This is a genomic window from Pseudomonas sp. PNPG3, from assembly GCF_023093815.1.
GTDB classification, from domain to species: domain Bacteria; phylum Pseudomonadota; class Gammaproteobacteria; order Pseudomonadales; family Pseudomonadaceae; genus Aquipseudomonas; species Aquipseudomonas asiatica.
Genome location: NZ_JALLKV010000050.1, coordinates 1 through 41,625 on the forward strand (window position 1 = coordinate 1; position 41,625 = coordinate 41,625).

The following is a 41,625-nucleotide window of genomic DNA, read 5'->3' on the forward strand; positions in this document are numbered from 1 at the left end:
AGGGGCAGCACGGTACCGGAAAGGTCAGGTGTTGCACTCAGTTTTCGCGGCCGCCGTTGAACCGGAGTGCGTTGAGGTTTTCGCTCGCTTTGATTTTGCTAAACAGCGTGCACCTGAACTGTGCTCTGACTTTACCGAGGCTTACAAACAGGCTGGACTGACAAAGGCTCAAGTGAAATCAATAGGCAAATACACTTGGCACCACTTGGACGATTTCGATCCTGTGACGGGCAAAGGTACTATGCAGTTAGTAATGCAGTCTGCTCACAAGGCTTCGTTGCCGCATACTGGCTCAGTCGCGCAATTCGAAAAATATTTTGGTTTGCCTTCTGGATCTTATGGGATACCTGAAGCTATAGCTATCTCACAGGATAAGGGTTGACTAAAGGCCGCCCACAGAAAACAACATTAAAAACTTGTTGAAGATTCTATAATGGATGACTTTGAACTGTTTGATTCTGGTGCTCCCGTCTCGATATTAGATATTGATAACCTTGAGTCTGAAATTGGCATGCAATTTCCAACGGACTTCAGGGAGCTTTACCTGTCTTTCAATGGAGGCACTCCGAATCGGGAGTTTTGGGCGGGCGATGAAAATTATGAGCCGATTAGAATTGAAGATTTTAAAAGCATCGCCAGCGCTGAAATCGTTGACAAAGACGAGACTAAATACATAGGCGGATGCTTCAATTTGATGGTGCATAGGAACGTATTGCCAGCACATTTGGTACCTTTTGCCGTTGATGAGGCAGGTAATTTTATTTGCCTTGATAAAGAAGGAGGTAGTGTTATTTATTTTGCGGTTGATGTTTTTCAGCCGGATATTGACATGCGCATAAATCACATTAACGCTCAAAAGATGTTGTCCTCTTCGTTTCGTGTGTTTATTGACTCCTTGGTTGGTGAGGGTGAGGTCGATCAGTAGATTCCTTGAGGGGCGTGCATATTAGGTCATTAGATGATTGAAATGAAAATGATGATCGACAAGTTGTCTGGTGCGCCTGCACTTATTCCCGGTGCATCCGAAGAAGATCTGGAATTATTTGTTCAGCGCTGTCAGTTGGCGTTGCTTGCTATGCCGCCCTCAGAGTATCTGGAGCTATTAGGTGTTTGTAATGGGGCTGCGGAGAATGGCGTATTTTTGTATTCAACTCGCCGAATACCATTTTCGGATTGTGCCGGTGAGACCAATGATTTTATAGAGATGAATTTGAATTGGCGTGATTTGGAATGGATGAAGGATTACTTGGTTTTTGGAGAGAGTGATATGGATGTTTATGTGCTGGAAATGTCCTCAAAAATATATCAGGTGAGAGATTGCCAGGCCTTCGATAATGTTTACTATGAGTTTTCAACATTTAATGAAATGGTAAGTCATATGTTTGGTTTTATGGCGGTCGGGTGAGTTTTTAAGGGGCAGTTTTCCAATTTCTGATAGAGTGTGATCCATGAACTCCCCCTGCTACAAGATGGGGCTCAATTTGCCGTGGCATCTCTGGCCCCATGAAAAACCCTGCGCCTCCTGGGTTTGAGGTTACGAGACCTCTGCATGCGGATTGTTCCGATGAAGGAATATACAGAAATGGAAGGTTTTTCTCGATTGGCTTCGAGGATCAAGTAAAGGTGTTAAACTATGAATCAAACTTCCAAGGGTCGAGTGAAGTGGTAAATACCTAGAAGAGGGCAAGATCATTTTCCGGATGGGGGTTATATAAAAATGGAGATATCCCTGTTGATCCAGGGTTTCGTTTTTCCATGATTGCTAAGGCTGCTAAATTGGGTTCGGAACTGCAGCGGGTCAATAGTTTGCCTTCGGGGTATTGAGGTGTATGAAAATGAATTGGCCTGAATCTTTGAGGCGGCGTATTGTAACGAGCTAAAAGGTTATGATGTATATTTTTCACCTTACGATGTTCCTAGAACAATGTCTGTCATTGCGATTGTCATGGAGGGGGCTGGGGTCTCAGCTTCAGCCCTTATGAAGCTCCATCGTGTACTTGGTGTCCCATTGTTGCAGTTGAAATCAACGATTCTGGCGCATGAGCCAGTATTAGAGTTGGAAATTTTTGACGGCGACTATCACGATCATGCAAAAATGATTCGATCAGTTTGTGCTGTGCTAACTGCGGAAAAAGTAGATGCGTCTTATTACGAAATTCCCTATGGTCAGCAATATGTAGGGAACCCCAAATTACCCATTTGGAAAATCGATTCAAGTCTGGTGGAGGGTATATTGAGTGCGGCTGATGATGAGGTGGAGCGACAGCTCAATAGTTAGTCTAATAGGGGGTATACGAAGTTCCTCAGCGGCACCCGCGTTCACCTGCACTACGACAACCCGCTGGGTCGCCTGACCGACATCAATTGGTGAACAACGAATTTCTGATCGCGCCGATCTGGAAGCCTTGAGTGTTTCGTGACTTGGCTCTCGCTTTGCGGGAGGTATTAAGCTTGCCCTCAAAAGCATGCTGTTTTACCCTCCAAACCGGCCATGATCATGGCTATTCGACACACACGGACGATAATCACAGGAGTCACCAATGGAAGGCATCCCACAAACCCAATCCACCCCAGATAACCTCAAGCCAAAATGGCGGGAGCGTTTCGCTTTCTTCGATCAGTACGGCGCACCCACCTCCGAGCCCTACAAAGCCGCTTTCCGCGCCTTGCCATTTGGTAAGAAGCTGCTGATCAACAACAACTTCATCGCCTTTTTCTTCGGCCCGATCTACTGGTTCGTGCTGGGACTGTGGAAGAAGAACCTGGTCATGCTGGCCATCATGATCGCCATCGGCGTTCTCCTGAGCTACTACGAGATCGCGACGGGTAGCGAAATCCCGCGCCCGTTGGATAACGGCATCAGCATGGCGTTTGCGTTTCTGTACAGCTTCCTGACCAACCGTGCCTACTACCTGAAGCAGACCAAAGGACAGCAGAGCTGGAACCCGTTCGAGGGGCAGCGGTTCATCTGAGCTGTCAGCCAGTTAAACAGTTGCTCACAGGTTGATGAAGCCCTCTTTCCCACCACGGTCTCTGTAGGAGCGGCCTTGTGTCGCGAAAGGGGCGCAAAGCGCCCCCACGATCTCCGCTCCACCACAAAATCGCCGGGGCCGCCTTGCGGCCCTTTCGCGACACAAGGCCGCTCCTACAGGGGCCGCGCATGTCTTGGGGCTGTGTAGTCAGTGCCAGGTGATATCCCCGGTTTGCCGGTGCAACAGCAACTCGGCCAGGGCCTTGGTCATCTGTACGTGATGCACCGCGTTGACCAGCATGTTGATGCCGGGCTCGCCGGCATTGGCGCAGATGTATTCGTCCAGCGAGTCTTCGATGCCGGCCATCAGCTGGAGGGTGTGGATCAGGGCGTCAACCGAGGGTGTGTCCTGGTTGATGGTGTAGAAGGGGCGGGCCGTTAGTTTTACGGGTGGATTGGGGACGAGTTTCTTCATGGCGTATTCCTCTGAAGGAGAAGGGAACTGCCACCTGAATCTTTCTCACGGATTGAGGGTGGCAGCCGTACGCGGGGTGAGAAACCGAGGAGAAATACGCAAAGACTCGGCCAGGCCAAGGCCCGCCCACGTACGGCCACCATAGAGGTGCTGCGTAAAATCTCTGTCGGGTTCTCACACCCGGTCACCGAAGCGACCCGGAAACGTTATCCGTGAGGTGTTTCCCCGACAACAGCGATAGTTCGGCAGCGCGCGTAGGATAATTCCTAAGTGGGTTGATTCTGAAGCATTAGGGTGCAGGTTCAGAAATGTCGTACGGCGGCGGGTGGCACCGGCTACGCCGGTGTTCGCGGGTGAACCCGCTCCCACAGGTACTGCGCAAGGTTTGTGGGAGCGGGTTTACCCGCGAAGAGGCCCGCACAGGCAACCACTTACTTGGGATATAGCGGCGGCAGGCTGCCGTTCTCGCCGGTCGGTAGCAATACCTGCTCAGCCGGCGGGATCGTACCGATCGCCCGCCACAAATCTTCACCCTGCCAATACTGCCCGCTCTCGCTATACAGCGCCCCGTTCAACCCATCCAGTGCATCCGACAACGGCACGAACCGCGCCGCCATCTCGGCCAGGGTCTCCGGCTGCTGGCGGGCCCAGGCGTCCAGCGCCTGGCGGGTTGCCTGTGGGTCGTTGGCCTGGCACGCGCGCTTGAGATCATCCAGCAAGGTACGCGGGCTCGGCCCGGCCTGCGCGGCACGCAGCACCGCTGGCTGCGAGCGGGCGCGCCACCACAGGGCAAAGCCCAGCACGGTGGTGAGGGCGAACACCAGGGTGGCCAGCTGCCAGGGCCACAGCAAGCTGCTGGCACTGCTGTTGTCGCCAACCGGGGTGTCGGCGCTCAGCGCCGGGTTGTCCTGCACATTCAGCGTGCGCGCCGGCAGGCTGCTGTGCTCCAGGTGGTCTTCTCGGGTATTCCACCAGGCCACTTCCAGCGCCGGCAGGGCCAGCGCGCCGCTGTGGGTTGGCACCAAGGCTTCGCGCTCTTCGCGGTTGGCAATCATCCCTCGTTCGCTGATTTCGTTGCGCAGCAACGGCTGGTCGGGGTACCGGCGCAGGCCGGTGATTTCGGTGGCTGGCAGCGGTGGCAGCTGGGTGCTGGACAAGCCTTCGGCACGCAGGGTGATGTTACGGGTCAGCGAGTCGCCAATCTGCACCTGCTGGTTGCCAGGGTCGGGGTTCCAGTGCTCTTCAAGTGTCAGGCTGCGGGCCGGTAGCCAGGGCGCGCCAGCAGGCCAGGCCGCCGGAATCGGCCGTACGGCCAGGCGCAATGGCAACGAACTGACTTGCACCTGGTGGCCGGCCCGGGTCGTGCCGTTGGCTTGCGGGGCCTCGTCCTGGCTAGCGGCGGCGGTGGCGGTGAAAGTCAACGGTGGGATGTCGAGGGTGCCGCTTTGTTGGGCATACACGGCATAGCGGGTTTCGATCACGCCGTGGCGGACGCCGTTGATTTCCTTTTCATAGGTGCGCGATTCACCCAGCGGTTCGACCTTGGCGTTTTCCAGTTGCAGCGGGCTGAGGCTGCTGTCGTCGTACAGTGCCACTGAATGGTAGATGCGCAGGGTGAGCACGGCCTGGGCCTGGACGTAGACCTCGCTGCTGTCGAGCGTGGCTTCGATGAACACCTGCGAGGCACTGTCCTGGCGGCTGGCATCGGCCTGCAGCACTTGCAGTTCGATGGCCTGGCTGTGCGACTGGCCCAGTTGCAGTTCGGGGATGCGCAGGCTGCCGCTGCGCCGCGGCAGCAGGGTGATGATCCAGCGGGTACTGGCGCGGGTTTCGCCATCGAGGCTGTGCAGGCTGTTCAGCTGGCGCGTGCCGCGCACTTCGAAGTCACCCTCCAGCGCGCGCAGGTCGGGCTTGCCGAACTGGGTGACGTCCTGGCTTTCCAGGGTCAGCTCCAGGCTTTCGCCGGCTTCCAGGCGGGTACGGTCGACGCTGGCACGCAGCAACGGTTCGGCCTGGGCCAGCACGGCCCACAGCAGACAGAGGAGAAAGACGCCGAAGCGACTCATCGTGAGGTTTCCTGATGCAATTGCTGTTCATACCAGAATTTGCGCCGCAGCAGCTCCGCCGGGTTGTCGGGGATCTCCCGCAGCCATTGTTCCAGGGCCTGGCGCTGTTCGGTATCAAGGCTGGTCGATACCGGGCGCTGCGGCGGCTGGGTGACGCTGTCGTCCGCGCCCGCTTGGTTGCCGGGCGTTACCTGGCTGTTGCTACTGCCTTCGCCGGGCTGTTCGGCGCTGGCCTGTTCGTCGTTGCCGGGCGTGCCCTGGGCCGGGCTGCTGGCCGAGCTGCTGTTGCCTTCGGTTTCGCTGCCGGGCGTGCCTTGGGTATCGCTGCTGGCCGGTTGTTCCTCGGCAGTGGCCTCGCGCTGTTGCAGCAGTTGCTGCACCAGTGCCTGGTTGTCCAGCGCCGCTTGCAGGTCGGGCTGGCGTTCAAGGGCTTGTTCGTAGGCGTCCAGCGCAGCTTCCAGCTCACCGCCGCGGGCCAGGGCATTGCCTCGATTGTAGTGTGCGGCGGCGGTGTCGCCTTGGGAAAAGGCTTCGGCAGCGCCGGCATAGTCGCCGGCCTGGTACAGGGCCATGCCGCGCCATTGCGGGTCCTGGAAATGGCGCACGGCACTGGCCGGGCGGTTCTGCTCCAGCAGGCGCTGGCCTTGCTGGTCGGGGCGCAGCCACAGGTCGTTGAACTCGAAGGCCTGGCTGGGCTGGGGCAGGGCCAGCAGCAGCGGCAGGCAGAACAGCCAGCCGCGTCGGCCGGCACAGGCGGCCAGCAGCAACAGCGGCAGCAGCAGCCAGTACCCCTGGTCGGCCCAGCTGTCCAGTTGCAGGGTCTGGCCATCATTGCGCCCGGTGCGCGGGCTGTCGAACAGGCCCAGGCCTCGCAGGTCGAGGTCGTCGATGCGGGCATGCCGGTAGCGCCCGCCGGTGCCGTTGATGAAGCCCTTGAGGCTGGCGCTGTCCAGGCGTGGCAACAGGATGCCGCCCTGGTCGTCCTTCAGGTATTCGCCATTGGCCTGGCGCACCGGTGCGCCTTCGCTGCTGCCGATGCCCAGCATCAGCAGGCTCGGGCCCTGGCGGCCGAGGGCCTGGGCGATGCCTTCGCGCTCCGGGGCGCTGAGCGACGAGCCGATCAGCAGCAGGCGGCCCTGGCCCAGGCCGCTCTGGGCAAGCAGCGCGAGGCCTTTTTGCACGGCCAGGTCGGCGCGCTGGCCGGGCTTGGGCATGATCGATGGGTCGACCGCCTCGAGCAGGTTGCGGCTGGTGGCCAAGTCATCGGACAGCGGCACCAGGGTGTGTGCGGAGCCAGCGTAGACCACCAGCGCGGTCTGGCTGTCGCGGCGGTGCTCCAGCAGGTCGAGGATTTTGCGCCGCGCCTGCTCCAGGCGGTTGGGCGGGCTGTCCTCGGCGAGCATCTGCGGGGTCAGTTCGAGCAGGATCACCAGCGGGTCGGCCGGGCGCTGGCGGCTTTCTTCCACGCGCTGCCAACTGGGCCCGAGCAGCGCCAGGATCACCAGCACCCAGGCCAGGCCCAGCGCCACCCACGGCAGCTTGCTGGTGCTGCCGCTGCCACCGCCGAGCAGGACGCCATGGAACGCCGGCGGCAGAATCATCTGCCAGCGCCCGGCGCGTTTGCGCCGGTGCCACAGTTTGTACAGCAGCCAGGCGAGCAGGGGTACGGCCAGCAGCCAGAGCGGGCGCAGCCATTCGGGCCACAGTTCGATCATCGCCGCCTCCTCAGGCGCAGGCGCTTCAGACGCTGGCGCCATTCCGGGTGCGGTTGCAGGAAGCGCGGCTTGCGCAGCAGGCGGTGCAGCAGGTTGTCCGGCCATTGCACGGCCAGCACCAGCAGCACGCTCAGCAGCAAGGCCAGGGCCAGGGGCCAGGCATACAGGGCCTTGGCCGTGCGCGCCTGGGTCGGTTGCTGGGCCACCGGTTCGAGCTGATCGAGGGTGTCGCCGATGGCGTCCAGTTCGGCGCCGTCATGGGCGCGGAAGTAGGTACCGTGGGTGATGTCGGCAATTTCCTTGAGCGAGGCTTCGTCCAGGTCCAGGCTCGGGTTCAGGCCGAGCAGACCAGGGGTGCCGCTGGCTTCGGGGTTGGCGCCGATGCCGATGGTGTAGATGCGCACGCCTTCCTGGGCGGCCAGGCGGGCGGCGGTCAGCGGGTGGATCTGCCCGCCGTTGTTGGCGCCGTCGGTGATCAGCACCAGCACCCGGCTTTGTGCCGGGCGTTGACGCAGGCGCTTGACCGCCAGGCCAATGGCGTCTCCGATGGCGGTGTTCTTGCCGGCGATACCGATCTGCGCCTCGTCGAGGAAGGTACGCACCGTGCGCCGGTCGAAGGTGAGCGGGGCCTGCAGGTAGGCCTGGCTGCCGAACAGGATCAGGCCCACGCGGTCGCCTTCGCGGTCCTGCAGGAAGTCGCCGAGCAGCGCCTTGACCAGGTCGAGGCGGCTGATCTCTTCGTTCTGCCACTGCATGTCGGGGAAGTCCATAGACCCGGACACATCCACTGCCACCAGCAGGTCGCGGCCGCTGGCGGCCACTGGCACCGGCTCGCCCAGCCATTGCGGGCGGGCGGCGGCGCACAGCAGCAACAGCCAGATGACGACAAAGGGCGCCTGCTGGCGCCAGGTTGGCAGGTTGAGCCGCGCGCGGCGCCCGGCCAGGCCTTCCAGTTCGTCGAGGAAGCCCACCTTGAGCACCGGTTCGCCGCTGTCGGCTGCTGGCAGCACCAGGCGCGCCAGCCACGGCAGCGGCAACAGGGCGAAGACCCACGGCCAGGCCAGTTCAAACATGCTTGCGAATCCAGGTTTCGACGGCTTGGCTGAGCCCGGCGATGGCCTTGTCGTCGAGCTTGCACTCGGGTTTGTAGGCGCCTTCGACCAGTACCATCCAGCGGGTCAGGCCGGCGGCCGGGCAGCGGTTGTCGAGAAACGCCAGCCACTGGCGGCCGTTGAGGGTATGGCTGTTGGCGCCTGGGTAGTGGCTGCGGCACAAGCGCTTGAGCAGGGCGTTGATCTGTTGCAGCCACGCCCCGGCCGGCGCGCCATCGTAGGGGCGCGGCAGGCGGGCCAGTTCGGCCAGTGCTTCCACGCGTACCGGGTCCAAGGGTTGTTCGGCACGCACGATACGACGTTTGCCCGGGCGCCAGTGGCGCACCCGCCACAGGCCCCAGGCCAGCAGCGGCAGCATGGCCAGCAGCAGCCACCAGCCGGGTGCCGGTGGCCAAAGACCGATCGGCGCGGGGGCGATCAGCGGCTGCAGTTGATCAAGCGGGTTCATTGGCCGCTGCTCTTCATGACGCGCTCCGTGGCCGCTGGGCGTTCAGGTACTCGCGCAGCTGCTCGATCATGTCGCTTTGGGTGCTCAGTGGCATCAGCAGCACGCGCAGCTTTTGCGCCATCAGCTCCCAGCGCTCGATGCGCGCTTCGGCCTGCTGGCGGTAGGCCTGGCGCAGGTTGGCGTCCAGGGTGTCGAGCTCCAGCTGCGCGCTGCGCTGGGCGAAGCGCAGCAGGCCAGCGGCGGGCAGGGCATGATCGAGCGGGTCGGACACCGGCATCAACAGCAGGTCGCAATGGCGCGAGAGCATGGCCAGGTGCTGCTCCACCTGGGCAGTGAGCGAGCGCTCATCGCAGATCACGATGGCCAGGCTGCCGGGGCGCAGCACTTCGCGGGCGCGGCGCAGGGCCAGGCCGAGGCTGTCGGCACCGGGCGTGGCCTCGGTGTGCAGCGCCTGGTTGACCTTGGCCAGGCGGTTGAGCAGTTGCAGCAGGCTCTGTTTGCTGCGCCGGGGCTTGATTTCGTGGTGCTCGTTGTCGCCGAACACCAACCCGCCAATGCGGTCGTTATGGCCCAGCGCGGCCCAGCCGAACAGCGCTGCAGCCTGGGCGGCCAGCACCGACTTGAACATCAGCCCCGAGCCGAAGAACAGCCGTTGGCTCTGCTCGACAAGAATGAAGATTGGCCGTTCGCGCTCTTCGTGGAACAGCTTGGTATGCGGCTCCTGGGTACGCGCGGTAACCCGCCAGTCGATGTTGCGCACATCGTCGCCAGCCTGGTAGACGCGCACCTGGTCGAAGTCCACGCCGCGCCCGCGCAGCTTGGAGTGGTGCAGGCCCACCAGCGGGCTGCGCTGGCCGGGCCGGGAAAACAGCTGGATTTCGCGCACGCGGTGGCGCATGTCGATCAGCTCGGCAAGGCCGATGCGGATGCCGGGTTCGGCCAGCGATGCAGTGGGCATGGGCTCAGGCAACGGCGACGACGTCGAGGATGCGCTGGACCACGCGGTCCTGGTCGATCCCTGCCGCCTCGGCCTCGAACGAGAGGATGATGCGGTGGCGCAGCACGTCGAACAGCACCGCCTGGATGTCTTCGGGGCTGACGAAGTCGCGCCCGGCCAGCCAGGCGTGCGCGCGCGCGCAGCGGTCCAGCGAAATGGAACCACGCGGGCTGGCGCCGTAGGCGATCCAGTCGGCCAGTTCGGCATCGAACTTGGCCGGAGTGCGGGTGGCCATCACCAGTTGCACCAGGTATTCCTCCACCGCGTCGGCCATGTACAGGCCAAGGATTTCCTTGCGGGCGGCGAAGATCGCCTGCTGGCTGACCCGGCGCTCGGGCTTGGTCTCGCCGCCCAGGGCTTCACCACGGGCCTGCAACAGGATGCGCCGCTCTACCGCAGCGTCGGGGAAGCCGATTTTCACGTGCATCAGGAAGCGGTCGAGCTGGGCTTCGGGCAGCGGGTAGGTGCCTTCCTGCTCGATCGGGTTCTGTGTGGCCATGACCAGGAACAGCGGCGACAGGTCGTAGGTGCTGCGGCCCACGCTGACCTGGCGTTCGGCCATGGCTTCGAGCAGTGCGGACTGCACCTTGGCCGGGGCGCGGTTGATTTCGTCGGCCAGCACCAGGTTGTGGAAGATCGGCCCCTGCTGGAACACGAAGCTGCCGGTTTCCGGGCGGTATATCTCGGTGCCGGTGATGTCGGCCGGGAGCAGGTCGGGGGTGAACTGGATGCGATGGAACTGCGCCTCGATGCCTTCGGCGAGCTCTTTGATGGCCTTGGTCTTGGCCAGGCCCGGCGCGCCTTCGACCAGCATGTGGCCGTCTGCCAGGAGCACGATCAACAGCCGCTCGACCAGTTTCTCCTGGCCTAGGATCTGGGAAGAAAGAAAGGTGCGCAGCGCGATCAGCGCTTCACGGTGTTCCATCGGTGACGGTTCCTGGTATGGGGCCGCAGGCGGCTGGAAGCAGCTGCCCTGGCAAGGGGTGATACTTTAATCCATCCGGGGGGGTGGCGACCAATGGCGGTAGGGAAATTTATCCTTGCCGGGGGCCATGCAGGTCCGGAAATGTCCTGCATATGGCTGGCCATTGGCTGATGTTCCGCGGCGGTGTGCTGGCGCCTGCTTGTGCTTTTTGTACAAGCAGGAGGCAGGACAATGGACCTGAACAGCTGTAGCACTGCACGCATCACGCCGGTCACTCTGCGTTTTGGCGTGTTCTTCGATGGCACCGGTAACAACCTGAACAATGTGATGGCGGTGGATGCACCGGTGGGTAAAGGGGGCAGTTATGCCAATGCCATGAGCAATGTGGCCCTGTTGCATGCACTGTACCCGACGAAGGGGGCCAATGCTGATGGGACCATGGCGTTTCTGAAGCGCTATGTCGAGGGCGTGGGCACCCTGGCGGGGGAGGCGGATCATGCCTATGCCTCGGCCACCGGGTGTGGGCGTAGAGGGGCCGAGGCGCGGGTCACCGAGGCCTTGGCGGGGATAGCTGGGCAACTGCGGGACTGGCGCCAGGCGCACCCACAGGCAAGGCTCGAGCGGGTCGAGTTCGACTTGTTCGGTTTCAGCCGCGGCGCTGCGGCTGTGCGTCATCTGGCCAACCTGCTGCATGATGGCGGCAGCAGCCTGTTGGCTGTGCCCTGTGGCATCGTGATCAACTTCATCGGTCTGTTCGACACGGTTGCTGCGATTATCGCGCCGCTGCAGGGCGACTTCGATCCTGCCGACGACCGCCATGGTGGCTTGCGCCTGGGTCTGGTCGCGGGCATTGCCCGGCAAATGGTGCAACTGGTGGCGGGGGACGAGCAGCGGCACAACTTCCCGCTGGTACGCAGCGGCCATGACATCGTGTTGCCAGGCGTGCACTCGAACATTGGCGGTGGTTACCCGGATACCACGCAGGAGCAGGTGCTGCTGTGCAAACCGCATTCTCAGCGGGTGCCGCTGAGAATGCGCGCCGAGCACACGCGTGTGCATGCCACAGTCAGTGCGTTGCTGGCGTCGTCGTTTGGCGAAATGGGCGCGCCCAGGCCGCGTGTGCTGGCCTGGGAGGTTCCGATTGCCGGTGGCCTGCCTAGCGAGGCGCAGAAACAGGTGTATGCGGCGGTGTACCGCGAACGGGAAGTGGCGGGGCAGCTGTCGCGGGTGTACCTGAGCATCATGCGGGAGCTGGCGGTGCGCGCTGGTGTGCCGTTTGCGCAACTGGGCGGGCAGGTTGAGTACCGGCTGCCGGATGAACTGCTGGGCATCAGCCGCAAGTTGCATGCGTTTGCCTTGGGTGAATGCGAACAGCCTGGGTTGACCGAGGATGAGCAGCGATTGTTGCGAGACAGGTACGTGCATGCATCAGCGAACTGGAATGCGTTGAAGGGGTTGCACGGCAGTGTGCTGGATGTGTTGTTCGTCAATCGGCCGGGAGCAGGTGGGCGGGTGGTGCATGCCAATCCGGTCGCCTGAGTAGCCAGTGCGCAGATGAATCAATGGCCATGTGCTGTTCTGCGGGATCTGCCTTGCATTGCGAAAGGGCTGCAAAGCAGCCCTGGGGCTAGACAGGCTGTCGGTGCTTCCTGGCCAGGTAGGCTTCCTGTGCCAAGGTCAGCAGCACCGTCAGCAGCATGAACACGATCGATGCCACGAAGATGCCATGAGGCAGGCGTTGGTCGAGCATCCAGCCAAACGCCACCGGCCCTAGGGCACCGCCGATGCTGAAGCCGGTCGAGACCAGCCCGAACGCTTTGCCCTCGGCGCCGCTCGGTGCCGCTGCCTTCACCAGCATGTCCCTCGACGGGGCGATGATCCCGGTCAGCAAGCCAATGGCACCGAGAACCACCACCAACCCCCAGCCCCGAAGCAGCCCGAGGGCCACCAGCGTTGTCAACGCGGCAGCCAGGGCAAAGGCCGAGGCCGCCACCAGGCCGTGACGCCGGGTCCGGTCAGCCAAGGCCCCACCGCACAGTACACCTGCAGCACTGCTGAGCAGAAAGGCCGTGAGTGCCGTGTTGGCCCAGGCCAGGGTCAGGTCTTGGCCCTGGACCAGGGCGGCCACGGAGAACTTCTCGATGGCACTGGTGCTCAGGTTGAGCAAGATGAACAGGACCGTCAGCAGCCCGAGCATGGGCGTGAACAGTCGCGCGCGACCTGCTGCAGTGGGGCCAGAGCCGCCTTTGCCAGGCTTGGCAACGTGGTGGATTCCACTGCCTGGAACCGATATCAACAGCAAGGCGGCAACCCCCGCAGCCGCGCCCGCCATCAGGGCAGCCTGCGTGCCGAATAGTGCAGCGATGCCGAGAAATATCGCTGGCGTTACCGCCGAGCCGAGGAAGCCGGCAAAGGTATGGATCGAGAACGCCCGCCCCAGGCGGCCTTGTTCGATGCCGTTGGCCAGCAGCGCGTAGTCGGCCGGGTGGTACACGCCATTGGCCAGGCCGGCCATGGCCATCGCCACCAACAGCAGGATGTAGCTGGGGCTGACAGCAACCAGCAGGAAACTGATGCTGCCCAGCAGCAAGCCCGCCTTGAGCACCTTGCGCGCACCGTAGTGGTCGACGGCATAGCCTAGCGGTGCCTGCACCAGGGCGGAGACGATATTGAACACGGCCAGGGCTGCGCCGAGTTCGACGAACCCTACCCCCAGCAAGTCGGGGAGCACGGGTAGCAGCGCCGGGATAAGCATGATGTGCACATGGCTGACGAAGTGTACGGCAGCAATTTGGGTAAGAAGCTTGGGGCCAGCTTTGGGCATGTCGATACCTGTTGTACGGCGTGCGCACCTGGCGCACGGCAGGATGGTGGAAAGCCCGCTTACCGGGAGAAGTGGCAGAAACCGGGTAGGCGGCCGTTCAGTACGGCATAGGCCAGCAAGCCAATGACCAGCCCCCAGAATGCCCCGCCAATGCCAAACAGGTTGATGTTGGCTGCCGCGGCCAAGAATGTGATCAGTGCCGCTTCGCGTGAACGGGCATCTGCCATTGCGTTGGCCAGGCTGGCGCCGATGGTGCCCAGCAGTGCAAGGCCGGCCAGCGTGGTGATGAAGGTGGCCGGCAGGGCCATGAACACACTGGCCAGGGTGACCCCGAATATCCCTACGAGGATGTAGCAGACGCCGGCAGCGATGCCCGCGACCCAGCGTTTGCCCGGGTCTTCGTGGGCTTCCTTGCCAGTGCAGATGGCGGCGGTGATGGCAGCGATGTTGAAGGCGTGCGACCCGAACGGTGCCATCAGCAACGACCCCAGGCCAGTGACTGCCACGATCGGATTGGCGCTGGTCTTGAAGCCATCGTTGCGCAGCACCAGCATGCCTGGCATGTACTGACCGGTAAGGGTGATAAGGAACAACGGCAGGGCCACGCTCAGGGCGGCGTTGAGGGAGAAGGTGGGCGCGGTGAACAACGGCGTGGCGAATTCCAGCCTGAGCGCTGTCAGGTCCACCTGGCCCTGCAGTAGCAGGTAACCCAGGCCTAGCAGCAGAATGCCTACTACGGCATAGCGGGCGGTAAAGCGTTTGAATGTTACATAGGCCGCGATCAACAGCCCGGCCAGGGCGGGGTCGACCGACAGGCCGCCGAATGCACCAATGCCGAATTGCAACAGGATACCCGCCAGCAGGCCGGCGGCAATTCCGCCCGGGATGGCCCGCACCAGGCGCTCGAAGTAACCGGTCACTCCCAGCATCACGAAGCCGGCTGCCGACAGCAGGTAGGCACCGATGGCGTCGCTGTAGGGCACGCTGGCCAGCGCTGTGACCAGGAACGCAGCGGCCGGCGTGGACCAGGCGGTGATCACCGGCTCGCGGCTGTACCAGGACAGGACCAGGCCACTGAGCCCGACGCCGATCGACACTGACCAGACCCACGAGGAGGTCAGCGCCGGGCTCAGCCCGGCCAGCTTGGCGGCCTGGAACACCAGGATGAAGGTGCCGCCATAATTGACTATTACCGAAACGATCCCCGCCACCACGGGGTGAAGGATGTCTGTCAGCCGTAGCGGGGTTGGAACAGTGTGTGCGGGCGTGTTCATCGAGGCCTCGGTCGTTCTGGCGCATAGGGTTGGAAAGGCTGGTTTTTATAGCGCTAGAATGGCCGGTATAGCCCCACCACTTTTCCACACATGGCCATACCAATGTTCAAGCATGCACAACTGGAGTCGGTGAAAGCCTGGATCGGCGACCCAGAGCGCGCGTCACCGCCGTTGCACGTAAGAATCCAGCGTGCGATACGCCAGCTTGTTCTCGAAGGGGCGTTGCCCGTGGGCAAGGCGTTGCCCGCCTCCCGTGCGCTGGCGGCCTCGCTGGCTGTGTCACGGGATACGGTCGAGGCTGCATATGGCCAGCTGCACGCCGAAGGCTTCATCGAGCGCCGGGTGGGTAGTGGCAGCTTCGTTTCACCCCGTGCGCAGCACCTTCCGGCCCCGCCCCGGGGCCGCAAGGTGAAAGCCCCGGACGAACCGCCGGCAATCAGCCGTCGTGGCCAGGCGCTGTGCCAGGAGGGCGGAGTGCACAATTTCTTCGTTTCTCGGCCGTTTGCGCCGGGGGTGGCGGAAACCCGCAATTTCCCGTTGCAGGCCTGGGAAAAGCTGCAACGGCAGGTGTTCAAGGAACATGGCTCCCAGGCATTGCAGCCCAGTAGCGCGCAAGGTACCGAGCCACTGCGGCGGGCTATTGCCGATTACGTCAATCTTGAACGTGGCGCACAGGCCACGGCTGACCGCGTGCTCATCCTTACCAGTTCACAGCAGGCGTTCAGCCTGTGTGCTCACGTATTGGCCGACGCGGGCGATCAGGTGGTTATCGAAGACCCGGCCTACCATGGGGTCAGGAAGGCGCTGGGTGCTGCTGGCCTGCATTGCATCGCCGTGGCCGTGGACACGGACGGCATGCAGGTCGCGCAGATAACACGGCTGGCTCCCCATGCCAGGGCTGTTTTCCTGACCCCTTCGCGTCAGTTCCCTACTGGTGTGACCCTGTCCCTGGACCGGCGTCTGGCGGTGATCGAGTGGGCCCGGCAACAACGCGCCTGGATCATCGAGGACGATTACGACAGCGAGTTTCACTATGCCGGCAAACCCACCGCGTGCGTGCAAGGCCTGGATGCCCACGACCGTACGGTTTACATCGGCACGTTCACCAAGTCCCTGTTCGCCGGCTTGCGCATTGCCTACATGGTCTTGCCGCCGCAACTGGTCGAGCCGATGACCGCTGCGCGAACCTTGCAGGACGGGCATACGGCTTCGCTGGCACAACTGACCTTGGCCAGGTTCATCGAAGGCGGGCACTTCGGCGCCCATGTGCGCTTGATGCGGGCGATCTATGCGGAGCGCCGCGATGCCCTGGCGGCATTGGTGCAGGCACAGCTGTCGGACTTTCTTGTCGCGCGTGTGCCCGCAGGCGGCATGCAGATGCCTTGTGTTTTCACCAGGCCTATGCCTGAAGAGCAGGTCGTGAAGGCGGCGCAGGCCGCTGGTATAGACCTGCTGGGGCTAAGTGGCCTGTATGCGTCGACGAAAGGGGAGGCGGGATTGCTGATGGGGTTTGCGGCGCATACCCCTGGCGAGCTGGCGATGGCCGTGGCGAAATTGGCGAAGGTGTTGCGCCAGGTCGAGTCTGGCCAAGGGCGAGCAACGTTGCCAGGATGAAGCCCGGCAGCAAGACGCCGCCGGGCAGTTGTCACGGTCAGTCGGCCAGTTCTACCAGCATGCTCTTCAGGTAGTCGCTGCCTTGCGCATCCAGCGGCTGCAGGGGCAGGCGTGGAGCGCCGACATCCTGGCCGAGCAGTTTCAAACCGGCCTTGATGGTGGTGGGCAGGCCACGGCGGGTGATGTACTCCAGCAGTTCGTACTGGCGGTAGAACAACGCGCGAGCTTCGGCCAGGTTGCCTTGCTGCACCGCGTCCCACAGCGCCAGGTTCAGCGCCGGGATCAGGTTGGGCGCGGCGGTGCACCAGCCGGTGGCACCGGCCACCAGGGCTTCCAGGGTGAGCGGGTTGCAACCGTTGTAGAAGGCCACCTGGCCATCGGTGGCCTTGAACAGGCGGTGCATGCGCTGGATGTCGCCGGTGCTTTCCTTGACCATGGTCACATTGGGCACTTCGCCGAGGATGCGCAGGATCAGCTCCACCGACAGGTCGGTGCCGCTGGTGCCCGGGTTGTTGTAGAGCATGATCGGAATGTCGATGGCCGCGCCCACCGCCTTGTAGTGGGCGACCACTTCGGCTTCGGTGAGCTTCCAGTAGGAGATGGGCAGCACCATCACCGCCGTGGCGCCGCAGGCCTGTGCCAGGCGGGCGCGCTGCACGGTGCGTGCGGTAGTCAGGTCGGAGACGCTGACCACGCTGGGCACGCGGCCGGCGATGCGTGCCTGGCTGAAGCGCACCACCGTTTCCCATTCGCTGTCGGACAGGTAGGCGCCTTCGCCGGTGCTGCCCAGCGGTGCGATGGCGTGCACGCCGTCTTCTATCAGGCGGTCGATGGACAGGCCCAGGGCATCCAGGTCGAGCGCGCCGTCTGCCGTGAAGGGAGTGATGGTGTAGCCGATAACGCCGCGAATTACAGGTGTAGACATAACCAGGCACCTTTGCCGTTGTTGGGGAAAGAGTACAGCTTCAGTCAGCCCAGGCAGTCGCCATGGGCACGCAAGGCACGGCGCGCGTAATAGCTGAACGCGGCACCATGACGTTTGGGGGTGGAGATCCAGTCGTGGGCTTCCTTGCCCAGGGCATCCGGGATGGGGCGGATTTCACCGGCGCCCATGGCCAGCAGCTGCATCTTTGCCGCGCGCTCGAACAGCATGGCAAGGACGCAGGCTTCCTCGATCGAGCGGCCGGCGATCAGCAAACCGTGGTGGGAAAGCAGGATCGCGCGCTTGTCGCCGATCGCCCTGGAAATGATTTCACCTTCTTCGTTGCCCACCGGTACGCCGGGCCATTCCTTGAGGAACGCGCAGTCGTCGAACAGCGGGCACAGGTCCATGTGCGAGATCGCCAGTGGCACTTCCAGCATCGACAGGGCGGCGCTGTGCAGTGGGTGGGTGTGGATGATGCAGTTGACGTCGGGGCGTGCGCGGTACAGCCAGCTATGGAAGCGGTTGGCCGGGTTGGCCATGCCGCGGCCTTGCAGCACGGTGAGGTCTTCGTCGACCACCAGCAGGTTGGAAGCGGCGATCTCGTCGAAGCCCAGGCCGAGTTGTTGCGTGTAGTAGGTGCCAGGCTGCTCGGCGCGGGCGGTGATCTGCCCGGCCAGGCCCGAATCGTGGCCGCCGTCGAACAGGATGCGGCAGGTAAGGGCGAGTTTCTGGCGAGGAGTGTAGGTGTTGTCGGCCAGCGCCGTCAGCATCTGCTGCTGGGCGAGTTTGACGAGCTGATCCTTGGGGGTCTGCATGGTGGTCGTCATGGGCTGTACCTGCATGGGGAAGGGCGATGGATTGCTGATCGGCGAGGACACCGTCAGGACACAAGTGCGATATTAATGACACAAAGTGTCATATGCAAGCGATGTGTCATCGCCAGCGCCAGTCATCTGAGACTGCGCGGGGGAGGTATGGCGGGGTTGTCAGAGGTGGTGCAGGCAACGATCGGCAGGCCAGCCTTGGTCACAGGGCTGGCACGTGCCCTTCAAGGTGCGCCGAACAGCATCGTCCAGTACACGCCGTTATCGCTACGCGAGTTCTCGGCAAAGGCCGCACCCACCTGGGTAAACATCGGGTTCATCAGGTTGGCGCAATGCCCGGGGCTGGCCAGCCAGCCTGCCATCGCCTTGCTCGGTGACCCTTGGCCGGCGGCAATGTTCTCGCCGATCTGCCGCCCACGGTAGCCGGCATCCCATGCCCGATCCGCGGGTAGATCACCGTCGAGGTCGCGGTGCGCGAAGAAATTGTCGTTGGCCATCGCCCGGCTGTGGCGCTGCGCCGCTGTTCCCAGGGCGGTGTTCCAGGCCAGCGGGCGTGCAGCGGCAAAGCGCTTGCGACCACACAGGCGTGGTTTCGCCCGTGCAGCGTTCACCTGTGCCAGCAACGCTTTGCTTGCCGATCGCCCATCGCCGAGCTGGGCATCGAGCAGGGGCCGAGCCAGCAGCACCCGCCACTCGTTGCGTGAGCGACTCACACCGATATCGGCATATTGGCTATCGAGCAGCGCCGTGCAGTAGTCGCTGCGCAGCATGTCGAAGGCCTCCTCGGCATCTTGCGCGCCGACCAGGCGGATGGCCCGCACCTTCACGGCCTGATAACCCGCAGCCTTCAATCCTTCCCGCAAACCCCCGCCGTAGCCGACCGGCAACGCCAGTTTCGGTTTCAGCACCAGCGGCGTCGAGCCCCGGATAATGCGCCGCTCGCAGCGCTGTGGCTGGGTGCGATAGTCGTTGATGGCTGCCACCAGTTGCCTTTCCCCGCTGGCATGGGCGGGGTTGGCGAACAGGTGGAAAAAAGGAATGAGGCAGAGCGAGACAAAGGGGGAGCGACGGACTGCGTGGCGCATGGGGTGAATGGCTCTGGTGAATGGCGGCGGCAAGGCCGAATTTAGGGCTCGGCTAAGACTGTGCGCCTCAATCCAGGTTCACTGGTGGTGGGTACAAATTTGTAGTTGGAGTTTCGGTACTCCAACGAAGGCAATCCAGGCCAGGGTTTCATGCATCCCCGATCAAGCCGGTAACCCCGCCAACCTCAACCCTTCGGCAAATCGGGCCAGATCCTCATCGCGGTAAATCGGCAGCCACTGGCGCAAGGTCGACACCCTTAACCCTGGGTCTTGTGCTCGCAAGCGCTCCATCGCCCGGTGCGCGCTGTCCATCCGCCCGCTCAGTGCATGGCTGGCCGCCAGCAGGGCCACCGCCGCCAGCAGACTGGGCAGATTCCCCAGCGACTTTTCCGCCCACTCCACAGCCTCATCCAGCCGCCCGGCAAAGAAATGCGCCAACGCCATGTCCACCTGCATGCGAAACATCTCCGGGTCCAGTGGGCTCAGCCGTGTGGCGTGCTTGAGATTGTCGATGGCGGTCTGTGTCTCGCCGCGTAACGCCCTGAGTATCCCGCCCAGGTACCAGGCCGGCGCCAGGTTGGAGTTGAGCAGGCGTGCCCGGTCAAGCAGCGCTATCGCGCCGTCCAGGTCACCCGTCAGGTGCCCCAGGGCATGGCCGCCGCGGGTTAACGCCACGGCATCGTCACGCCCCAGTTCCACTGCCAGGCGCGCAAGCCGGGCACCCTCGGTGATTTCCTGGGCGCGATCATCCATCCAGCCATTGAGCTTGCGCCAGAAGTAGCACCACGCCGCCATGCCATAGGCCGAAGCGAACTCAGGGTCCAGTTCGATGGCTTGGTAGTACAGCGGTAGAGCCTGGGCTATGGCGTCGCGGGTGCCGTTATGCAGCTTGGCCGTGCCGCGCAGGTAATAATCGTAGGCGCACAGGTTGTCGGTGGGCTTGCGCTTGGCCCGTTCGATCTCCGCCCGTTCCAGCTGCGGGGCGATGGCGCCCACCACGCTTTCGGTCACCTGGTCCTGCAACTCGAACAGGTCGTCGAGCCGCCCCTCGAAACGCTCGGCCCACAGATGCTCGCCGCTGGTGGCGTCGATCAGCTGGCCGGTGATGCGTAGCCGCTTGCCAGCCTTGCGCACGCTGCCTTCGAGCACATAGCGCACGCCCAGTGCCTGGCCAACCTGCTGCACATCGATGCGCTGGCCTTTGAAGGTGAAGCTCGAGTTGCGGGCGATGACGAACAGCCAGCGAATGCGGGACAGGGCGGCGATGATGTCCTCGACCATCCCGTCGGCGAAATAGTCCTGCTCAGGGTCACCGCTGAGGTTCTGGAAGGGCAGCACGGTGATCGACGGTTTATCGGGCAGGGCGGGCCCACAGGCGACGGGAACAGGTTCGGATGGGGCCTGTGCCGCGCTGCTGGAAGGCTCGCGGATCAGGCCGACGAAGCGGTAGCCCTTGCGCGCGATCGTGCGTACCAGGCGCTGCTCTTCACCGGAATCGCCGATGGCTTTGCGCACGGCATTGATATGGCTGGTGATGGTCGATTCCGAGACGATCTTGCCGTTCCACACGCGCGCCAACAACTCGTCACGCCCCAGCACCTGGTCGCGGTGACTGACCAGTTGCAAGAGCAGGTCGAACACCTGCGGGCCGATGGCCACGGCCTTCCCGCACAGGGTCAGCTCCCTGCGCTGTTCGTCGAGCACATAGTCGTCAAACTCGAATGGCACGTGGCATCCCCTCGCACGCCCTAGGCTTCGTGTCCGAGGCGACTGTTCAGTGGTATGGGCCGATGATACGGCAGCGCAAAGCTGGCTGCACATGCCAGGGCGTGAATTGAACAGTTTGGACGGAAATTCAAGCAAGCCTGGAGGCAAATCCAGCCGGTACGCAAGGACTCTGCACAGGCCGGCGGCGCATGCTTGAACCTCCACGACGGCAATGGTTGCAGTCGTGAACGTGGAGACAGCCCCAATGAAAATCGTGGTGATCGGAGGCACTGGCCTCATTGGTTCGAAGCTTGTCGGCGGCCTGCGCGAGCGCGGCCACGATGCCGTCGCGGCAGCGCCGAGCACGGGGGTGAACAGCATCACCCGCGAGGGCTTGGCAGAGGCGATGAACGGTGCGGATGTGGTAGTGGATGTGGCGAATGCCCCGTCCTGGGAGGACCAGGCGGTGCTCGATTTTTTCGAGACGTCCACCCGCAACCTGCTGGCAGCCGAGAAGGCTGCAGGGGTCAAGCATCATGTCGCGTTGTCTATCGTGGGCAGCGAGCGGTTGCCGGAAAATGGCTACTTCCGGGCCAAGGTCGCCCAGGAGGCGCTGATCAGGGAGTCCGCGCTGCCGTACACCATTCTGCGCGCCACGCAGTTCTTCGAGTTCGTCGAAGGCATTGCCCAGGCAGGGACGGTGGGAGAGGAGATTCGCCTGTCGCCGGCGCTGTTCCAGCCTTTGGCCTCGGATGATGTGGTAGCAGCGCTGATCGATGTGGCGTTGGCGCCACCAGCGCTCGGCATGCTGGAGGTTGCCGGGCCAGAGGCCGCGCCACTGGATGAACTGGTGCGCCGCTTCCTGCGCCTGCGTGGAGATACACGAAAGGTGGTGGCGGATGTGCATGCCCGCTATTTCGGTGCCGAGCTCGATGACAAGTCGCTGACTCCCGGCAGCGGCGCGCGGCTTGGCAAGATCCGCTTCGAAGACTGGCTGGCTCGCCAGTGAACGATTCAACCCCTATCCCGAACCGAAGGAGCATCACCATGTTCAGCCGCCCCCTCCTGGCCGCCGCGTTCACCGTGCTGGCCATGACCCCGGTTGTCGCCGCCGAGCGGCCAGTCAGCAAAGTCACCGTGGTCTTCGACAGACCACTGCCCAACGTGCCAGGCAAAAGCATGCGCGGAGTGATCGTCGACTACGCCCCCGGGGCCGCGTCGCCCGCGCATCGGCACCCGAAATCTGCATTCATCTATGCCACGGTGCTGGAAGGCGAAGTGCGCAGCAGCGTCAATGGCGAGCCAGCCAAGGTCTACAAACCTGGCGAAAACTGGTACGAGGCACCGGGCGCTTTCCATGGCGTCAGTGCCAACGCCAGCGACAGCAAGCCGGCCAAGCTGATGGCCGTGTTCGTGCTCGACAGCAATGAGACGGTACTGGTCACGCCGAGCGAGAAGTAGGCCTTCGGCCCTGTTGGCAGTGCCATGCCACCAGGGCCGAATACAGGACAACGCATCATGAACACACATGAACCTGAGCAGGCCCACGCGGCGGTGATGCCGCAGCCTGCACGGATGAAGATAGTGGGCGTCGTGCTGTGCGTGGCAGCCATACTGTTGCTGGCTGTGGGTTGGCTGACGTTGCGCTCTGCTGACGTCGCCTTTACCGACAACGCCTATGTGCGTGGAGATGTAACGTCGCTGGCGGCCAAGGTGTCGGGTTACGTGACGGCGGTGGAGGTCGGGGACAATCAGCAGGTCAGGGCCGGTGACGTGTTGTTCCGTATCGATGACCGCGACTACCGTGCGCACCTGGCCCAGGCGCAGGCCAACCTGAAGGCTGCCGAGGCGCGTCTTGGCGATGTCGACGCCCAGACACGCCTGCAGCAGGCGCAGGTCCGCCAGGCCGAGGCGCAGCGCCAGTCGGCCCAGGCCGAGCGGCAGCTGGCCAGCAAAACCCACGAGCGCAGCCGCAAGCTGATTCGGTACAGTGCAATCAGCCAGGCCTTGGTCGATCAGACCGACGCCGCCCGCAGCAGCGCCGAGGCCGCGCTGAAGGCTGCGGCGGCGACACTCGATGCTCAGCGTCAACGTATCGCCGTGCTGGATGCCCAGCGTGAGGCAGCCGTGGCGGCTATCGCCCAGGCCAGGGCCGCGCGCGACCTGGCGCTGATCGAGCTTGAACATACCGTGGTGCGGGCGCCGGTTGCCGGCGTGATTGGTAATCGCCAGGTACGGGTCGGACGATTCGTTACGCCGGGTGCTGCCTTGCTCGACCTGGTCCCGGTCGACGGGGTGTGGATCGTGGCCAACTTCAAGGAAACCCAGCTGGAGCAAATCCAGCCTGGGCAGCGGGCACGGGTCACTCTGGATGGCTACCCGCAGGACAGCCTCGAAGGCGTGGTAGACAGCTTCGCACCTGGCAGCGGCGCGGCGTTCAGTCTGTTGCCGCCGGACAACGCAACGGGCAATTTCGTGCGTGTAGTGCAGCGGGTGCCGGTGAAGATTCGCCTGGCCCACAACCCGTTGCCCGGGCGCATCGTGCCGGGGCTGTCGGCGCGAGTGCGGATCGAGGTCGGAGGTGGCTCGTGAGCACCCGGAAAGTGGGCATCAAGTGGCTTAAAGGGTGGCTGCTGGTTGCTGGCATCGTACTGGCTGCGCTCACCGACGCCATCGCCAGCAGCGTGCTGGCGATAGGGCGCAACGACATCATGGGCGATACACATGCCACGTCGGATGAATTCGCCTGGCTGGATGTTGCTTACACTGCATGCAAATTGGCAGGGTTCCTGTTCGCGCCCTGGCTGCTGGGCAGGCTGCCACCGCGCGCGGTGATCATCGGAGCGACCCTGGCCATGGGGTTGGCCTGTGTCGGTGCGGCGCAATTGGTGAGCATCGAGCTGCTGGTGGCCTTGCGCGCCTGCCAAGGCCTGTCAGGCGGTGTATTGCTGGTGGCGGGGCAGACACTGATCTTTCTTGCCTACCCGCGGCGGCAGCAGCCGGTCTTGCAAGGCTTGTTCGCCATTGGCGCGGTGGTCGCGCCAGCGGCACTCACGCCGTCGATGCAGGGGTGGTTGATCGATAGCCAGGATTGGACCTGGATATTTCTCAGCGTTGCGCCGCTGACCTTGGCGGCGACCGGCCTGTTGCTGCTGGTCGAGCTGCCTGCCTATGACCTGCCAGGCCGGCGCCGCTTCGATTGGCCGGGCTGGGTACTGGCGGCCACCGCGTTGCTGTGCCTGACCTACCTCCTGACCCAGGGCAGCCGCTGGGATTGGTTCGAGGCAGCACACATGTGCTGGGCCGGCGTGGTCGGCGGCACGGCGTTGTTGCTGTTGCTTGGCCAGCAACTGACGGGTAATGGGCAGGGGTTGCTGGACTTCAGTCTGTTCCGGTCGAGTGATTTCACCTTCGCCTTCATTGTCAGCTTCGTTGCTGGCGCGGCATTGTTCGGCAGCGCCTTTGTGATACCGGCTTTTGCCTTGTCCATGCTGGGTTTCACCGCCACCGACGCCGGCCTGTTGCTTCTACCCAGTGGCGTGGTGTTCATCGCCGTGCTGCTGGGGGTGGCGTACCTGATCCAGGTGCGTGGTATCGCGCCTTTTGCCACTGTGCCGTTTGGCATCCTGGCAATCATGGTGGCGATGTGGATGCTTTCGGGCTCGACCCGCGAGAGTGGCATGCACGACATGATGGCCGCGGTCATGCTGCGCGGGGCCGGGCTGGGGTTGCTGTTTCTGTCGCTGACTCTGATTGCCTTTGGCAGGCTGGGCCGGCACAGCCTGGCCAGTGGTATCGGCCTTTTCAATACCGGGCGGCAGGTGGGTGGGCTTTTGGGGGTAGCAGGGTTGCAGACGCTGCTCGACCAGCATGGCGTGCTCAATGCCCAGGCGCTTGGTGCGCATGTGAGCACAGGCGCGACGGCGGTAAATGAACGGCTTGATTCGGTGACGTCGATGTTGCGGCTTGAGGGTATTGACCCGCCGGCTGCTGGACGAGTGGCCATGAGCCTGTTGTCGCAGGCAGTGACGGGGCAAGGGGCGGTGATCGCCTTCGACACGGCGTTCATCGCTGTGGCGTTGCTGTTTGCCGTGGCAGCGCCGCTGCTAGTGTGCATCAAAATGCTGTTGGCGCGCATGGCCGGGAAACAGGACGCCGGGCAATCTCATGAAGGTGAATTGCCGGTTTCACATCGTGAGCTTTCGCTGTAAAACGGCGCTGTGCCTAATTTGAATGCAGCAGCAAGGTAAACCGCAATGACACAAGCTACCGATCAGGCTTTTTATGACCGCGCGGATGCGCATATCGAACTGGCGAACCAGCAGATCGAGAAAATCGAAGACCTGGGCAAGGTCAGCGCCTCACTGACCTTCGGCGCCTCGCGCTTCAATGCCTGGATGAGCGCCCGCAGTTTCAAGACCGGTGCGGAACTGGCTGCCGCGCGGGAGGAGCTGTTGAAGTATTTCTGCGAGCAGTACCGGATGATGCTTGAGGACAACCTGGACGAGCACATCGAGCATTTCGACCGGTATGTGCTGGGCAAAGGCAACTGAGCCATGGGGGCGCGATCTCATGGAACTGCACAAGGCTCATTGAATTAGCAGGGACCCTGTGGGAGCGGCTTTAGCCGCGAACACCGGCGCAGCCGGTGCCATGCACCGCGTTGGATTCTTCGCGGGTAAACCCGCTCCCACAGGGTACGCGGACCGCTTGTGAATTCAGTCCTCTACCCGCCAGCGCAGCCTTATCGGGCCTTCTTCTCCAGAATCCGCGGCCCGGTACCTTCCTTGCCCAGCACATCCTCGGGGTTGCGTAGTGGGCAATCTTCCAGCGACAGGCAGCCGCAACCGATGCAGTTGTCCAGGCTGTCGCGCAACGCTTCCAGAGTACGAATGCGGGCGTTCAGGTCTTCGCGCCAGGCGGTCGACATCTCGCCCCATTGCGCTGCCGTGAGCTTGCTGTTGGGCGCATAGCGGCTGAAGGCCTGCTTGATCTCGTCAAGCGGAATACCCGTGCGCTGCGCCACCTTGATGATGGCCAGCGTACGCAGCACCAGTGAAGGATAGCGGCGCTGGTTACCCGCCGTACGGACGCTGGCGATCAGCCCCTTGGTCTCGTAGAAGTGCAGCGCAGAAACCGCCACGCCGCTGCGTTTGGCCACTTCCCCTACCGTTAGCATCCGTGTGTTGTCCGCTGCCATGCCTGTTGACCCCAAGTTAACTCGAGCTCTTATAGTCCTGCCCGATCTTCCCCGCAACCGCTTTGCTGATGATCGAAGCAACCAGTACAGGTGGCAGCCGAGATGGCGGGGCGCATTGCCTTCGAGACCTACAGGGATCGCGGTTGGTTTGATCAGCCAGGCGACCGATCCCGGCGCATCTGGGTAACCAGGGTAAAGCGATCATCCGGATGCACCGTCTCGGACACCGCCATCAGGTCGCCGTTTTCCTCGCGGTAATGGCGAATGATCTTCAGCCCCGGCGCGCCTGCCTCGGCCTTCAGCACCCGGGCCATTTCCGCGGTCAGCAACACTGCCCGCACCTGCTGGTCGACCACCGCGATCGCGCGGCCATAGTGCTGCTCGATCAGCCCCGCAATCAGCTGATCGAGGTGCTCGCGGGCCATCTCGATGACCTCGGCATAGTCGCGTTGCGCGTACACATCGGTCCAGCACAGCGGCGCCGCGTTGTGCACGCGGTCGACACGGATGCTCGACACGCAGAAGTAGTGCTCGCCCGGTACCAGCCCCAGCCGCGCCGCCTCGCTCAGGTCGGCGACGAAGTGGCGCACGTCCTGGATTTCCCGTTGCTGGTTTTGCGCCAGTTGCGCCAGGTCCGCCACGCTGGCCAGTGACTGCGAGTAGCCACCGCGCGGGCTACTGGCCTCCACCCGGGTACCCACGCGCTTGCGCCGCGATACCAGCCCTTGGTTGAGCAACTGGTTGATCGCCGCGCGCACCGTGTGTCGGCTCACATCGTACAGGTCGCACAGCTCGAACTCGGTCGGCAGCAGGCTGCCCACCGGGTAGCGGCCGCTGGCGATGCCTTCCATCAAGTCCTTTGCCACGGTGGTATAACGCGTTGGGTTCATACCTTTGGTCTGTCTCGCGAATTTGTATCAGCAGCAGGGGCGCAAAGTCGCCCCGAAAATCAAGCCTGGGCAGGCAGGCTCATATGCAGCAAGGGGAACGGCCGGCCTTCGCCATCCAGCGCTGAGCGGCCGGTCTGGATGAAGCCGTAATGCCGGTAGAACCCCACTGCCTGCGGGTTCTGCTCGTTGACATCGACGCTCATCGCGCTGCGCTTCTGGCGGCCGAAATCAAGCAGCGCGCGGCCTATGCCCTGGCCGTGGCGCTCGGGGGCGACGAAGAGCATTTCCACGTGGTTGCCATTGAAGCCGATGAAGCCCAGCGGGCGGTCTTCGGTGTCAACCGCGACCCAGAGCTCGACGGCCTGGAAGTAGACGTCGCGCAATTGCGGCAGTAGTGCGTCGATGTCGGATGCTTGCAGAAAGTGGTGCGTGGCGCGCACGGCGCGCAGCCAGATATCGAGCAGTTGCGGGTGGTCTGCAGCGATACTTTGGCGAATGATCATGGAGTCATGCCTGGGCGGTGTATGGCCGGGGAGGCCGGGAGGAAGAAAAAGGGTACCCGGATTGTGTGGGGCGGGGCAATGGACGGTGGGGCAGGGCATCAGCTGATGTGTTGCCCGGGCCGGCCCTTTCGCGGGTAGACCCGCTCCTGCAAGCATGGCACTGCCCTCGAGCCCGGCGCCGTACCTGTGGGAGTGGGTTTACCCGCGAACATGGGCGAAGCCCGTGCCATCGATGGGCTCGACTGCAATCCACATCGATGCTGGAATTGAACCCGCACAACAAGAACGGCCGGGAGCGCCAATGAACCGAAACGAACTGCGCAAAGCCGATATCAACCTGATGGTGGTGTTCGAAGCGCTGATGCAGGAGCGCAACATCACCCGTGCCGCAGAGAAACTGTTCGTCGCCCAATCCACGGTCAGCGCTGCGCTGGCCCGCATGCGCACGATGTTCAACGACCCGTTGCTGATCCGTGTGGGCAACCGCATGGAGCCCTCGGCCAGGGCCGAAGAGGTGATCAAGTACCTCACTCCGGCACTGGATGCCATGTCCGTCGCCCTCAGCCTGACCCACGACTTCGACCCGCTGACCAGCAAGATGACCTTCCGCATCGGTTTGTCCGATGACGTCGAGTCGGGGTTGTTGCCGCCACTGCTGCGGGCGCTGCGAGTGGAAGCGCCGAATGTGGTGGTGGTCGTGCAGCATGTCGATTATTGGCGCATTCCGGACCTGTTGGCGGCGGGCGACGTGACGGTCGGGATCAGCCAGACCCGTGGGCTGCCGGCCAATGCCAAGCGCAAGGTATTGCGCACCATGCAGGGCCGGGTAGTGCGGGCCGACAAGTCCGCCACGCCGCTGACGCTGGATGAGTTCTGCGCCCGCCCGCACGTTCAGGTCTCACCCACCGCCAATACCCAGGGTGTGGTCGATGACTGGCTGAAAGAGATCGGCCGCCAACGCAAGGTGGTGTTGTCGGTGCCGCAGTTCAGTTCACTGCCGGCGATTCTGGCCGGTACCGACCTGCTGGCCTGCTGCCCGGACTATGCCGCGCAGGGCATGGAGCGTTGGGGCAACCTGCAGGCCGAGCACCTGCCGTTCGAGACCACGGCGCTGGAACTGGCCATGGTCTGGCTGGGTACCACCGACAGCGACCCTGCCGAACGCTGGTTGCGTGGCCGCCTGGAGCACTACATGGGCGGTGTGCGCGAGGGGCTGATGGGGGCCTAGCCACACGCCTATCATGGAACTGCACATAACTCATTGAATTGGCACGGCCCCCGTGGGAGCGACTTTAGCCGCGAACACCGGCGCAGCCGGTGCCATGCACCGCGTTGGGTTTTTCGCGGCTAAAGCCGCTCCCACAATGTACGCGTACCGCTTGCGAATTCAGTTCTCTACGCGACAGCGCATGAAAAACGGTATCTAGAAGCCCGCCTCCAGGCCCAGCAGGTCCTGCACTGTCTGCCTGCGGCGAATCATCCGTAGCGCCCCATCCTCGATCAGGAACTCCGGCAGCAACGGCCGGCTGTTGTAGTTCGACGACATCGACGCGCCGTAGGCCCCGGCGTCGTGGATCACCAGCAGGTCACCCACCTGCGCCTGGGGCAGGTCGTGCGGGGTCAGTTCCTGGTCATCCTGGGTAAACACATCACCCGACTCGCACAGCGGCCCGGCCACCACGGTCGGCTGCCGTGGGCGGTCAACCGGCTGGCCGTCGGCGTCGAGCAGGGTCATGCGGTGGTAGGCCCCGTACATCGCCGGGCGCATCAGGTCGTTGAAACCGGCGTCGATCATGACGAAGGTGTTGCGGCCCACCTGCTTCACAGCGCGTACCTCGGCCACCAGGTAGCCCGATTCCGCCACCAGGAAGCGCCCCGGCTCGATCTCCATGCGCACGGGGTGGCCCAGCATCGCTTCGATTTCCTTGCGGGCCACGGCCCAGGTCCGGGCGTAGCGTTGCAGGTCGACCGGCGTGTCGCTGCTGCGGTACGGGGTGGAAAGCCCGCCGCCAATGGAGAACGCCTCGATGTCCACGCCCAGGCGGCCGATCAGCTCGATCATCGAGCGGGCCACTTGCTCCAGGTGCTGGTAATCCACCCCCGAGCCGATGTGCATGTGCACCCCTACCAGGTGCAGGCCATGGGCTTTCACGCAGGCCAGCGCTTCGCCCAGCTCTTCGTGCCAGATGCCGTGCTTGCTGTTCTCGCCGCCGGTGTTGGTCTTGCGGCTGTGGCCATGGCCGAAGCCGGGGTTGATGCGGACCCACACGCGGTGGCCGGGCGAGCGTTCACCCAGTTGGCGCAGCATGTCGATGGAGCCGGCGTTGACTTCGATCTTCGAGGCCACCACCCGCTCCAGGGTCGGCCGGTCCAGTGCGTCGCAGGTCAGCACCACGCCGGCAGGGTCGCCATCCACGCTGGCGCCCGCGGCAAAGGCCCGCTCCATTTCGCCCAGCGACACTGCGTCCAGCACCAGGCCGTGGGCGCGCATCAGGCGCAGCACATGCAGGTTGGGGTTGGCCTTCTGGGCGAAGCGCACGGTGTCGAACACCTTCAGCTGTTCGACACGCTCGGCGATGGTGCCGGCGTCATAGGCCCACAGCGGCGAGCCGTGCTGGCGGACAGCCTCGGCCAGAAGAGTGAAGGGTGCAGTCATGGCGGCGCTACTCATATAAGGAAGGCCACGAGAATGAGCCAAAGCAGGAATTCAGAAAAATAGCTATTTTTCTGTCAGCCATTCATATCTGATATGACCATTACCGACTTGCCAGGTGTTGCCCGTGAAACTGTCCGTCCGCCATATCGAAGTGTTCCGCGCCATCATGGCCGCTGGCAGCGTCACCGGTGCGGCGCGCCTGCTGTTCACCTCGCAGCCCACCGTCAGCCGCGAACTGGCGCGGCTGGAGCAGGTAACCGGGCTGAACCTGTTCGAGCGCGAAGGTGGCCGCCTGGTGGCGACGGCCCAGGCGCTGCTGTTGATCGAGGAGGTTGAGCGGGCCTACGTAGGGCTGGAGCGCATCGACCGCTTTGCCCAGGCCATCCGCAATTTCGAGCAGGGCCGGCTGGCCATTACCTGCCTGCCACTGTTTTCCCAGACTTTGCTGCCCAAGGCTTGCCAGCGCTTTCACCAGCAGCACCGGGGCGTGAGCGTGAGTATCCTGGCGCAGGAGTCGCCGTTGCTGGAGGAGTCACTGGTTGCCCAGCAGCATGACCTGGGCCTGACCGAGGTAGAACAGATACCGCGTGGCGCCTACGGCGAATTGCTGTTCAGCGCCAACATGGTGTGCGTGCTGCCCGACGGGCACCCGTTGCAGGCCAGGGCCGAGCTGGAGCTGAGCGATTTCCATGAGGTCGACTTCATCAACCTGGCCAGCCTGGACACCTACCGGCAGCGCCTGGACCAGCACTTTCGCGCGGCAGGGGTGAACCGCCGCACGGTCATCGAGACCACCAGTGCTGCCTCGGTGTGCGCCATGGTCAGGCAAGGCCTGGGGGTGGCGATCATCAACCCGCTGAGCGGCCTGGAGGCGGCGCAGGGCGGGTTGCCAATTCGGCGGTTGCGGGTGTCGGTGCCGTATCAGGTGATGCTGATCAGGCCGGACCACCGGCCGGCGTCGGCGGCGGTGGAGCCGTTTTGCCAGGCGTTGCGGGTGCAGGCCCGGGAGATGCAGCAGGCGCTGGCATGATCGTTGTGGGGGAACTGCCTTGCACAAAACCTAAAAACTGGCGCGATCACTGTGGGAGCGGGCGCGCCCGCGAAGCAGGCGACGAGATGGATGGCACCGGCTGTGCCGGTGTTCGCGGGCATGCCCGCTCCCACAGTGATCGCGCCGGTATTCAGTTCGTCACAGCTCGCAGACGAAGGTGCCGGTCCCGGCCAGGATGTTCTCCAGGGTTTGCTTCACTTCATCCATGTCACTCAACTCGCTGGTCAGGTTGATCTCCAGCACCTCATCCCCCTTCAGCGCATCCCGGTCGCCGGCCGCCACTTCGATCAGCAGGCGCTTGGCGCTCAGGGTCACTTTCAGGCCATCCAGCGTCGACGGCTCGTCATCCAGGGTCAGGTCGACGGTGTCTTCATCCGGGTAGCGGGTCAGCAGGAACATCTGACCCTTGTCGCTGTGGCAGCACAGGGTCGCCATGTTGTCTTCCTCGTCATCGCAAGGGGTGGCGAACAGCAGGGCAGTATTGATTTGCATGGACAAGGCTCGGATCAAAGGAAACGGAAGGGAATTCTGACAGTCTTGCCGACAGGCATAAACGTAAAGTTACCGCCCCTTGACCGAAATTGTCGCAGCGCTGCAAGCCTTGATGACCGATCAGTCGTTAAGCTTCGGCGAGCCCTGGGCGTGCCTGCGCACGTTCAACGCCTGGTTTTACCGTCCGCCTTGCCACGGGTTGGCTATCGTTGATCCGTAGACGGCGCACGCAGCGACGCTTCAATTATTACAAAGCCCAAGCGGAGTACCACAGATGGCGTTCTTCACCGCAGCCAGCAAAGCCGACTTCCAGCATCAACTGCAAGCGGCCCTGGCGCAGCACATCAGCGAACAGTCCCTACCACAAGTTGCGCTGTTCGCCGAGCAGTTCTTCGGCATCATCTCTCTGGACGAACTCACCCAACGCAGGCTTTCCGACCTGGCCGGCTGCACCCTGTCAGCCTGGCGCATCATCGAGCGTTTCGACCCCGAATACCCGCAAGTACGGGTGTACAACCCCGATTACGAGCGTAATGGCTGGCAATCGACCCACAGCGTGGTCGAAGTGCTGCACCACGACCTGCCGTTCCTGGTCGACTCGGTACGCACCGAGCTCAACCGCCGCGGCTACAGCATCCACACCCTGCAGACCACCGTGCTCAGCGTGCGCCGCGGCGCCAAGGGCGAGCTGCTTGAACTGCTGCCCAAGGGCACCCAAGGCGAGGGCGTACGCCATGAGTCGCTGATGTACCTGGAGATCGACCGTTGCGCCAACGCCGCCGAGCTGACGGTACTGGCCCGCGAGATCGAGCAGGTGCTGGCCGAGGTGCGGGTGGTGGTGGCCGACTTCGAACCGATGAAGGCCAAGCTGCGTGAAGTGGTTGCGGAGGTGGAGCAGACCGCCTTTGGCCCGGCGCAGAACGAAAAGGGCGAGGTCAAGGCTTTCCTCGAGTGGCTGCTGGACAACCACTTCACCTTCCTGGGCTATGAAGAATTCACCGTCAAGGGCGACGCCGATGGCGGCCAGATGGTCTACGACGAGCAGTCGTTCCTCGGCCTGCCGCGTCGCCTGCGCGTGGGCCTGACGAGCGACGAGCTGCGCATCGAAGACTACGCCGTGGCCTACCTCAACGAACCGCTGCTGCTGTCGTTCGCCAAGGCCGCGCTGCCAAGCCGCGTACACCGCCCGGCCTACCCGGACTACGTGTCGATCCGCCAGCTGGACGCCAATGGCAAGGTGATCAAGGAGCACCGCTTCATGGGCCTGTACACCTCGTCGGTGTACGGTGAAAGCGTGCATGCCATCCCTTATATCCGGCAGAAGGTCACCGAAGTCGAGCGCCGCTCGGGCTTCGATCCCAAGGCCCACCTGGGCAAGGAACTGGCCCAGGTACTGGAAGTACTGCCGCGCGACGACCTGTTCCAGACCCCGGTCGACGAGCTGTTCAGCACCGTCATGTCGATCGTGCAGATCCAGGAACGCAACAAGATCCGCGTGTTCCTGCGCAAGGACCCATACGGCCGCTTCTGCTACTGCCTGGCCTATGTACCGCGGGAAATCTACTCCACTGAAGTGCGGCAGAAGATCCAGCAGGTGCTGATGGAGCGCCTGAAGGCCAGCGACTGCGAGTTCTGGACCTTCTTCTCCGAATCGGTGCTGGCACGTGTTCAGCTGATTCTGCGGGTAGACCCGAAAAACCGCATCGACATCGACCCGCAGCAGCTGGAACGCGAAGTGATCCAGGCCTGTCGTTCGTGGCATGACGACTACTCGGCACTGGTGATCGAGAACTTCGGCGAAGCCCAGGGCACCAACATCCTCGCCGACTTCCCCAAAGGTTTCCCGGCCGGCTACCGCGAGCGCTTCGCCGCGCACTCGGCAGTGGTCGACCTGCAGCACGTGCTGAACCTGTCGGAAAGCAAGCCGCTGGCGATGAGCTTCTACCAGCCATTGACCCAGGTCGGGGAACGCACCCTGCACTGCAAGCTGTACCACGCCGACACGCCGCTGGCGCTGTCCGACGTGCTGCCGATCCTGGAGAACCTTGGCCTGCGCGTACTCGGCGAGTTCCCGTACCGCCTGCGCCATGCCAGTGGCCGCGGCTACTGGATCCACGACTTCGCCTTCACCTACAGCGAAGGCCTGAGCCTGGACATCCAGCAGCTCAACGACACCCTGCAGGATGCCTTCATCCACATCGTCCGCGGCGATGCCGAGAACGACGCCTTCAACCGCCTGGTGCTGACCGCCGGCCTGCCATGGCGCGACGTGGCGCTGCTGCGCGCCTACGCCCGTTACCTGAAGCAGATTCGCCTGGGCTTCGACCTGGGTTACATCGCCAGCACCCTGAACAACCACACCGACATCGCCCGCGAGCTGACCCGGTTGTTCAAGACCCGCTTCTACCTGGCGCGCAAGCTCACCCAGGAAGACCTGGATGACAAGCAACTGCGCCTGGAGCAAGCCATCCTGACCGCGCTGGACGACGTGCAGGTGCTCAACGAAGACCGCATCCTGCGTCGCTACCTGGACCTGATCAAGGCCACCCTGCGCACCAACTTCTACCAGCCGGACGCCAACGGCCACAACAAGTCGTACTTCAGCTTCAAGTTCAACCCCAAGCTGATCCCCGAACTGCCTAAGCCAGTGCCCAAGTTCGAGATCTTCGTCTACTCGCCACGGGTCGAAGGCGTGCACCTGCGCTTTGGCAACGTCGCCCGCGGCGGCCTGCGCTGGTCCGACCGCGAGGAAGACTTCCGCACCGAAGTGCTGGGCCTGGTGAAAGCCCAGCAGGTGAAGAACTCGGTGATCGTGCCGGTCGGCGCCAAGGGCGGCTTCCTGCCGCGCCGCCTGCCGCTGGGCGGCAGCCGTGACGAGATCGCCGCCGAAGGCGTGGCGTGCTACCGCATCTTCATTTCCGGCCTGCTCGACATCACCGACAACCTCAAGGACGGTGGCGTGGTGCCGCCGGCCAACGTGGTACGCCATGACGATGACGACCCGTACCTGGTGGTGGCGGCCGACAAGGGCACCGCGACCTTCTCGGACATCGCCAACGGCATCGCCATCGACTACGGCTTCTGGCTGGGCGACGCCTTCGCCTCGGGTGGCTCGGCCGGTTACGACCACAAGAAGATGGGCATTACCGCGCGCGGCGCCTGGGTGGGCGTGCAGCGCCACTTCCGCGAGCGCGGCATCAATGTGCAGGAAGACCCGATCACCGTCATTGGCGTCGGCGACATGGCCGGCGACGTGTTCGGCAACGGCCTGCTGATGTCCGACAAGCTGCAACTGGTGGCGGCGTTCAACCACCTGCACATCTTCATCGACCCGAACCCGGAGCCTGCTTCCAGCTTTGCCGAGCGCAAGCGCCTGTTCGACCTGCCGCGCTCGGCCTGGAGCGACTACGACACCAGCATCATGTCCGAAGGCGGCGGTATCTTCCCGCGCAGTGCCAAGAGCATCGCCATCAGCCCGCAGATGAAAGAGCGCTTCGCCATCGAAGCCGATCGCCTGACCCCGACCGAGCTGCTCAATGCGCTGCTCAAGGCACCGGTAGACCTGCTGTGGAACGGTGGCATCGGTACCTACGTCAAGGCCAGCACCGAGAGCCACGCCGATGTCGGCGACAAGGCCAACGACGCGCTGCGGGTCAATGGCAACGAGCTGCGCTGCAAGGTGGTGGGCGAGGGCGGCAACCTGGGCATGACCCAGCTTGGCCGGGTCGAGTTCGGCCTGCATGGCGGCGCCACCAACACCGACTTCATCGACAACGCCGGCGGCGTGGACTGCTCCGACCACGAGGTCAACATCAAGATCCTGCTCAACGAAGTGGTGCAGGGTGGCGACATGACCGAGAAGCAGCGCAACCAGCTGCTGGGCAGCATGACCGACGAAGTGGCCGGGCTGGTGCTGGGCAACAACTACAAGCAGACCCAGGCGCTGTCGCTGGCGGCCCGCCGCGCCCGCGAGCGGATTGCCGAGTACAAGCGCCTGATGGCCGACCTGGAAGCCCGTGGCAAGCTGGACCGTGCCATCGAGTTCCTGCCGTCCGAAGAGCAGTTGGCCGAGCGCCTGGCCGCCGGCCAGGGCCTGACCCGCGCCGAGCTGTCGGTGCTGATCTCGTACAGCAAGATCGACCTCAAGGAACAGCTGCTCAAGTCGCTGGTGCCGGACGACGACTACCTGACCCGCGACATGGAAACCGCCTTCCCGCCGTCGCTGGTCAGCAAGTTTGCCGAGTCCATGCGCCGCCACCGCCTGAAGCGCGAAATCGTCAGTACCCAGATCGCCAACGACCTGGTCAACAACATGGGCATCACTTTCGTCCAGCGCCTGAAGGAGTCGACCGGCATGAGCCCGGCCAACGTGGCCGGGGCCTACGTGATCGTGCGCGACATCTTCCACCTGCCGCACTGGTTCCGTCAGATCGAGGCTCTGGACTACCAGGTGCCGGCGGAAATCCAGCTGACCCTGATGGACGAGCTGATGCGCCTGGGCCGTCGTGCCACCCGCTGGTTCCTGCGCAGCCGCCGCAACGAGCAGGACGCCGGGCGCGACACCGCGCACTTCGGGCCGAAGATCGCGCAACTGGGGCTCAAGCTCGACGAGTTGCTCGAAGGCCCGACCCGCGAGCGCTGGATGGTGCGCTACCAAGGCTTCGTCGAGGCTGGTGTGCCGGAGTTGCTGGCGCGCATGGTGGCTGGCACTACCCACCTGTACACCCTGTTGCCGATCATCGAGGCTTCGGATGTTACCGGCCATGACCCGGCGCAGGTGGCCAAGGCGTTCTTCGCCGTGGGCAGCGCACTGGACCTGACCTGGTACCTGCAGGAAATCAGCAACCTGCCGGTGGAGAACAACTGGCAGGCGCTGGCCCGCGAGGCGTTCCGCGACGACATCGACCTGCAGCAGCGGGCGATCACCATCTCGGTACTGCAGATGGCCGATGCACCGGAAGACATGGACGCCCGCGTGGCGCTGTGGGCCGAGCAGCACCGGGGGATGGTGGAGCGCTGGCGCGCCATGCTGGATGACCTGCGCAATGCAACGGGTACCGATTATGCGATGTACGCGGTGGCCAACCGCGAGCTGGTCGACCTGGCCATGAGCGGGCAGGCGGCGGCGGTGCCGTCCTGAGCCATGAGCTGAAATGAAAAGCCCCGGCAGTGATGCCGGGGCTTTTTTATGATTCCAGTGCTGCTATCACAAGGCTTGAGCGTAGTGAGGCCCCTGTAGGAGCGGGTTTACCCGCGAAGAGGCCGGTACAGGCTTACTTGAACCTGCGCTCCACCCCTTTCTCCACCAGGATCTTCGCCGAAATCTCTTCCACCGAAAAATGCGTGGAATTGATGTTGGGAATGTTCTCCCGGCGGAACAGGCTCTCCACTTCTCGCACTTCGAACTCGCACTGGGCAAAGCTGGAATAGCGGCTGTTGGGTTTGCGCTCGTGGCGGATGGCGGTGAGGCGGTCGGGGTCGATGGTCAGGCCGAACAGCTTGTTGTGGTGCTTTTTCAGCACCGCCGGCAGCTGCAGGCGCTCCATGTCGTCCTCGGTCAGCGGGTAGTTGGCGGCGCGGATGCCGAACTGCATGGCCATGTACAGGCAGGTGGGGGTCTTGCCGCAGCGCGATACACCTACCAGGATCAGGTCGGCCTTGTCGTAGTAGTGGGTGCGTGCGCCATCGTCATTGTCCAGGGCGAAATTCACCGCCTCGATGCGTTCCATGTAGTTGGAATTGCCGCCGATAGAGTGCGATTTGCCGACCGAATACGACGAATGGGCAGTCAATTCCTGTTCGAGCGGGGACAAAAACGAAGAAAAGATGTCGATCATGAAGCCATTCGAGGTAGCCAGGATCTCACGGATGTCCTGATTGACGATGGTATCGAAGATGATCGGGCGTACACCATCGCGCTCGGCCGCAGCGTTGATTTGCTGGACCATGGTCCGCGCCTTTTCCGGCGAATCGATGTAGGGACGGGTGAATTTATTGAACGGAATGCTCTCGAATTGAGCGAGCAGACTCTGGCCCAGGGTTTCGGCGGTAATGCCGGTGCCGTCGGAGATGAAGAACGCGGTTCGTTTCATTTGCGATCTGGGCCTTAAGCTGATGACGTTTCTTGGATATGATAAGTTCGGTTTGCCGAATGCGGCTGTCGGCATTCTCACTTATTTTCCAGGTACAGGCCACAAGCGTCCGGCCAAGTCAATGAAGGCAGGCGGGCGCCATTGAGCTTTTCCAACACAGTTAGTGGAGAGATCACCTTGGTAGAGTACGTAGTTTCCCTCGATAAGCTCGGCGTCCATGATGTGGAGCATGTGGGGGGCAAGAACGCATCCCTGGGCGAGATGATCAGCAACCTCGCAGGTGCTGGTGTATCGGTGCCGGGCGGCTTTGCCACTACGGCGCAGGCGTACCGCGATTTTCTCGAACAGAGTGGTCTCAACGACCGTATCCACGCCGCGCTCGACGCACTCGACGTGGATGACATCAACGCCCTGACCAAGACCGGCGCGCAGATTCGCCAGTGGGTCATGGAAGCCGACTTCCCGGCACGTCTGGATTCGGAAATCCGTACGGCCTTCGCCGAAATGGCTGCCGGCAACGACAACATGGCCGTTGCCGTGCGTTCCTCGGCCACCGCCGAAGACCTGCCGGACGCCTCGTTCGCCGGCCAACAGGAAACCTTCCTCAACATCCGCGGCGTCGACAACGTGATCCGCGCGGCCAAGGAAGTGTTCGCCTCGCTTTTCAACGACCGTGCCATCGCCTACCGCGTGCACCAGGGCTTCGACCACAAGCTGGTGGCCCTGTCCGCCGGCGTGCAGCGCATGGTCCGCTCCGAAACCGGCACCGCCGGCGTCATGTTCACCCTCGACACCGAGTCGGGCTTCCGCGACGTGGTGTTCATCACTGGCGCCTACGGCTTGGGCGAAACCGTGGTGCAGGGTGCGGTCAACCCTGACGAATTCTACGTGCACAAAAACACCCTGCAGGCAGGCCGCCCGGCCATCCTGCGCCGCAACCTGGGCAGCAAGGCGATCAAGATGGTCTATGGCGAAGAAGCCAAGGCCGGCCGTTCGGTCAAGACCGTCGAAGTGGACCGCGCCGAGCGCGCGCGCTTCTGCCTGACCGATGCCGAGGTCAGCGAGCTGGCCAAGCAGGCCATGATCATCGAGCAGCACTACCAGCGCCCGATGGACATCGAATGGGCCAAGGACGGTGACGACGGCAAGCTGTATATCGTCCAGGCGCGCCCCGAGACGGTGAAGAGCCGCTCCAGCGCCAACGTCATGGAACGCTACCTGCTGAAAGAGAAGGGCACCGTTCTGGTCGAAGGCCGCGCCATTGGCCAGCGCATCGGCGCCGGCAAGGTCCGCGTGATCAACGACGTATCGGAAATGGACAAGGTCCAGCCGGGCGATGTACTGGTCTCCGACATGACCGACCCGGACTGGGAACCGGTGATGAAACGCGCCAGCGCCATCGTCACCAACCGTGGCGGGCGTACCTGCCACGCGGCGATCATCGCCCGTGAGCTGGGCATTCCGGCCGTGGTCGGTTGCGGCAACGCCACCCAGGTGCTGAAAGACGGCCAGGGTGTGACTGTGTCCTGTGCCGAAGGCGATACCGGTTTCATCTTCGAGGGCGAGCTGGGCTTCGATGTGAAGCAGAACTCGGTCGACGCCATGCCCGACCTGCCATTCAAGATCATGATGAACGTCGGCAACCCGGACCGTGCCTTCGATTTCGCCCAGCTGCCCAACGCCGGTGTCGGCCTGGCGCGCCTGGAGTTCATCATCAACCGCATGATCGGCGTGCACCCCAAGGCGCTGCTGAACTATGCCGGCCTGCCAGCCGATCTGAAGGACAGCGTCGACAAGCGCATCGCCGGCTACAACGACCCGGTAGGCTTCTATGTCGAGAAGCTGGTCGAGGGCATCAGCACCCTGGCTGCGGCCTTCTACCCGAAAAAGGTCATTGTGCGCCTGTCGGACTTCAAGTCCAACGAGTACGCCAACCTGATCGGCGGCAAGCTGTACGAGCCGGAAGAAGAAAACCCGATGCTCGGCTTCCGTGGCGCTTCGCGCTACATCAGCGAATCGTTCCGTGACTGCTTCGAGCTCGAGTGCCGTGCGCTCAAGCGCGTGCGCAACGAGATGGGCCTGACCAACGTCGAGATCATGGTGCCGTTCGTGCGTACCCTGGGTGAAGCCAGCCAGGTTGTCGACCTGCTTGCCGAAAACGGCCTGGCCCGTGGCGACAACGGCCTGCGCGTGATCATGATGTGCGAACTGCCGTCCAACGCCATCCTCGCCGAAGAGTTCCTGGAGTACTTCGACGGCTTCTCGATCGGCTCCAACGACCTGACCCAGCTGACGCTGGGCCTGGACCGTGACTCGGGCATCATCGCCCACCTGTTCGACGAGCGTAACCCTGCGGTGAAGAAGCTGCTGGCCAACGCCATTGCCGCGTGCAACAAGGCTGGCAAGTACATCGGCATCTGCGGTCAGGGCCCGTCGGACCACCCGGACCTGGCCAAGTGGCTGATGGAGCAGGGTATCGACAGCGTGTCGCTGAACCCGGACTCGGTGCTCGAAACCTGGTTCTACCTGGCTGAAGGCCAGGGCGCGGTCTGATGCAGTAAAACGCGGGGGTACGTCTGGCGTACCCCCGCCTGGTTTTTTCCAGGGCGAGCTCCAGCAATGGATCCCGCCCTTTTTTGTGCACCAAGCAACCTTATGCAAAGCAGCAGCACTCTATTCCCCGTGGCCCTGCTCAGTGCCGAACGCCGCGGCGACCTCAGCGAAGATGTGTACCGGATCAAGGCCGGCAACAGCCCTGACCCCAGCGTCGAGCTGGCTGTCACCCGCCTGGGGCTGGCCGATCAGGGCCAGGCCCAGGGCGTACCGGTCATTCTCCTGCACGGCAGCTTCTCCAACCGCCGCTTCTGGTATTCCCCCAAAGGGGTTGGCCTGGGCGCCTATCTCGCCCGCGCCGGCTTCGATGTGTGGATCCCGGAAATGCGCGGCCATGGCCTGTCGCCGCGCAACCATGACTGGAAGCACAACAGCGTTGCCGCCTATGCCCGCGATGACCTGCCGCTGATTGCAGCGTTCGTGCGCGAGCAGTCGGGCCAGACGCCGCACTGGGTCGGCCATTCCCTGGGCGGCACGACCCTGGCGGCAGCGCTGGGCGGTGGTTTTCTGGCTGCCGAACAGGTGGCCAGCGTGGCGCTGTTCGGTACCCAGATCAGCCGCGTGTACTGGCCGCTGAAGGTGACACCGCTGGCCTGGGGGGCCAAGCTGCTGCTCAAGCGCTGGGGGCAGATTTCCGGGCCGCGTTTCAAACGTGGGCCGGAGGATGAGCCGATCGGCCTGGCCCTGGAAAGCATGCGCTGGCATGGCCTGTTCGGGCGCTTTGGCGACAAGCAGAGCGACTGGTGGGCGGGGCTGGCCAAGGTGGATGTGCCGCTGCTGGCCGTGGCTGGTGCGGGGGACTTCCAGGACCCGGTGTGGGCCTGCCGCAAGCTGTTCGAGCAATTCGGCGGTGAGCGCAAGCAGTTTCTGCGGCTGGGGCTCGAGGAAGGCTTCGACGCTTTCGGGCATGTCGACATGCTGGTGAGCAAGGCCGCGCAGGTGCAGGTGTGGCCGCTGGTGGAGCGTTGGCTGCGGGATCCGCTGGTGCCTGTGCATGAATCCACGGTGGTGGCGGAGCCTGTGCCCGTCGGTTGAATGGGTTGCGCCTGTGCTGGCCTCTTCGCGGGTAAACCCGCTCCCACAGGAATTGCACAGGGCTCGAGTGCAGTGAGGACCCTGTGGGAGATTCTATGGTTTTCAGCAAGCCAGTTTCGCGCCTTTAGTGA

At 63.2% G+C, this 41,625-nt stretch carries 36 protein-coding genes; 17 read left to right on the plus strand and 19 right to left on the minus strand.

Annotated features, from left to right (window positions below):
- The 5 genes from MJ643_RS24015 to MJ643_RS24035 all read left to right on the plus strand — a co-directional run.
- The coding region (locus tag MJ643_RS24015) for an HNH endonuclease (protein ID WP_247727016.1) at positions 1-382 on the plus strand (382 nt) is incomplete at its 5' end.
- Positions 383-433: 51 nt separating this feature from the next.
- Complete coding sequence (locus MJ643_RS24020; protein WP_024086542.1) at positions 434-925, plus strand: SMI1/KNR4 family protein; 492 nt, start codon at positions 434-436, stop codon at positions 923-925.
- Between the two features lie 33 nt (positions 926-958).
- Positions 959-1,405, plus strand: coding sequence for a YrhA family protein (locus MJ643_RS24025; protein ID WP_232109021.1), 447 nt, complete (start codon positions 959-961; stop codon positions 1,403-1,405).
- 519 nt (positions 1,406-1,924) lie between these two features.
- Positions 1,925-2,278: a hypothetical protein gene (locus tag MJ643_RS24030; RefSeq protein WP_196184656.1), complete on the plus strand. Its 354-nt coding sequence runs from the start codon at positions 1,925-1,927 to the stop codon at positions 2,276-2,278.
- Between the two features lie 262 nt (positions 2,279-2,540).
- Positions 2,541-2,972, plus strand: coding sequence for a DUF2628 domain-containing protein (locus tag MJ643_RS24035; RefSeq protein WP_013971637.1), 432 nt, complete (start codon positions 2,541-2,543; stop codon positions 2,970-2,972).
- 207 nt (positions 2,973-3,179) lie between these two features.
- On the opposite strand, the gene MJ643_RS24040 is transcribed toward MJ643_RS24035, so the two are convergent.
- The 7 genes from MJ643_RS24040 to MJ643_RS24070 form a co-directional block, all read right to left on the minus strand.
- Positions 3,180-3,446 (minus strand): hypothetical protein, encoded by a 267-nt coding sequence (locus MJ643_RS24040; RefSeq protein WP_023661137.1) that lies wholly within the window; start codon positions 3,444-3,446, stop codon positions 3,180-3,182.
- Positions 3,447-3,877: 431 nt separating this feature from the next.
- Complete coding sequence (locus tag MJ643_RS24045; RefSeq protein WP_024086544.1) at positions 3,878-5,512, minus strand: BatD family protein; 1,635 nt, start codon at positions 5,510-5,512, stop codon at positions 3,878-3,880.
- Positions 5,509-7,227 (minus strand): tetratricopeptide repeat protein, encoded by a 1,719-nt coding sequence (locus MJ643_RS24050; RefSeq protein ID WP_247727017.1) that lies wholly within the window; start codon positions 7,225-7,227, stop codon positions 5,509-5,511. Before MJ643_RS24050 ends, MJ643_RS24045 begins: the two co-directional genes overlap by 4 nt.
- On the minus strand, positions 7,224-8,300 hold the full coding sequence (locus MJ643_RS24055; protein WP_015269460.1) for a VWA domain-containing protein: 1,077 nt from the start codon (positions 8,298-8,300) through the stop codon (positions 7,224-7,226). Before MJ643_RS24055 ends, MJ643_RS24050 begins: the two co-directional genes overlap by 4 nt.
- Positions 8,293-8,787 carry a DUF4381 domain-containing protein gene (locus MJ643_RS24060; RefSeq protein ID WP_013971642.1) on the minus strand — a complete coding sequence of 165 codons (495 nt, stop codon included), beginning with the start codon at positions 8,785-8,787 and terminating at the stop codon, positions 8,293-8,295. The genes MJ643_RS24055 and MJ643_RS24060 overlap by 8 nt, the downstream gene beginning before the upstream one ends.
- A 13-nt stretch (positions 8,788-8,800) precedes the next feature.
- Positions 8,801-9,745: a DUF58 domain-containing protein gene (locus MJ643_RS24065; protein WP_013971643.1), complete on the minus strand. Its 945-nt coding sequence runs from the start codon at positions 9,743-9,745 to the stop codon at positions 8,801-8,803.
- Positions 9,746-9,749: 4 nt separating this feature from the next.
- Complete coding sequence (locus MJ643_RS24070) at positions 9,750-10,709, minus strand: MoxR family ATPase (RefSeq protein WP_013971644.1); 960 nt, start codon at positions 10,707-10,709, stop codon at positions 9,750-9,752.
- Between the two features lie 231 nt (positions 10,710-10,940).
- Between MJ643_RS24070 and MJ643_RS24075 the strand changes: the two genes are divergently transcribed.
- On the plus strand, positions 10,941-12,248 hold the full coding sequence (locus MJ643_RS24075; RefSeq protein ID WP_038409153.1) for a DUF2235 domain-containing protein: 1,308 nt from the start codon (positions 10,941-10,943) through the stop codon (positions 12,246-12,248).
- Between the two features lie 88 nt (positions 12,249-12,336).
- Here MJ643_RS24075 and MJ643_RS24080 read toward each other — a convergent pair whose 3' ends face one another.
- Together MJ643_RS24080 and MJ643_RS24085 are read right to left on the minus strand one after the other, a co-directional pair.
- Entirely contained in the window at positions 12,337-13,533 is a 1,197-nt protein-coding gene (locus tag MJ643_RS24080) for an MFS transporter (protein WP_013971646.1), read from the minus strand.
- A 59-nt stretch (positions 13,534-13,592) separates the two neighbouring features.
- Positions 13,593-14,807, minus strand: a complete 1,215-nt coding sequence (locus MJ643_RS24085; protein WP_047932981.1) for a benzoate/H(+) symporter BenE family transporter — start codon at positions 14,805-14,807, stop codon at positions 13,593-13,595.
- Positions 14,808-14,909: 102 nt separating this feature from the next.
- Between MJ643_RS24085 and MJ643_RS24090 the strand changes: the two genes are divergently transcribed.
- Positions 14,910-16,421, plus strand: a complete 1,512-nt coding sequence (locus MJ643_RS24090; RefSeq protein ID WP_247727018.1) for a PLP-dependent aminotransferase family protein — start codon at positions 14,910-14,912, stop codon at positions 16,419-16,421.
- Between the two features lie 37 nt (positions 16,422-16,458).
- On the opposite strand, the gene MJ643_RS24095 is transcribed toward MJ643_RS24090, so the two are convergent.
- The 4 genes from MJ643_RS24095 to MJ643_RS24110 form a co-directional block, all read right to left on the minus strand.
- A complete protein-coding gene (locus tag MJ643_RS24095) occupies positions 16,459-17,346 on the minus strand; it encodes a dihydrodipicolinate synthase family protein (RefSeq protein WP_047932983.1) in 888 nt (295 codons plus the stop codon).
- A gap of 44 nt (positions 17,347-17,390) precedes the next feature.
- Positions 17,391-18,173 carry an aldolase gene (locus tag MJ643_RS24100; RefSeq protein WP_015269467.1) on the minus strand — a complete coding sequence of 261 codons (783 nt, stop codon included), beginning with the start codon at positions 18,171-18,173 and terminating at the stop codon, positions 17,391-17,393.
- Between the two features lie 221 nt (positions 18,174-18,394).
- Complete coding sequence (locus tag MJ643_RS24105; RefSeq protein ID WP_013971651.1) at positions 18,395-19,255, minus strand: CAP domain-containing protein; 861 nt, start codon at positions 19,253-19,255, stop codon at positions 18,395-18,397.
- Between the two features lie 162 nt (positions 19,256-19,417).
- Positions 19,418-20,983, minus strand: a complete 1,566-nt coding sequence (locus tag MJ643_RS24110) for a winged helix-turn-helix domain-containing tetratricopeptide repeat protein (protein WP_247727019.1) — start codon at positions 20,981-20,983, stop codon at positions 19,418-19,420.
- 244 nt (positions 20,984-21,227) lie between these two features.
- On the opposite strand from MJ643_RS24110, the gene MJ643_RS24115 reads away from it, so the two are divergent.
- The 5 genes from MJ643_RS24115 to MJ643_RS24135 are packed head-to-tail and all read left to right on the plus strand — an operon-like array spanning position 21,228 to position 25,515.
- Positions 21,228-21,971, plus strand: coding sequence for an SDR family oxidoreductase (locus MJ643_RS24115; RefSeq protein WP_023663030.1), 744 nt, complete (start codon positions 21,228-21,230; stop codon positions 21,969-21,971).
- Positions 21,972-22,009: 38 nt separating this feature from the next.
- Positions 22,010-22,423, plus strand: coding sequence for a cupin domain-containing protein (locus MJ643_RS24120; RefSeq protein ID WP_013971654.1), 414 nt, complete (start codon positions 22,010-22,012; stop codon positions 22,421-22,423).
- Positions 22,424-22,480: 57 nt separating this feature from the next.
- On the plus strand, positions 22,481-23,554 hold the full coding sequence (locus MJ643_RS24125) for an HlyD family secretion protein (protein WP_041506173.1): 1,074 nt from the start codon (positions 22,481-22,483) through the stop codon (positions 23,552-23,554).
- Positions 23,551-25,173: an MFS transporter gene (locus tag MJ643_RS24130; RefSeq protein ID WP_247727020.1), complete on the plus strand. Its 1,623-nt coding sequence runs from the start codon at positions 23,551-23,553 to the stop codon at positions 25,171-25,173. The genes MJ643_RS24125 and MJ643_RS24130 overlap by 4 nt, the downstream gene beginning before the upstream one ends.
- 45 nt (positions 25,174-25,218) lie before the next feature.
- Entirely contained in the window at positions 25,219-25,515 is a 297-nt protein-coding gene (locus MJ643_RS24135; protein ID WP_023661736.1) for a DUF3144 domain-containing protein, read from the plus strand.
- Positions 25,516-25,706: 191 nt separating this feature from the next.
- On the opposite strand, the gene soxR is transcribed toward MJ643_RS24135, so the two are convergent.
- The 3 genes from soxR to MJ643_RS24150 all read right to left on the minus strand — a co-directional run bounded on the left by soxR (position 25,707) and on the right by MJ643_RS24150 (position 27,555).
- On the minus strand, positions 25,707-26,162 hold the full coding sequence (gene soxR / locus MJ643_RS24140; RefSeq protein ID WP_039614512.1) for a redox-sensitive transcriptional activator SoxR: 456 nt from the start codon (positions 26,160-26,162) through the stop codon (positions 25,707-25,709).
- A 152-nt stretch (positions 26,163-26,314) separates the two neighbouring features.
- A complete protein-coding gene (locus tag MJ643_RS24145; protein WP_047595256.1) occupies positions 26,315-27,052 on the minus strand; it encodes a GntR family transcriptional regulator in 738 nt (245 codons plus the stop codon).
- A gap of 59 nt (positions 27,053-27,111) precedes the next feature.
- A complete protein-coding gene (locus tag MJ643_RS24150) occupies positions 27,112-27,555 on the minus strand; it encodes an acetyltransferase (RefSeq protein ID WP_023661733.1) in 444 nt (147 codons plus the stop codon).
- Between the two features lie 301 nt (positions 27,556-27,856).
- Here MJ643_RS24150 and MJ643_RS24155 point away from each other — a divergent pair, with 301 nt between their 5' ends.
- Positions 27,857-28,783: a LysR substrate-binding domain-containing protein gene (locus MJ643_RS24155; RefSeq protein ID WP_024086554.1), complete on the plus strand. Its 927-nt coding sequence runs from the start codon at positions 27,857-27,859 to the stop codon at positions 28,781-28,783.
- Positions 28,784-28,978: 195 nt separating this feature from the next.
- Here MJ643_RS24155 and lysA read toward each other — a convergent pair whose 3' ends face one another.
- Positions 28,979-30,211 carry a diaminopimelate decarboxylase gene (lysA, locus tag MJ643_RS24160; RefSeq protein WP_024086555.1) on the minus strand — a complete coding sequence of 411 codons (1,233 nt, stop codon included), beginning with the start codon at positions 30,209-30,211 and terminating at the stop codon, positions 28,979-28,981.
- A gap of 124 nt (positions 30,212-30,335) precedes the next feature.
- On the opposite strand from lysA, the gene MJ643_RS24165 reads away from it, so the two are divergent.
- Positions 30,336-31,241 (plus strand): LysR family transcriptional regulator, encoded by a 906-nt coding sequence (locus tag MJ643_RS24165; protein WP_015269490.1) that lies wholly within the window; start codon positions 30,336-30,338, stop codon positions 31,239-31,241.
- A 159-nt stretch (positions 31,242-31,400) separates the two neighbouring features.
- On the opposite strand, the gene MJ643_RS24170 is transcribed toward MJ643_RS24165, so the two are convergent.
- Positions 31,401-31,754 (minus strand): hypothetical protein, encoded by a 354-nt coding sequence (locus MJ643_RS24170; RefSeq protein WP_031324624.1) that lies wholly within the window; start codon positions 31,752-31,754, stop codon positions 31,401-31,403.
- Between the two features lie 274 nt (positions 31,755-32,028).
- Between MJ643_RS24170 and MJ643_RS24175 the strand changes: the two genes are divergently transcribed.
- Complete coding sequence (locus MJ643_RS24175) at positions 32,029-36,894, plus strand: NAD-glutamate dehydrogenase (protein ID WP_196184653.1); 4,866 nt, start codon at positions 32,029-32,031, stop codon at positions 36,892-36,894.
- A 133-nt stretch (positions 36,895-37,027) separates the two neighbouring features.
- On the opposite strand, the gene MJ643_RS24180 is transcribed toward MJ643_RS24175, so the two are convergent.
- Positions 37,028-37,846 carry a pyruvate, water dikinase regulatory protein gene (locus tag MJ643_RS24180; RefSeq protein WP_009684026.1) on the minus strand — a complete coding sequence of 273 codons (819 nt, stop codon included), beginning with the start codon at positions 37,844-37,846 and terminating at the stop codon, positions 37,028-37,030.
- 177 nt (positions 37,847-38,023) lie between these two features.
- Between MJ643_RS24180 and ppsA the strand changes: the two genes are divergently transcribed.
- A complete protein-coding gene (gene ppsA, locus MJ643_RS24185; protein ID WP_015269493.1) occupies positions 38,024-40,399 on the plus strand; it encodes a phosphoenolpyruvate synthase in 2,376 nt (791 codons plus the stop codon).
- Between the two features lie 102 nt (positions 40,400-40,501).
- The gene (locus MJ643_RS24190) at positions 40,502-41,494 is read left to right on the plus strand and encodes an alpha/beta fold hydrolase (RefSeq protein ID WP_247727021.1); all 993 of its coding nucleotides are present in this window, start codon (positions 40,502-40,504) and stop codon (positions 41,492-41,494) included.
- Positions 41,495-41,625 lie beyond the last annotated feature (131 nt).

Excerpts from the sequence above, each read along its gene's own strand:
- MJ643_RS24065 (WP_013971643.1), bottom strand. The coding sequence starts at position 9,745 with ATGCCCACTGCATCGCTGGCCGAACCCGGCATCCGCATCGGCCTTGCC.
- MJ643_RS24030 (WP_196184656.1), top strand. The coding sequence starts at position 1,925 with ATGTCTGTCATTGCGATTGTCATGGAGGGGGCTGGGGTCTCAGCTTCA.
- MJ643_RS24095 (WP_047932983.1), bottom strand. The coding sequence starts at position 17,346 with ATGTCTACACCTGTAATTCGCGGCGTTATCGGCTACACCATCACTCCC.
- MJ643_RS24055 (WP_015269460.1), bottom strand. The coding sequence starts at position 8,300 with ATGTTTGAACTGGCCTGGCCGTGGGTCTTCGCCCTGTTGCCGCTGCCG.
- MJ643_RS24125 (WP_041506173.1), top strand. The coding sequence starts at position 22,481 with ATGAACACACATGAACCTGAGCAGGCCCACGCGGCGGTGATGCCGCAG.
- lysA (WP_024086555.1), bottom strand. The coding sequence starts at position 30,211 with ATGACTGCACCCTTCACTCTTCTGGCCGAGGCTGTCCGCCAGCACGGC.
- MJ643_RS24070 (WP_013971644.1), bottom strand. The coding sequence starts at position 10,709 with ATGGAACACCGTGAAGCGCTGATCGCGCTGCGCACCTTTCTTTCTTCC.
- MJ643_RS24090 (WP_247727018.1), top strand. The coding sequence starts at position 14,910 with ATGTTCAAGCATGCACAACTGGAGTCGGTGAAAGCCTGGATCGGCGAC.
- MJ643_RS24020 (WP_024086542.1), top strand. The coding sequence starts at position 434 with ATGGATGACTTTGAACTGTTTGATTCTGGTGCTCCCGTCTCGATATTA.
- MJ643_RS24060 (WP_013971642.1), bottom strand. The coding sequence starts at position 8,787 with ATGAACCCGCTTGATCAACTGCAGCCGCTGATCGCCCCCGCGCCGATC.
- MJ643_RS24105 (WP_013971651.1), bottom strand. The coding sequence starts at position 19,255 with ATGCGCCACGCAGTCCGTCGCTCCCCCTTTGTCTCGCTCTGCCTCATT.
- soxR (WP_039614512.1), bottom strand. The coding sequence starts at position 26,162 with ATGGCAGCGGACAACACACGGATGCTAACGGTAGGGGAAGTGGCCAAA.
- MJ643_RS24155 (WP_024086554.1), top strand. The coding sequence starts at position 27,857 with ATGAACCGAAACGAACTGCGCAAAGCCGATATCAACCTGATGGTGGTG.
- MJ643_RS24180 (WP_009684026.1), bottom strand. The coding sequence starts at position 37,846 with ATGAAACGAACCGCGTTCTTCATCTCCGACGGCACCGGCATTACCGCC.
- MJ643_RS24040 (WP_023661137.1), bottom strand. The coding sequence starts at position 3,446 with ATGAAGAAACTCGTCCCCAATCCACCCGTAAAACTAACGGCCCGCCCC.
- MJ643_RS24025 (WP_232109021.1), top strand. The coding sequence starts at position 959 with ATGATTGAAATGAAAATGATGATCGACAAGTTGTCTGGTGCGCCTGCA.
- MJ643_RS24150 (WP_023661733.1), bottom strand. The coding sequence starts at position 27,555 with ATGATCATTCGCCAAAGTATCGCTGCAGACCACCCGCAACTGCTCGAT.
- MJ643_RS24100 (WP_015269467.1), bottom strand. The coding sequence starts at position 18,173 with ATGACGACCACCATGCAGACCCCCAAGGATCAGCTCGTCAAACTCGCC.
- MJ643_RS24050 (WP_247727017.1), bottom strand. The coding sequence starts at position 7,227 with ATGATCGAACTGTGGCCCGAATGGCTGCGCCCGCTCTGGCTGCTGGCC.
- MJ643_RS24075 (WP_038409153.1), top strand. The coding sequence starts at position 10,941 with ATGGACCTGAACAGCTGTAGCACTGCACGCATCACGCCGGTCACTCTG.
- MJ643_RS24170 (WP_031324624.1), bottom strand. The coding sequence starts at position 31,754 with ATGCAAATCAATACTGCCCTGCTGTTCGCCACCCCTTGCGATGACGAG.
- MJ643_RS24045 (WP_024086544.1), bottom strand. The coding sequence starts at position 5,512 with ATGAGTCGCTTCGGCGTCTTTCTCCTCTGTCTGCTGTGGGCCGTGCTG.
- MJ643_RS24175 (WP_196184653.1), top strand. The coding sequence starts at position 32,029 with ATGGCGTTCTTCACCGCAGCCAGCAAAGCCGACTTCCAGCATCAACTG.
- MJ643_RS24145 (WP_047595256.1), bottom strand. The coding sequence starts at position 27,052 with ATGAACCCAACGCGTTATACCACCGTGGCAAAGGACTTGATGGAAGGC.
- MJ643_RS24080 (WP_013971646.1), bottom strand. The coding sequence starts at position 13,533 with ATGCCCAAAGCTGGCCCCAAGCTTCTTACCCAAATTGCTGCCGTACAC.
- MJ643_RS24120 (WP_013971654.1), top strand. The coding sequence starts at position 22,010 with ATGTTCAGCCGCCCCCTCCTGGCCGCCGCGTTCACCGTGCTGGCCATG.
- MJ643_RS24115 (WP_023663030.1), top strand. The coding sequence starts at position 21,228 with ATGAAAATCGTGGTGATCGGAGGCACTGGCCTCATTGGTTCGAAGCTT.
- MJ643_RS24085 (WP_047932981.1), bottom strand. The coding sequence starts at position 14,807 with ATGAACACGCCCGCACACACTGTTCCAACCCCGCTACGGCTGACAGAC.
- MJ643_RS24135 (WP_023661736.1), top strand. The coding sequence starts at position 25,219 with ATGACACAAGCTACCGATCAGGCTTTTTATGACCGCGCGGATGCGCAT.
- MJ643_RS24035 (WP_013971637.1), top strand. The coding sequence starts at position 2,541 with ATGGAAGGCATCCCACAAACCCAATCCACCCCAGATAACCTCAAGCCA.
- MJ643_RS24190 (WP_247727021.1), top strand. The coding sequence starts at position 40,502 with ATGCAAAGCAGCAGCACTCTATTCCCCGTGGCCCTGCTCAGTGCCGAA.